This is a genomic window from Labilithrix sp. (assembly GCA_019637155.1).
Classification (GTDB): Bacteria; Myxococcota_A; Polyangia; order Polyangiales; family Polyangiaceae; genus Labilithrix.
This window is the reverse complement of the sequence record JAHBWE010000013.1, coordinates 230,686-288,356: the sequence shown is the minus strand read 5'-3', so window position 1 is coordinate 288,356 and position 57,671 is coordinate 230,686. Positions and strand designations below refer to the sequence as shown.

Below are 57,671 nucleotides of genomic sequence, written 5' to 3'. Positions count from 1 at the left end.
GTCGCTCTTGGGCTTCGAGTCGGAGAGGCTCAGCGTGCTCGCCGGCTTCGGCGTGGGGCGCGGCGCGGCGTGCTTCACCGGCGCGGCGGCGGGCTTCGCGGCGGCGGCGGGCTTGATCGCGACGCCCTGATCGTCGCCGAACGTGACGACCTTCGCGTCGGCCGCGGGAGCGGCGGGCGCGGGCGCGGCGGGCGCGGCCACCACGACGACGGGCGGCGGCGGGAACGGCTCCGCGGCGGCGACGGGCGCGGGCGCGACGACGGACTGAACGCGCATCGAGCCGGCGACGAGGAGGAGCACCGCGGCGACCGCGGCGGCGATCCAGCCGGCGCGCGAGGGGCGGTCCTGGATGAAGGCGATGCTGTCGCGGGCGGCGCGACCCGCGAGCGCGATCGGGGGGAACGAGGAGCTCGCCTTGCGCTCGCGGACGTTCGCGAAGTGCGCGGGGCCGACGAACGAAGCGACCGGCTCGAACGTGGAGCCCGCGTCGCGCGGCTCCACGCGCGGGTTGCGCGGCGGCGCCGCCGCGAACGCGAAGTGCGCAGGCGCGGCCGACGACGGCGTGTAGCTCGGCATCGACGGCATGCGCGAGGTCCTGACCGCGGCCGGGATCGGCCTCGGCACGTGCTTCTCGAGGCCGAAGGGCTGGGTGACGCGGTTGTCTTCGGGCTCGCTCGGCGGCGGCGGCGGGACGTACGCGGCGGCGGAGCGCGTCTTCCGCTTCGGCGGCATCAGCTTGCGCGCGAGGCCACGCGGCGCGGCGATCGTCTGATCGTCGGACCCGTCGATGTCGAGGAGGTCCTCGGCGAAGAGCTCGATGCTCTCGTCGATCTCCAGCACGGGATCGCCCGGATCGGCGAGGGGCAGTCTCTTGAGCGGCGACGTCGGAATCACGATGACCCTTATGGTGTGAAGGCGATGAGGTGGTTTGTCCAGGGATGCACACCTACATTTCGTGAATAGTTAGGCACCTTTCGCAAAAATCCGCTCCGACTGATCGCGTCCTGAAATCCGGGAGCTGTAAAGGATCCGAGACAGTGGAACACCCCGGCGATCCGGGGCGGCGCGCCGCTTCTCCTTAAAGCAGGGGTTTTCAGAAACGAGCGGCGCCTCGGAGGCTGGCCCCGGCCGTGCAGTAGGGGTGGGCATGAAGCTCTCGACGCTCGGTCTGGCTCTCTCGATGACGGTGGCGGCGGCGATCGCGTCGATCGCGTGCACGGCGCCCGTCGAGCTGGACGGCGGCTCCGAGAAGCGGTCGACCAAGGCCGGCGGCGACGACGACGACGACTCGAGCGGCACGAAGACGGGCGACGACGGCACGAAGGTGGTCACGACCAAGACCGGTATTCCTTGCGACGTCGACGCGATCCTCAAGAAGAACTGCCAGACCTGCCACGGCGAGGAGCCGGTCTCGGGCGCGAACACGTCGCTCGTGACCTGGGACGACATGATGAAGGCGGGCCCGGGCGCGCAGTCGGACAAGAAGGTGTGGGAGCTCGTGAAGGCGCGCATCCACGACGACGCGCGCCCGATGCCGGCCGCGCCCGCGGAGCGCATCCAGGGCAAGGACCTCGAGGTGATGGAGAAGTGGTTCGCGGACGGCGCGACGTCGTCGGAGGCGACCTGCACGGCGGAGGCGCCGGCCGACGCGGTGAAGCCGCTCGGCTGCAAGGTCGACACGGTCCTCAAGGCGTCGGAGAAGTTCACGATGCCGCCGAACGCGGCCCTCGACTCGTACATGTGCTTCGGCGTCGACGTGAACGTCCCGAAGAAGCGGCACGTCATCGGCCTCGCGCCGAACGTCGACAACAAGCGGATCGTGCATCACATCCTCCTCTTCCAGACGGAGAAGGCGGAGGCGTCGAAGCCGTTCGAGTGCGACGCGTTCGGCTCGGCGGCGTGGAAGCTCGTCGCGGGCTGGGCGCCGGGCGGCAACAACCTCGAGCTCCCCCCGGAGGCGGGCTTCCCGCAGAACGCGGGCACGACGCACTGGGTCCTCCAGATCCACTACAACAACGCGACGAACGCGAGCGGCCAGCAGGACAACAGCGGCTACTCGCTCTGCACGACGGACGAGCTCCGCCCGAACGACGCCGGCGTCCTCGCCTTCGGCTCGACGAAGATCGATCTCCCGCCGCGCTCGGAGACGACGATCAAGTGCGACTACACGCTCAACGACAAGTTCAACGGCGTGAAGATGTTCAACGCCTCCCCCCACATGCACACGCGCGGCCTCGCGATGTCGACCGAGCGCCTCGCCGGCGGCAACGGCGCGCCGCAGCCGGTCTTCGAGCAGAAGAACTTCTCGTTCGAGGCGCAGTCGAACTACCCGATCGACGTCTCGGTCCAGAAGGGCGACGTGATGCGGACGCGCTGCAAGTACAAGAACCCGGGCGACACGAAGATCGGCTTCGGCGAAGGCACCAACGACGAGATGTGCTTCAACTTCATCGGCTACTACCCCGCCATCCCCGACCGCACACCCCTCGGCCTCCCGCTCTTCACGTGGGTCACCCCCTCCGCGATGGCGAAGTGCTCCACGGAATGACTCCCCTCCCGCAGTAACCCCGACCCCCAACAACACCCACGAAGCGGCGGCAGGCAGAGAGTGCCTCACCGCCGCTTCGGCTCTTCGCGCGTTGGCGTGCGGCCGAAGGCGCGCTAGGTTGTCGTCATGGCGCGCCCGATCGAGCCCACGCCCGTGCTCGAAGGGGAGGATGCGGAGCGGCTCCTCCGCGACCTCGAGCGCACATGCACGCCCGAGGAAGCGAAGCGGCGTGTCCAGAAGGCCCGCGAGCTCCTCGCCAAGGTGATGATCCCGGCCGCGGATGACAACGTCGCCGCGGAGTAACGTCACTTCCGAGGACCTGAAGGTTCGCGGCCTCACCACCGCGGACGCACCGCTGGTCGCGACCTTCACGTGCGCGGAGGCCGACCTCGACGACTTCCTCCGCTCCGACGCGCTCCGCCTACAGGCTCACCGGGTGGCGCGAACGTACCTCGCCTTCCACGATGAGACGCTCGTTGGCTACATGACATTGCTTAGCCGATGCCATCGTCCTCGAGACGAAGGAGCGGAAGCGCCTCGCGCTGAGCGCCCATGACCACCCTGCCGTCGCGGCTCTGAAGAGGCTCGGCTTCGTCCGAAACCGCGCCAAGCCGTACCAAGGACGCGAGCACCCGAGCATGCGCCTCGACATCTTCCCGCCCGAAGCCCCTTCGTGGACGCGGTAGCTATCACGCGCGTGCGGCGACGCCGCGGATGAGGTGCTTTTGTGCCAGCGCGAAGAGGGCCAGCACTGGGAGGGACAGGAGCACGTTGCCCGCCATCACGACGTGCCAGCGCACGCCGCTGCCGGGCTCCTTCAAGAGCGCGACGCCGAGCGGGAGGGTCCGGACCGTGTCGTCCGTCGTCATCACGAGCGGCCAGAAGTAGTCCGAGTAGTGGTAGACGAAGCTCACGAGGAAGATCGAGACGAGCGTGGGGCGGAGGAGCGGGGCCAGGATCCGGTAGATGATCGTGAGCTCCGACGCGCCGTCGAGCCGCGCCGCCTCGATGATCTCGTCCGGCACCGAGAGCAGCGCCTGCCGCACGAGGAAGGTGCCGAGCGCGCTCGCCGCGAACGGCACCACGAGCGCGGTGAACGTGTTCGTGAGCGACACCTGCGCGAACATCAAGAACACCGACACGAACGTGACCTGCGGCGGCACGAGCAGGCACGCCACCACGACGCCGAAGGCCGCCTTCTTCCCGACGAACCGCAGCTTCGCGAGCGCGTAGCCGGCCGGGAGCGCGAGCGCGATCTGGAGGAGCCCGATCGCGATCGCGACCGCGAGCGAGACCGCGAGGTGGCGGCCGACCGACACCTGCGCGAACACCTCGCGGTAGGCGTCGAGCTGCGGACGCTTCGGGAAAGGCGCGGTCGGGTCCTCCGCGATCTCCTCGAGCGGCTTCAGCGACGTCACGACCATCCACGCGTACGGCAGCACCCACGCCGCCGCCGCGACGAGCGCGAGCACGCCGGCCCAGCTCACGGAGCGCTTCATGCCGACCGCGACCTCCACGCGCGGAGCTGCAGCGTCGCGAGCAAACAGAGCACGCCGAAGTACACGATCGCGAGCGCGCTCGCCTTCCCCACGCTCAGGTTCATGAAGATCTGCTCGTAGACCGCGTACACGAAGAGCGTCGTCGCGCGCGCGGGGCCGCCGCCGGTCATGATCCGGACGACGTCGAACGCCTGGAAGCTCACGATCAGGCTCGTCGTCGCGACGAACGCGGCGGTGGGACGGAGGAGCGGCCACGTCACCCAGCGGAAGCGCTGGAGCGCGTTCGCGCCGTCGAGCGCCGCCGCTTCGTGGAGCGACCGCGGCACCGCGCGCAGCCCCGCGAGGAACACGATCATCGCGTAGCCGGTGATCTTCCAGATCGTCACCCCCGCGAGGGTCGGCAGCGCGGCGTCGGGATCGGCGAGGAACTTGATGCGGAGGTGGAAGAGCCGCACGAGCGCCCCAAGGACGCCGCGATCGGGATCGAGCAAGAGCACCCAGAGCAGCGCGACCGCGACCCACGACACGACGTAGGCGCTGAAGATCGACCCGCGCACGAAGGCATAGAAGCCGCCGGGGCGATCGAGGAGGAGCGCGAGCGCGAGGCCGAGCGACATCGAGCCCGTGACGACGAGCACGCTGAAGAACAGCGACCGCCCGAGGATGCGCCACAGCTCGCCGCCCTCGAGCAGCGCCGCGTAGTTGTCGCCGCCGACCCAGACCGGCGGCGTGAGCATGTCCCACGCGAACAGGCTCTGGTAGCCCGCGAGCCCGAGCGGCACGAACACGAACACGAGCCACACCGCGAGCGACGGCCCGAGCATCAGCCACGGATGCGATCGCGCGCGCGGCGTCATCGACGCGCGACTCTAGGTGCTGGCCGGCGTGGAACAAAGCGGGTAAACACGGCAGCGATTCACAGTGCGCTCGTCCCCGGGCGCGCGCCCCTCGAGCGGAACGATGCGTCCCTCCGAACAGCGCCTCCAGCCCACGTGGCTCCGGCTCGTGGCCGTCACGCTCCTCGGCCTCTTCATCACGCTCGTGGTGTGGTGGCCGATGTTCAAGAACTACCCGAAGACGCCGATCGAGGACGGGCACGCGTTCCTCTTCATGATCGAGGCCGCCAAGTCGTCGGTGCGCCTCTACCGCGAGGCGCCGCTGTGGAACCCCTTCGACTGCCACGGGCAGCCGCTCTGGGACCACCCCGAGAACATCACGGGGTCGCCGATCTTCCTGCTCACGCTGCCGTTCAGCGCGGGCGTCACCGTCATCGTGTGGTCCGTCGCCCACGTCGTCACCGGCTTCGTCGGCATGTGGCTGCTCTGCCGCGACGACTTCAAGCTCTCGCGCGCGGCCACGTTCGTCGCCGCGACGGCGTGGTCGTTCGGCGCCGTGCACAACCAGTACGCCGGCGAGCACATGGCGTTCTTCTCCTTCTACCACGCGCCGCTCATCCTCTTCGCGTGGCGCAAGGCGGAGACGTCGTGGGACTGGGCGGTGGGCACCGGGCTCCTGCTCGCGCTCATGGTCTACGACGGCGCGACCTACCCGTTGCCGCTCACGGTCGTGTTCCTCGGCGTCGAGACGCTGACGCGCCTCACGAGCGTGCCGCGCGCGCTCCGCATCGCCGGCGCGGCGGGCGCGGTGGGGCTCGTCGCGTTCACCGTGGCCGCGAGCCGGCTCCTCCCGCTCCAGCAGCAGTTCGCGGCGCACGACCGCGTGATGGAGGACGACTGGGATCACCTCGCGCGCGCGAAGACGTGGGGCGACATGTACCTGCTCCGCACCCCGAGCTGGCGCGCGCGCGTCGAGGGGCAGCAGTACGTGTTCGGCGAGTACCAGGCGTACATCGGCTGGATCGGCCTCGCCGTCTTCGCGATCGGCTTCGCGTGCGCGGCGGGCGAGGCGTGGTCGCTCACCGTGGTCATGGTCGCGCTCGTGGTCCTGATGCTCGGGCACTTCGCGACGTGGGCGCCGTGGACGGTCCTCCACGCGCACGTGCCGCCGTTCAAGTCGATGCGCGTACCGGCGCGCTTCCGCCTCCTCCTCGCGCTGCCGATCGCCGCGTTCATGGCCTACGCGGTCGACCGCTTTCCGCGCGCGATCTCTCGCCTCGGCAAGCCGTCGTACGCCCGCGCGGCGCGCGTCGCGCTCTTCGGCATGGGCGTCTTCGCGGCGGGCGACAGCGCGGGGCTCTTCACGCAGATCCTCGAGTTTCGTTTCCTCGACGCCGCGCCGGTCGCGGTCGTGCCGTCGCCCCGCTTCCACTACGGCGGCCCCGACTTGAGCCCGGACTACGCGAACCAGCCGCGCCAGAACCACGCGTGGCTCGGCTGCCGCCTGACGTGGGCCTACAACGCGTCGGCCCCGGTGTGGTCCGGCGACGTCCCGCAGGCGCGCGCGAAGGACGGCGGCGCCGTCGTCGAGGCCGTGCACCGAACGCACAACACGTTCACGCTCGACGTCGAGGTGAGCCGGCCGAGCCGCGTGCTCCTCAACAGCGGCTTCGACCTCGGCTGGCGCACCGACGTCGGACAGGTCGTCTCGACGAACGACAACCTCCTCGCGCTCGACCTGCCGCCCGGACATCACCACGTGAAGATGAAGTACTGGCCCCGGAGGTTCACCGCCGGCATCTGGCTCTCCGTCGTCGGGATCGCGCTCTCGCTCGCCTTCCTCTTGCGGCGCGACCTCGCCGACCTCGTCCGAAAACCGCCCGCCAAGGTCTGAGTTGCTCGCTCGTCGCGAGCTGTACTAGAACGCGTGTGTGATCGCCAAGACGCGGCGATGGATCGACGGGCTCGTCGAGCTCCTGGTGCTGCGCCTCGTCGCGTGGTTCTACCTCGTCGTCACGACCTATCCGGGCGTCCTCCAGAACCCGCACAAGCTCGCCAACTGGTTCGACGATCACACGCTCTACGCGTTCGACGAGGCGGACCGGATCACGCTCCTGAAGTACGGGCAGCTCCCGGCGTGGAACCCGTACTGGTGCGGTGGATGCACCGGCATCGCCGAGCCGGAGGACTCGTTCTACAGCCCCGACTTCCTGCTCCGTTTGATCTTCGGATCGGAGCACGGGCGGCGGCTCGCGATCATCCTCTTCATGGTCGCCGGCTTCGAGGGGATGTACCGCCTCTGCCGCCGCTTCGACTCGACCCCGATCGCCTCCGCGCTCGGCGCAGTCGCGTTCATGACGTGCGACCGCTTCGTGTCCTTCATCCACGACGGCTGGGTCCACTTCATGAGCTTCGGGCTCGCGTCGTGGGTGCTCCTCGCGCTCCTCAACGGCGTCACCTCGGTCGGGTGGCGACTCTGGGGCGGCTTCTTCCTCGCGTGGCTCGTCCTCGCGCCCGGCACCTACCCCGCGCCGTACACCGCCGTCGCCTTCGGGTACCTGTTCGTCTGCCTATGCGCGCATCGGTTCTTCACTGGAGCACCGGCGCCGTTCAAAGGGCCGCTCCTCTCCGCGCTCACGATCGGAGGCGTCGCCTTCTTGCTCGCGGCGTGCAAGCTGATCCCGACGACGCTGTACATGCGTCAGTTCCCGCGCGTGTTCACGCCGACGGAGACGCACACCATCGTCGAGATGATCACGCCGTTCTTGATCCGGTACGGCATGCTGTTCTTCCTCGGGATCGTCGCCGTCGTCGCGGCCGACCTCGGGGGCGGCATCGCGCTCGGCGGCGCGCTCCTCTTCCTCCTTTTGTCGCTCGGCAACACCGGACCGTGGGCGCCGTTCAACCTGATGAAGAAGCTGCCGATGCTCTCGGCGCTGCGCTACCCGGACCGCTTCCACGTGATGGTCCTCTTCTTCATCTCGCTCGGAGCGAGCCGAGGCCTCTCGACGCTGGAGGACGCGTTCGCGCGCGCGATCGCGGCCGGCCATCGCTGGCTCCGGCGGCTCCCGCTGCGCGCCCTCGTCGCGCGCGTGACGAAGCGCGACATCGAGAAGCTCGACACGTGGATCCCGCCGAAGGTGCCGGTGGAGATGCTCTGGGCCGCCGTCCTCGTCGGCGCGATCTTCTCGTGGCGCATCACCTCCCCGCTGATCGAGGAGCTCGCCGCGCCGCAGCGCGCGCCGTCGATGCAGCTGTACGTCGAAGAGGCGCCGCGCAACTTCGAGCAGGAGTTCAAGCAGTCGCGCGGCAACCGCCGCGACTCGCACATCTTCCCGCACGTCAACATGGGGAGCATCAACTGCGTCGCCGGCATCCCGGTGCCCGAGTCGACGCGCCTCCGCGGCGATCTCCCGCAAGAGGAGTACCCCGCCGATCCGAACGTCGCGACCGTGAAGCGGATCTCGTGGTCGCCGAACGCGATCGTCCTCGACGTCGACGCGAAGGCCGCGACCACGATCCTCGTCAACCAGAACTGGGCGCCGGAGTGGCGCTCGAACGTCGGCACGGTGCGGAGCGAAGAGCTCCTCCTCGCCGTCGACGTCCCCGCCGGCAAGCACACGCTGCGCCTGAACTACACGAGCTGGGTCGTCTACCTCTCGGCGCTCCTCTCCCTCGTCACGCTCCTCGCCCTCCTCTGGTACGGCGGCCGGCACGTGGTCCGAGCGGCGAAGCGCGAGCGGGTCCGGTTCGAGACGCTTCCGCTCTGGCCGGTCGAGCGCGACGAGGAGGGGCCTCCCGAAGAGCCGCCTCCCGACATGAGCCCGACCACGAAGAAGGCGGTCGGGTGGCTCGCGCTCCTCGACTTCCGGCGGCTGCCGAGCACGAAGGCGGGCTGGGTCATCCGCGGGCTCGTCACCGTGCTCGTGGTGCTCTTCTTGTGGCGCCGCGTCGTGCGCGAGGTAAAGCCGATGGTGAGCGCGCGTCCGCCGACGCCGATCCCGAGCGAGGAGGTCGACGACTATCGCTTCCGGATGCCGGAGCGCACGCGGCGCGAGATCTTCACGGAGCTCGCGACGGCGGAGATCGCCGAGCGCCAGCGCGCGATCGCGGCGAACACGTGGAACGGGCACCAGTGGTCGCGCGAAGACGATCGCGGCCACTACGAGCGCGTCGCGGTCCGCGCCGCCGCGGCGAAGCACAAGGTGTCGATCACGCAGGTGTACCTCGTGCTCGACGAGGGGATCCGGAACCACTGGCCCGCGCCCGACGGCAAGCCGCTGCCGGCGACGAGCCCGCCGCTCGACCTCCGCAAGAACTCCTGGTGACCTCCGTCAGCCGCGGCGCTCCGCCCGGACGCGGCCGCGGAGGTCGACGAGCTCGCGCGCCATCTTGAGGCCGTCGCGAACGACGGAGACGGAGCTCGCGTGCGGGTGGTACTCGAACGCGATCGGCACCTCGACGATGCTCCCGCCGCGCTCGAGGTGCAGCGTCACGATCTCGAGCGACGAGAGGTAGTGGTCGTAGCGGAGATCGGGGAGCAGGCTCCGCGCCACCTCGGTGCGGACGATGAGCGAGCCTTGCGAGTCGCCCGGCGTGCTCCAGCCGAGGAGCAGGCGGCGGAGGAAGAGGAAGCCGAACGACGAGACGCGGCGCGAGATCGTGCGCGACTCGCCGGGGCGCTCCGAGTCGGGGTGCGCCTTCGAGCCGATCGCGAAGTCGGGGGAGCCGGCGCGCTCGAACGCCGCGAGGTCGGACCACCCGAACGGCAGATCGTCGGCGGAGAGGACCACGAACTCCGCCCGCGCGTGGCGGATGCCGACCTTGTAGCCGGCGCCGATCCCGGTCGCGGTCGTGTCGAGGAGGCGGACCTCGGGCCTGCCGTCGGCGGCGGGCGCGACGAGCGTCTCGATCTCCGCCCGCGCCGCCGCGTCGAGCGGGCGCCCGTTGTGCGCGAGGAGCACCTCCTCGACGCCGTGCGCGCCGCCCTCCGCGCGCGCGCGCGTGACCGTCTTTCCGATCGACGTCAGATCGGAGTGGAACGGGAGGACGAGGGAGTAGGCCATGACGAGCGGCCGCCAGCATACGTGAAGAGTGAAGACGTCGCCTGCGCGGGTGACATGCGCGCCGGAGACCGCTTGCTAGGCTGAAAGGATGCAAGCAGACGTCGAACGGCTCGCGCGCAGTCTCGTGCTCGGCGCGCTCCTCGACGACCTGCGCCAGCGCCATGGCACCTTCGACGTCGTCGCCCACTGGACGCAAGGCGAGTTCCACCACGACGTCGTCCTCGCGGCGGCGGGGACCGTCTTCGTCGTCGCGACCAACTGCAACGGCGGCGTGAAGGAGGTCCTCGCCTTCCCCGAGGTCCCCGATCGCTGGGCCCTCTGGCACTGGCGCTGCCCCGACGTCGCCGACTTCGCCGGCGACCTGCCGCCGCTCCTCGCCCGCGCGACGACGACGCACTACTTCGACCCGTGCGCTCTCCTCGCCTCGGACGCACGAAGCGAGCTCCGCCCCGAACACCGCCGCCGCCAGCGCGGCGGCGGGTGGGAGCAGCGGAAGCCGAGCTGCGGCTGAACTTTCAGATCACCGAGAGCAGCGCGGCGGCCGACTCCTCGCGCTCGTCGTCGCGGATGAAGGCGAAGAGCGGGAGGTTGATGACCGACTCGCAGAAGCGGGTCGAGACCGCGAGGTCGCCGTGGAGGATCGCGCCGCTCGCCTTGATCGGCGGCTGCACGTGCATCGGCTCCGGGTACGTGCGCGCGGTGCCGATGCCCTTCTGCTTCAGCGCGTCCGAAAGCTCGGCGCCGCTCTTCCCTTCGACCGTGACGACGTTGAGGTAACCGTTCTCGGTCACGCCCGCCGGCGGGCCGTAGACCTTGATCCGACGATCGCCGCCGAGCTGCTCGCGGTAGTAGGCCGCCGCGGCGCGGCGCGTCTCGAGGATCCCCGGTACCTCGTCGAGCATGCGGAGGATGAACGCCGCCTGCATCCCGCCCATGCGCGAGTTCCAGCCGACGTGCGCGTACGCGTAGTGGTCCGAGCGGCCGTGGTTGCAGAGCGACTTCACGTGCTGCTCGAGCTTCTCGGTCTGCATCGTCATCGCGCCGCCGTCCATCGCGCCGCCGACGACCTTCGCGGGATAGAACGACAGCGTCGCGAGGTTCGCCTTCGCGAGCACCGGCTCGCCGCCGACCTCGACGCCGAAGCACTGCGCGCCGTCCTCGAGGAGGATGAGCTCGCGCTCCTTGCAGAATGCACGAATCTCGGCGAGCCGCGCCGACGTCCAGCCGAACAGGTGGACGAGGATGACGCCGTCGATCCGGTGCTTCTCGTGCGCCGACTTCAGCTGCTCGAGGTCGAGCTGGAGGTCCTCCGCGTCGACGTCGACGAGGACGGGCACCGCGCCGAGCTGGACGATCGCCTCGAAGGTCGCCCAGAACGTGAGGTTCGGGAGCGCGATCTTCATCCCGCGCTTCACGCCGAGCGCCTGGAGGCCGATGACGAGCGCGTCGGTCCCGTTCGCGCACGTCGCCGCGCGCGGCACGCCGAGCGCCGACGCGAGCTTCTTCTCGAGGAGCGGGATGCGCGGTCCGCCGACGAGCTCGCACTTGTCGATGCACTCGGCGAAGGCCGGGAGGACGTCCTCGCGGACACGAGAGACGAGGCGCTTCAGATCGATGAACGGAACGGGCATGTAGAGGACCGGTATAGTGCCGGCTGCCCCGATGCTCAAGAAGCGGGATGGGCGTCGGCGGGCGGGCTCGGGCGCGGCTCCGCCAGCTTGACGGGCTCGCCGCGCATGTCGCCGAGGGCTGCGCGGATCGCCTCGCGCGCTTGCTCGCGGAGCTTCGGGACGTCGGCGAGCGTGAGGCCCGTCGTCGGGATCGGATCGAGGATCCGCGCGCGCGCGCGCGCCTTGCCGAACCAGTACGTCTTCGCCGGGCGCATCTCGCGCGTGCCCGTCAGCGCGACGGGGAGGATCGGCGCGCCGGTGCGGATCGCGAGCGAGAAGGCGCCGTCCTTGAACGGGAGCAGGCTGCCGTCGCGCGTGCGGGTGCCCTCGGGGAACAGCATCACCGAGATGCCCGCCTCGATCGCGCGCGCGCACTCGTCGAGCATCTTGCGGACGCTGTCGCCTTCGCCGCGGCGGAGCGGGATGTCGCCGCCCCACGTCATCGCCCAGCCCACGACCGGCGGCTTGAAGAGCTCCTCCTTCGCGACCCACCGCATGTCGAACGGGAGCCACGAGAGGAGGAACGGATCGGCCTGCGACTCGTGGTTCGCGATGACGACGTAGCCGCGCGTGTCGATGTCGGCCGGACGCTCGCCCTCGATCGTGAACTTCCAGAGCGGCGTGAAGCGGCTCGCGGTGCGCCCGAGGCGGCGCATCCACTGGCCGGGCGCGCGCATCGTCGGATCGCCCTTGTGCCGGAGGTACGAGACCGCCATCGGCGGCATGAACGCGAGCAGACACGCCGTGAACTCGGCGTACGTCCAGATGCCGGTGAAGACGTGCTTCGCCTGTTTTCCGTTCGACGACACGCCGCCATCGTAGCGGGGCCCGTGCGTCGTTCTGTCACGAGCTCGTCAGGAAGCGCGTCTAACGCGCTGCAGGAGGAGCGGGCGTCATCCACTCCGTCACCCAGCGACGCTGGGCCGCCTCGCGGAGCACCTCCTCCGACGGGAGCGGCGGGATCATCGACGATCGGCCGAGGCTCCCGCTCGTCGTGCCGATGATGTCGTCGAGCTCCCTCGAGCGCGCGCTCTTGCGCCGGTCTTCTCGGTCCATCACGAAGCCGGCGCATACGCCGATCGCCGTGCCGCAGATCGCGCCCACGATCATCCCCGGCGCAGGGCTCACCATCGCGCCGAGCGCGATGCCCGAGATCATCCCGCCGAAGGCGCCCGCCTTGATCAGCATGCTCATGCTTCGACCGGTATCGGATCGGCCGCGCCCGGGCCAACTTGCCAGCGTCAGCCTGGCCGGAGCGCGAGCGCGCGGGCCTGCGCGAGCACCGCCGCGGGGTCGCGATCGAGGAGGACCGACTCCTCGAGGCGCGGGTCGACGATGTCGCGCTCGATGCGGAACAGCATCGGCTCCCACGGCCACGGGTCGACGCTCGGGAGCTGCCGCTGCGCGACCTCGTCGTTCGGGTGCTGCGTGAAGAACCCGTCCGCCCGCATCTTCGCCGTCGCGCCCTCCGTGATCGGGAGATACCCCGTGCGCGCGGAGAGGAACGCGGCCTGCTCGGGCTCGCACACGAATTTCAGGAAGCGCGCGGCCGCGGCCTTCTCTTCTTCGGGCGCGTCCTTCACGACGACGAAGAAGGTGCCGCCGGTCGGGACCGACGCGCGCACGTCGCGCGGCAGCGGCGCCGCGACGACGGGGAAGCGCGCGTTGGTCTCGAGGTAACGGATGTACGCCGTCGACGTCCAGATGCAGGCCGCGCGCTCGCCGAGAAAGTCCTGGTTCACGACGTTCCACGCGTCGTAGTCGCGCCCGGGCGGCGGCCGCATCACGCGATCGCGGTGGATGAGGTCCTGCCAGAAGCGGAGCGCCTTCACGCCCTCGTCGCCGCCGAGCGTGGGCCGTCCCTCCGCGTCGAACACCGCGCCGCCCGCCTGCCCCACGAGCGCGACCCAGAACCACCACGAGATCGGGACCTCGTGACCCCAGCGCTCCCCGTTCGGCTTCGTGAGCGCCCGCGCGCACTCGCGGAGCTCCGCCCACGTCGCGGGCGGCGAGAAGCCGGCCGCCTCGAAGAGCCGGCCGTTGCAGTACATGAGCGGCGTCGAGCGGTTGAGCGGCACGCCGTAGAGCGGCTGCTCGCCTCCGCCGCGGAACGCCCCCGCCTGCCCGAGCGCGGGGACGAAGTCGATCTCCTTCATCCCGGGATACCCGTCGAGCGCCTCGAGCGCGTTCGCGCGGACGAGGTACGGCACGACCTCCGCGACGACGTGCGCGAGCGCGGGCGCCGCCCTCGCCGCGACCGCCGTGCGGAGCTTCGCGAGCGACTCGAAGTAGTCGCCCTGATGCACGGCCTCGACCCGCACGTCGTCCTGCACCGCGTGGAAGCGCCGCACGATCTCGAGCAGCGTCTCGCGGCTCTTCCCGCCGAGCGCGTACCAGAACCGGAGCCGCGTCCGCCCCTGCGCGTCCTTCGTCGATCGCCGGCACCCCACCAGCGACGCGGCCGCTCCGCCGACGAACGCGCGGCGCGAGAGCGCTCGGTGCTCCGTGCGCGTCCTGGCGAGCGCGCTCACGCGAGGCGCTCCCCACGATCGCCGGCGTCGAACACGTGGAAGCGCGCGGCGTCGAGCGAGACGTGGATCGCCGAGCCCGGCGGGCGCGGGTCGAAGCCGTGCGTGCGCGCGCGGAGCGTGAGGTCGCCCGCCTTCAAGACGAGGTTCGTCTCCGCGCCGAGCGGCTCCGCGATCACGACCTCGAGCGCGGCGCCGGCGTCGACGACCTTCACGTCCTCGGGGCGCACGCCGACGACGACCTTCGCCGGGAGCTCCACGCCCGCGGGCGCGGACAGCGTGAAGGGACCGCACGTGATCGCGCCGTCCGCCGCGACGCCCGGGAGCAGGTTCATCTTCGGCGCGCCGATGAACGTGCCGACGAAGCTGTTGGCGGGCTCCTCGTAGATCGCGCGCGGCGCCGCGACCTGCTGGATCTCGCCCTTCTTCATGAGGCAGATCCGATCGGCGAGCGTCATCGCTTCGACCTGGTCGTGGGTGACGTAGATCGCGGTGACGCCGAGCTCGCGCACGAGGACGCCGATCTGCACGCGCAGCTCCTGGCGCAGCGCGGCGTCGAGGTTCGAGAGCGGCTCGTCGAAGAGGAAGACGCGCGGCCGCCGCACGATCGCGCGGCCCATCGCGACGCGCTGACGCTCGCCGCCGGAGAGCTCCGCGGGCAGGCGGTCCATCAAGCGACCGAGCTCGAGGAGCGCGGCGGCCTCGTCGCTCCGCTTCTTCCGCTCCGCGGGATCGACCCTCCGCATCTTGAGCGGGAACTCGATGTTCTCGCGCACCGTCATCTGCGGGTAGAGCGCGTAGCCCTGGAACACCATCGCGACGTCGCGGTCCTGCGGCGCGACCCGCGTCATCGACTTGCCGCCGATGCGAACGTCGCCGCCGCTCGCCTCCTCGAGGCCGGCGATGATCCGGAGCATCGTCGACTTGCCGCAGCCCGACGGCCCGACGACGACGAGGAGCTCGCCCTTCTTCACCGCGAGGTCGATGCCGCGCAGCGTGAGGCCCCCGCCCTCCTCGAACCTCTTCGTGACCCCGGCGAGCTCGACCTCGATCTCGCTCGTCGCCGCGTTCATTGGCCGCCGTTCCACCAGGTCTCGGCCATCGAGAGGTCCTCGAGCGTGTCGAGCTCCATGTAGCCGCCCGGGGTGTCGACTTTGTGGAACACCGAGCCGCGCTCGATCATCCACTGCCACATGTGGATGAGGTACGCCTTCTTGAAGGGGCGATCGCCGAGCGTCGTCTCGGTCTTCTTCGCCTCTTCGTAGGCCTCGAGGAACTCCTTCGCGCCGTGTGGGCCGAGCTTCGCGACGCCGATGAACTCGCCGGACGCGCGCTCGCTCGCGATCGTGCGCGACAGCTCGACGACGCGATCGCCCTCCGCGCGCAGCTTCTCCGCGTCGCTCTCGGGGTGGTTCTTGCGGTTCACGTAGCGGCGGCGCCAGTCGGTGTCGGAGACGAGCACCTTCTCGTGCGGCGCGGCGACGACGTCCTTCACGCACGAGCCGCGGTAGACGATGTCCGTGTACGACGAGACGAAGCCGCTCCCGAGGTGGTCACGCGCGCAGACGAGCGACTCGAGGATGTTGTTGTGGGCCCAGTCCTCGTTCACGACGTAGGTGAACTCGGGGTAGCGCGCCTGGAGGACCTCCTTCTTGTAGCCGCAGACGTAGACGACGTCCTTCTTCGTGAAGCCCGCCTCCGCGAGCGCCTCGAGGATCCACTCCAGCATCGGGCGGCCCATGACGGGCACGAGGGTCTTCGGGATCTCCTCGGTGCGGTGCTCGAGCCGGCTGCCCCTACCGGCTCCGATGAGGACGGGACGCATGGGGGCACGCTACCATGCGGCCGTGAAGATTGGCTTCGTGACCGACATCCACATCGGGCCGGCGGCGTATCACGAAGGCAAGCTCCGGAAGCTCACCGAGCACGCGACGACGCTCCTCCGCGACGTCGTCCGGCGGATGAACGACGAGATCCGCCCCGATCTGCTCGTGAACCTCGGCGACGACGTCGAGGACGAGTCGCCCGCCGCCGACCTCGTGCGCTACCTCGAGTGCCAGTCGATCCTCCGCGAAGCGAAGGCCGAGGTCGTGAACGTCGCCGGCAACCACGACACGGTCCACCTCACGCGCGAGGACGTCACCGCGGCGTGGGACCATGACGGGAACCTCCACTACGCGATCGATCGCGGCGGCTTTCACCTCGCCGTCCTCCACACGATCGAACGGAAGGAGGTCGACGTGCGCATCCCGCGCGCGCAGCTCGAGTGGCTCGCGCGCGACCTCGCCGCGACGGACCTGCCCGTCATCGTGCTGATGCACCACTCCGCGAGCGAGCAGGACCTCGACGACTCGTTCTGGTTCCACGACCTGCCCCACCTCGCGCTGGTGAAGGAGCGCGCCGAGCTCCGCGCGATCCTGGAGGAGAGCGGCAAGGTCCGCGTCGTCGTGAACGGGCACGTGCACCGCAACCACCTCGACGTGATCCACGGCATCCCGTACGTGACGATCCAGAGCCTGATCGAGAACCTCGACGCCGACGCGCCCGGCCGCCCCGCCGCCGCCTACGGCGTGATGGACATCGACGACCGGCGCGCCGTCATCCGCGTCGGCGGCAACGATCCCGCGCGCTATCGGATCGACTTCTGAGGATCGTGCGGCAGCCACGCGCTCGACTCGAAGCGGTGCGGCAGCGCGAGGAGCTTTCCGCCGCCCACGTCCTGGAGGTCGCCGCGATCGGCGGGGACGCTCGGGCTCGCGACGCGGACCCACGCCTCCGGCGTCCAGCCGTAGACGTAGAGCCCGGCCGACGCGAGCGCGTGCGCCGAGCGCGAGCGCGGATCGTTCGGATCGTCGACCACGCGACAGCCCGCGCACGTCCCGTCGCGGTGGAGCTCCTCGGCGTCCTCGCGCCGCATCGAATCGACCCGCACCGCGAAGTGGTCCCCGCGCGTGAGCACCTCCGAGGCTCCGTCGAAGAACGCGCGGAGCGTGGTCTCGGCGCCGGGCCACGCGAAGACGAGGTGCGGATAGCCGCGCGCCGGCGGCTCGTGGAGCGGGCCGCGGCCGTTCGCGTAGGACGGGTCCCCGAACGACGCGGTGGGCACGTCGAAGACCGGCTCGCCCGCGCGCGACGCGGCGGCGCGGTACGCGAGCTCGGAGCGCGCCTCGGTCGCGAGCCGGCGCCGCATCGACTCCGCGATGCGCTCGAGCGCGGCCGACGTCGCGTCGGGATCGGCGCCGCTCGGCACCGGCGTTTCGTCACCTCCGAGAAAAACTGCGATCGCGCCGTTTTCGTCGATACCGAGCCAGTCGACGTCGAGCTCGGGCGCGGCGTGGCCCGCGAGCATCTTCGCCGCGGCCTTCAGTCCGACGCCGGCGAACGGCTTCTCCGGACGATTCACCATCCTTCAATGCTCCATCTTGAGGAGGCCATGCAACGCCTTCCGCTTCGCGTCCTCGACGCGGGTCTGGAGGTTCTTCGCCGCCGCGCCGGCGAACCACCGGAGCGGCGAGCCCTCCTTGCGCTTGAACACGACGAAGCCGCTGTCGGCCTCGAGCGCGGCCTCCTCGAGGTCGGGCCACGGCACGGTCGTCTCCTTCCCGTTGTCGTGGAAGAGGAGCCCCTCCTCCTTGATGAGGAGGTAGACGTTCTCGAAGAGGAGCATCGCCATCGCGCCGAAGCCGAGGACGAGCCCCGCGATCGTGACGCCCCCACCGAGGAGCGACAGAGCGCGCGCGACGCCCTCGCCGAAGTTGCTGACGAGGTGCGCGCCGATCGTGGTCGCGCCGGCGGTGACGAGCCCGCCCGCGACGATGAGGAGGCGACGTGTCGTGCCGGAGCGATCCACGCGGAAGAAGTCGACGCCGACCGTGGCCATCGTCACGACTCAGCGCATGGGCGCGGGGCCATGGCTCGGCGGCGGCGCCCAGTTGCCGCCCACGCCCGGGGTCTGCCCGGGGGCCGCCGTTCGCTGCGCGCCCTCCCAGCCGCTCGGCGCCCACGGCGTGCGCGGCGCGACGCCGACCCCCGTGCGTCCGTCGCCGCTCCGCGCGGCGCCGTAACCGCCGTAGCCGTAACCAAAGCCGCCGCCGTAGAACACGGGCGGGGACTGGACGACGATGTTGTTGTTCACCGTCACGTTGTTGCTCGTTCCTTGTCCCTGCGCCGCGGGCGCGGGCGGCGGACGCGGCGAGTAGTCGTCCTGCCCGAGCGTGATCGTCTGCGAGAGGCGCGGGCGCGGCGGTGGCGGCGGCGGCTCGGGCAACGCAGGCGCGGCTTCGGTGTTGCTCCACACCGCGGGCGAGGACGGCGCGGCCGCGGGACGCATGACCTCGTCCTCCGCGCACCCGGCGACGAAAACGGGGATCAGGAGGAGGAGATGGCGGCGCACCTCTTTATTCTGGACCCGATCCGCGCGCTTTTCCACGCCAGCGGAAGATCGCATAAACGGGCGCGCCCGCGAGCAGGACGCCCAGGCTCGCCAGGCATTCGCGCGGCTTGTCCTTCACGGTGGAGATCGCGATCGCGAGGTTCGCGACGATGTAGAGGAGGGGCACGATGGGGTACCCCGCCGCACGGTACGGCCGCGGTCGGTCGGGATCGCGCACGCGCAGCACGTAGAGCGCGATCGTGTCGGAGATCGTCGCGAGCGTGATCGCGAACGTCGTGTAGCGGAGGACCTCGTCGAGGCTGTCGCTGTTCGCCTTGAACGCGATGACGAGGGCCGACGCGACGCTCGCCTGCACGAGGACCGCGACGTGCGGCGTCTTCGCGGCGTTGAGCCGCGCGGCCGCGCGGAAGAACAAGCCGTCGGAGGCCATCGCGTACGCGATGCGCGGACCGACGAGGACGTTCGCGTTCACGGTCCCGAAGATGGACACCATCATGATGACGGCGAGGATCGCGCCGCCCTTCGCGCCGAAGAGGACGCCGCCGGCCTGGATGCCGACGACGGGCATCCCCGGAAGCGCCTGCATCCCCAGGGCGTAGACGTACGTGCCGGTGACGAGGACGTAGATCGACGTGCAGATGCCGAGCCCCCAGAAGAGCGAGCGCGGGAGGTTCCGCTCCGGCTTGTCGATCTCGCCCGCGACGAACACGCTCGCGTTCCAGCCGAGGTACGAGAAGAGGACGGGCTGGAGGCCGACGCCGAAGCCGGAGAGCGTCGTCTCCGCCTCCGTCACGAACGGCTCCGCGGGCGTGCGCGCGTGCCCGAGGATCGGCCCGAGCGCGACGAGCGCGAACATGGCGCCGAGCTTCAGGTACGCGGTCGACGTGTTGAGGGCGGCGCCCGCGCGCGTCGCGTACGCGTTCACGCCGGAGGCGACCCAGATGACCGTGATCGCGACCGCGACCTTGGCCGCGGGCGTGAGGACGAAGAACGTCGAGAGCGAGATCGTGAAGCCGACCGCGAGGGTCGCCACCGTGCCGGCGAAGATCGCGAAGAAGGAGAGCCAGCCCACGAGGAAGCCGGCCATCGGATGGTAAGCCGCGCGCAGGTAGACGTAGTTGCCGCCGGCGCGCGGGAACATCGCGCCGAGCTCGGCGTTCGCGAGCGCGCCGGCGAGGGCGAGCGCGCCGCCGAGCAGCCACGCGAAGAAGAACCACCCCGCGCTCGGAAACGCCTTCGCGACGCCGCCCGGTGTGAGGAAGATCCCCACTCCGATGACGGACGAGACGACGAGCATCGTCGCGTCCCGAAGCGACAAGACGCGCGGAAGCTCGCGTTTTTCCGTCGTCATGCCCCGGCCACCATACCCGCTCGGGAACTTCGCCTGTCAGAGATCGTCAAGCTCGAACGTTCGTAAGGAACCAAACCATGATGCAGAAGCTCCTCAGCGCGCTCGTGATCGGCGCCGTCCTCGTCGCTCCCGTCTTCCTGTCGTAGTACGGTCGCTCCTCGCGTGAGGGTGAAGATCAAAGACCTCGGCGAGTTTACGAGGCTCCTCGCGGCGGCGCGGGCCATCGTCGACGGAGACGTCCTCGCGCTCGAACGACTGCGCTCGCGCGGCCTCGATGTGAACGCGCCCATCAAGCTCGATCGATACGTATCGATCGAGCCGCTCGAGCTCGCCATCCGGCTGAAGCGGCGGCGTGTCATCGACTGCCTCATCGCGCACGGCGCCAACCTCAGCTCGAAAGAGAGTCCTTCCATCGTCGCGGCCGCGCGCTATGGCGATGAAAAGCTCCTTCGAAAGCTGGTGGCAGCCGGCGCGAACGTGCATGCGGTGAGCTGCGTGCGCACCGATGCGTTCGAGGCGGCGCTCCAAGGCAAGCGCCACCGGAACCTCCCCGTGCTCGAAGCGCTCGGTCACACGGCGAAGAAGTACGGTGGGCCAGCCTTCCGCTCCGCCGTGCTGTCCGGTGACGACGTGGCCGTGACGTTCTTCCTGAAACACGGTGTGGACCTCGACCACCGGAAGCCAGACCAGGTCTTTCCCAACCGCGAGACCCCGCTGTGCGTCGCGGCGCGGAACGGAGACCTGCCGATGGTGAGACGCCTCGTCGAGGCGGGCGCGGATCTCGCGCTCACCGATCGGGGCGGCCAGCGTCCTTACGACATCGCCGTCGAACGCAATGACGACGAGCTTCGCGCCTACATCCGTTCCGTCGAGCCTGCGAGGTTGCACGACGAGCCGGCGCGTCTGCGCGCGCTCTCCGCCTATGCGCTTCCATCGAGCGCCGTGGCGCTCATGAAGCCGGGTGCGCGTCGCATCGAGCTCCCGGACAGCCCGTTCCTTTCATCGAGCTCTACTCCCTCGCGGACGCAGTGCCGATGGTGTTCGAGCGCAAGAAACTATTGCGCCTCTCGCGCGTGACAGGCGACTACACCGACATCGTCTTCGTGTGGGATCCGAGAACCAGGAAGGTCGCCGCTTTCGATCAAGAACATCGCGAGCTGACGCCGCTCGCGTCCTTCGAGGACTTCATCGCACGCCCCGGGCGCTACATCGACGCCCTCGTCTGAGCCGCGCTACCAGAGGACGTCTTGGTCCTCGACGACGCCGGGGAGGTCGGCGACGGTGCGGCCGGCGATGGTGCCGTGGAAGTGGCCGACGGGCTGGAGGAAGTGGGAGCGGACGAGGAGGAGGTTTGTGTATTGTGCATGCACTTCGCCGACCTCGAAGCGAAGGTCGATGCCGTCGGCCTCGATGCGCCATGGGTCCGATGGGCGGGTGCGGTCGAAGGTGAAGCGGGGCTCCGCGAGCGGGTGGACCGCGCCGTCGGCGAAGAGGGCGCACTCGGCTTCGCCGACGAAGCCCTCGACGAGGTTGAACGCGAGGTCGCGGCCGAGGCCGAAGGCCCAGCGCCACTTCGTGTGACGCGGGAGGAGACCGTTCGTGTAGTCCCAGCCCGCGGTCGCGCCTTCGAGCGCGTAAGAGCGCCCCGACGCGGCGAAGCGTCCGCGGACGCTCATGAGCGCGCGCTTCTCGGTCGCGTTGCGGAGGCCGCCGCCGAGGTCGGCGATCGCGGCGACGCCGAGCGGCGCGACCGACTCGTCGCAGAGGACCTCGAGGTCGATGCCACCGAGCCGCGCGCGCACCTCGAGGTCGGGGCCGCTCCGCTCGAACGCGACGTGCGAGCCGGCGAAGTCGAAGCGCGCGAGGAGGCCGGGGGCGTGCGCGTCGTCGGTGACGTGCGCGGTGAAGGCGGGCGCCACGATCGTCTTGTCGACCACCATCGCGCGCGCACCGTGGTCGTAGACGAACGCGAGGACGTTCGCGGCGTAGCCCGTGCGCACGATCGCGAGCGAGAGCCACGCCTCCTTGCACGCGAGGCCGAGCCAGATCCAGCGCTTGCCGCGGAGCGCGCGCGTGGTCGCCGCGGCCCCCCAGTCGATGCGCGGCAGCGGCCCGACGAACGAGCCGAATGCGATATCTTTCTGCGCCGGTCCGAGCGTCCTCACCGGGTCATCGTCGCACGTGTTAGACAGGAGTCGATGCGGTTCTCGGTACCCGTCCTCGCCGCGCTCGCGGCCCTCGCCTGCGGACCTCCCAGCGACGCGAACGCGCCGGACGAGTCGGGCGTGCGGACCACGGGGAGGAACCGGACCGCCGTCGCCGCGCCGGAGTCGACGAAGGTGAGCGCGTTCTCGGTCGATCCCGAGAACCTCCTCGTCGACCGCATCGCGATGCGCGACGGCGGCATCCGGCCCGACGGCAACCGCGACCTCGTCTTCCGCGCCACGGTGGAAGGTCCCGCCGACGCGCTCTACCTCGTCACGACCTCGCAGAAGGGCGATCCGCAGTACGGCTTCCGCGCCGACACGATCAGCGGACACGAGGAGCTGCCGAGCGAGCTCGGGAGCGTCGTCGACGTCGGCCGCCTCACGGTGTGGATCGCGGTCGTCGAAAACGGGAAATTCATCAACGTCGAGGGAGGCGCGTTGGGCTACCTCGCCCCCGGCGCGCACGCGCTGAAGCTCTACGTGCCCAACCCCGGGAACCTCGCGCCCGGCGCGTTCCTGCGGCTCTACGCGCGCGCGCCCAACGGCGGCCTCGTTGCAGGGCCCGTGATCACGTACTAGGCTCCCAGCGCATGACGATTCGTGGCTGGAACGACGCATGGCAACCGCTGTTCGACAGCCTTGCCCGTATGAAGGCGTCGTGGCCCACGCGCGGATGGAGCTGGGACCCGCGCCTCATGTGCGTGACCTCTTCGTTCACCACCGAGCAGGAGCCGACCGCGCGCAAGGCGAGCCAGATCGCGCTTCAGAACGAGTGGACCGCCGCCACCATCGTCCGCGCGCCGCAGTCGCTCCGTGACGTCGTCGAGCGCGCGGGCGGCATCCGCCAGGGTCAGCTCGCGCTCTCGACCGGACCGATCAACGGCCTCCTCGTCTACGGCCTCTGGTGGCCGTGGGGCGACGGCGAGACCGTGTCGCTGCGCGTCGGGCTCGCAGACGTCGATCCGAACCGCGAGCCCTCCAACCGCTTCCGCGACGTCTTCGGCGTCACCTTCTAACGCGCGCGCCGCCGGCGCAGCGCGGCGAGCCCGACGAGGAACGCGAGGCCGAAGCCGAGCCCGCCCGAACGCGCGCCGCGCGCCGTCGCGCAGCTCGAAGACTCCGGCGACGGCGACGTCGGCCTCGATCCCTGCTCCGTCGATGACGTCTCCGCGCCCGGACGCTCCGTCGCCGGCTCGGACGTCCCGTCGCCGCTCGGCGTCCCGCTGCCGCTCGGCTTCTCGCTGCCCGTGTCGGTCGGATCCGGCGTGGCGGTGGAGCCGGCGGCGGGCAGCGACAGGATGCGCGCGGCGCAGGCCTCGCCCGGCAGGCCGCACGAGGCGACGACGACGCGCTGCTCGTCGAGCGGATGGAGCTGCGGAGCGATCGCTCGTATACGCTTGGTCAGGTCGCCCCGCGCGAGGCCGGCCGCGGAGACGACGCCGTCGAGCCGGCCGTCCGCGCCGAAGCGCAACAGCTCGGGCGCCAGCTGCTCACGCTTGCAGAACGGGGACATCGAGCCGTAGTACGCAAAGACGAACAGCGCGCCGTCGCGGCCGAAGAGGTGCGCGTTCGCGGCGTCGTGGCGGCACTCCGCGTGGGCCCAGTCTCCGGAGAGCGGACCGAACGGCCGGAGCGCCGACGACGTCGTGAGGGCGAGCGGCGTCGCGTTCGCGGTCGCGACGTCGACGAGGGTGTACTCCGGCTCGTACTCCTCACCGAGGACGCCGCGCTCGAAGCTGCGAACGAGGAAGCGCGCGCTGTCCTCGGACATGGCGGCGACGGTCGAGTGCTCGCGCTCGGTGGCGAAGACGAGCTTCGTCGCGCCCTTTCCGTCGGCGAAGCGGATGCCGCCCGTCGACGGATAGAGGAACGCCCCGTCGGTCCCGACCGGCGTGATCGCGCCCGCGCCGGGGTCGTACGCTCGCACGTCGGTCGCGACCACGACACTCCTCATTTCGGGGGCGCCTTCCTCGGCGTCGAGCGCGCGAACGAGGAGGTCGATCGGGCCCCCGTCCGTCGCCTCGCCCGGGAACATCACCGCCGGTTTGCCGTCGACCTGCGTCCACGTCGCGCCGCGGACCGCGGTCTCGCGGAGCAGGATCGTGTTCGTGAGGCGCGGCATCCGCGCGACGGTGGCGGAGTCGCGCGAGAGCTCCACCGTCGTCCCGTCCGCGTTGGCGATGACGTACCAGCCGCGGTCGCGCGAGGCGTCCGACTCGTCGCGCTCCCAGCGGAGGACGCGGGTGCCGTCGTAGCTGCCGGGGATGATCGTGTAGCGATCGGGCCCTTCCTTCGCCATCCAGGACGTGTCGACCAGCGCCGGCGTCGGCCCCAGCGAGACCACCTGCATCCTGACCTGGTTCTCGGAGACGATACGCGTCAAAACGACCTGCTCGCCCGACTCCATCCACGTCGCGCTCGCGCGCATCGACGGCGCCGCCAGGAGCGAGGTCTGCCCCTCGCGATCGAGCGGCGCGACGACGACGCGGCCGATGTTGGCTTCGTTCCACCGGTCGCGCTCGACGCCCGACGCGACCGCGGTCTTGCCGTCGGGAGAGACGCTCACGGCGGCCTTCCCGATCCGTCGAGCGAAGTAGAGCTCCTCCGGAGCGCTCTCCTCGAAGAACACGATCCGCTTCTTCACCGCGCCGTCGGTCGACTCGACGTGCGGCTGGAACGTGGCCGGCCCCGCGGCGCGATCGTAGGCGGAGTAGTGGACGAAGCGGCCGTCATCGGAGAAGCCGACCTCGTGGATCGCGGCGCCGTCGTCGATCGGCCGCGCGATGCCGGTCGCGACGTCGAGGAGCATGCCGCGCTGCTGGAGCCCGCCGGGCGCGCACGTCGTGAAGGCGACGTGCTTGCCGTCGGCGGCGACCGCGAGGTCGGGCGCCGTGAACGTGGCGGAGGCCATCGAGCACACGTTCGCGATGGTGGGCTCGGCGGCCTCCGTCACCGCGGCGTGATCGCTCGCGACGTCCTGGCGATCCGCGCTGCATCCAGCGACCGAACAAAGAAAGACGCTCGCGCCGAGGAGGCGCCGACGAAAGATAAGCATGTTGGTCCTTAGCAAGCCCCTGCGCACGGGCGAGCCCGAGGCTCGGATTTCAGACCAGCTTCGGCCATCGCGGCGTCATCTCGAGCTTCTTGCAGAGGGCCTCGAAGGAGGCCTTCGGCGCGCCCTCGTACTCGAGATCGGCGAGCGACTCCGCGAGCGGCACGTCCTTCACGAGCGTGGCGAGCTTCTTGTAGAGGAGCGCGTCGGCGCGGCGCTCCGCGAGCACGGCGGCGAGGCGGGGCGCGCCGGCGACCTTCACGTCCCAGTCTTCGGCGCGGTCGGGGATCGCCTCGATCGATCCCCAGCGCGCGAGGAGGACGGCCGAGGACTTCTCCCCGAATCCAGGCAAACCAGGGATCCCGTCCGCGGTGTCGCCGACGAGGCCGAGCCAGTCCGGGATGCACGCGGGCGGGATCCCGCGGCGCGCCGTCATCGCCTCCTCGTCGATGACCTTGCGCCGAATCCGATCGACCTGCACGACGCGGTCGCGGTCGAGGCACTGCCCGAGGTCCTTGTCCGGCGTGAGGATGCGCACCTGCACCGTGTCGCTCGCGAAGCGCGCCGCGCCGGTGGCGAGGGCGTCGTCGGCCTCCCACTCCTTCATCGACCACACCACGACGCCGATCGCGCGGCACGCCTCCTCGACGAGGTCGAACTGCGCCCGGAGCGGGGGCGCGATGCCGTCGCCGGTCTTGTAGTAGGGGAAGAGCTCGTTGCGGAAGCTCTCGATCGGGTTGTCGAAGGCGATCGCGAGGTGGGTCACCTCTTCGCTCCGGTCCTCCAGCAGCGCGCGGATCGAGGCGACGACGCCGGCGGTGGCCTTCACGTCGACGCCGCCCACGGTCTTGGGCGGTCGCGGGGCGTAGTGCGCGCGGAAAAGCTCGAAGGTCCCGTCGATGAGGTGAACTCGCATCGTTCGAGGAGCGGATGGTACGCTCGGAGCGCTTGGCTGCGGAGGAACAGCGCGCGCAGAGACGCGTCGGCTCGATGGTCCGGGGCAAGTACCGGATCGACAGCTTCATCGCGTCCGGCTCGATGGCCAACGTGTACGCGGCGACGCACCGCAACGGGAGCCGCGTCGCGCTGAAGGTCCTCCACAAGGACCTCGCCCGCGACACGACCCTCGCCGAGCGCTTCCGGCGCGAGGGGTACTTCGGCAACGCGGTGCTCCATCCCGGCATCGTCCGCGCGATCGACGACGACATGACCGACGACGGGTGCGCCTTCCTCGTCTTCGAGCTGCTCGAGGGCGAGACGCTCGAGCAGAAGCGCGAGCGCTGCGGCGGGACGCTCCCGCTGCGGGACGTGCTCGAGACCGCCGACCAGGTCCTCGACATCCTCTCCGCCGCGCACGACCACCAGATCCTCCACCGCGACCTGAAGCCCGATAACGTGTATCTTACACGCAAAGGCGAGACGAAGCTCCTCGACTTCGGGACCGCGCGCTTCAACGACGGCAAGCGGACGAGCGAGATGACCGGCGTCGGCATCGTGCTCGGGACGCCCGCGTTCATGGCGCCGGAGCAGGCGCACGGCAAGCGCGAGGAGGTCGACGCGCGGAGCGATCTCTGGGCGGTCGGCGCGATGGTCTTCACCTGCCTCACCGGGGAGGCGGTCCACGTCGGCGGCGACGTCAAGACGAAGTCGATCGCGGTCGCGCGGACGAAGGCGCGCACGCTGCGCGAGGTCATGCCGGAGGTCCCGCGCGTCGTCGCCTCCGTCATCGATCGCGCGCTCTCGTTCGATCGCGCCGAGCGCTACGCCGACGCGAAGTCGATGCGCGAGGCGCTCTCGTGGGCGCGCCGCTCGCTCACGAACGAAGGCAGCGGCGAGCTCGGCGAGCCGGACCCCGAGACCGCGCGGCCGGCGCGCGAGCCCGAGCGCGTGCGCGCGCCCGACGACGAGATGCCCACCGTGGCGGGGCGGCCGATGAGCCGCCCCGACTTCGAGGACGAGACCGAGAAGCGCACGCAGCACCTCCCGCCGAAGGCGATGGGGCTCCTTGGTAAGGCGCCCGAGATCAAGCGCGCAGCGCACGCGCCGTCGGAGGGCGTCATCACGAGCGCGCCACCGGTGACGCTGCGCGAGCGGCCGCCCTCGATGCCGCCATCGGAGGGACCGACCTTCTCCCTCCGGAACGATCCCGTGTTCTCGCTGCGCGAGCTGAAGCCCAAGCTCGGATCGCAGCCGAACGTCATCATCGAAGACGACGAAGAAGAGGGGAAACGCACCGTCGCGTCGCCCGTCACCGAGCGGCTCCCGCATCGCTTTGGCTCGGAGCCGATCACGCCGAAGATGGCGCCGGAGCCGGAGCCCACCCTCGACCGTATTCCGGAGCGCGTCCTGGAGCGTGTCCCGGAGCGTGGGCCCGAGCGCGTCGGCGACAACGTCGATCGCCTCCCCGATCCGGCGGCGCTGTTCCGCGCGGCGCTCGCGCAGGCGCAGGCCTCGACCGGCGGCGGTCCGTTCACCGAAGAGCAGACGCCGGCGACGGGGATCTCGCCGCGCATCGTCGAGCCGCCGTTCCCGAAGACGCGCTCCGACGAGCTGCCGATCACGCCGCCGCCGCGCACGATCGACGAGCTCCCGCGTGGCTCGCCGATCCTCGCGATGCCGACCCCGCAGCAGCCGGTGCCCGCCGCGCTCATGCCGGTCCCCTCCCCGCTCGCGCCGTCGGGCCCGCCCGCGCCGATGTTCCCGCCCGGCCCGCCCGGTCCGGTCATCGATCCGATCGCGGGGCACGCCGCGTTCCGGACGATGGAGGGCTCGTACCCCGGGCCGAGCAAGCCGACCGGCCCGCAGGGTCCGCTCATCGCGCAGGTGACGAAGCCGCGGAGGAGCCCGTTCCGCGTCTTGATCCCGTTCATCGTCGGCATCGGCTTCGCCGCCGCGACGTACTTCGTCGTCCAGAAGCGCGGCGGCTGGCGTCCGCCCTTTCCTGCGCCTACGCCAGCGCCTGCGCCGGAGGTCACGGCGTCGGCTTCGGCGGACGCGGACGCGGCGGTGCCGGAGGACGCGGGCTCGGAGACGGTTCCCACGGTGCTGCCGCCTCCTTCGGCGTCGGTGTCGGCCGCGCCGTCGGCGTCGGCTTCCGCGGCTCCGAAGCCCAAGCCCAAACCCAAGCCGAAGCCCAAGCCGCCGCCGGAGCCGGGCCTCGATCCGGGCCTGCCGGCGACGCAAGACTGACTCAGCGCCACTTGAAGAAGCGGACCGCGAGCACGAAGCAGACGACGCCCCACGCGCCGACGGAGGCGAGCTTGCCGCCGACGTCGGCGAGGCCGGCGCCGTCGATCATCGTGGCGCGGAGCGCGTCGTTCAGCGCGGTGAGCGGCATCCAGCGGATCACCGGCTGGACCGCGTCGGGGAAACGCGACGACGAGAAGAAGACGCCCGAGCAGAGGTACATCGGGAACGACACGACGTTGATGAGGCCGCTCACGATCTGCGGGTTCTCCGCGCGGCACGCGAGGAAGAGCCCCATCACCGCGAACGTGAGGCCGCCGACGAGCGCGGTCACGAGCAGCGTCGCGAGGCTGCCTTCCACGCCCACGCCGAACACGAAGCGCGCGAAGAGGAGGAGCGGCACGAGCTCGACCGGGAGGAGCACCGCGCGGACGAGGAGGAACGAGAGGAGGAAGTCGCTCCGCCGCATCGGCGTCGCGGTGAGCCGCTTGATGAGCTTCTTCGTCCGCATCTCGGCGAGGGAGAAGCCGATCCCCCAGAGGCCGGTCGACATGAGCCCGAGCCCGATGAGGCCCGGGATCAAGAAGTCGATGTAACGCGAGCCCGGCTCGGTGACGACCTTCGTCTCGGGCGTGAAGGTGTCCTTGCGGCCCTCGCCGCGCTGGAGCACGTCGTCGGTGACGGAGCGCGCGAGCCGGCTCTCCGGGCGCGTCGGATCGTAGCGGTAGGCGTAGCCGTCCTCGTCCGCGGCGACGACGAGGCTGACCTTCCCCGTCCGCAGCGCGGCGTTCGCATCGTCGCGCGGCAGGACCTTCACCTTCACGTCGTCGGCGGCGGCGAGGAGCGCGCGTGCATGCTCCGCGCGCGCGGAGGCCTCGACCGCGACGACGACCGGCTCCGGATCGCGGTTCCGGAACGCGATGCCGAGGACGATCGAGAGGACGAGCGGGAACCCGAACGTCCAGAACATCGAGCCGGGCTCGCGGTAAAAGAGGCGGAACCGCGCGAGCGCGAGCTGCACGATCGCGTTGACGCGCGCGTTCTTCGTCAGGCCGCTCACTCGCGCAGCGCCCTTCCCGTCAGCGTGACGAAGACGTCCTCGAGCGTCGCGTGGTGGGTCGAGAGGTGCGCGAGGACGATCGCGCGCTCGCGCAGCGCCTCGAGGACCGAGGGCAACGCGAGGTGGAGGTGCTCGACCGTGAGGACGACGCGGCCGGTGAAGAAGCGCGCCGCGACGACGCCGGGCAACGTCGCCATGCTCGTCGCGATCGCGTCGTTGTCCTCGTCGGTGCGAGCGCCCTCGAGCGTGAGCTCGACGATCTGGCTGCCGCCGAGCGAGTCGATGAGCTCCTTCGGCGTGCCGAGCGCGATCATCTTGCCGTGGTCGATGACGCAGACGCGATCGCAGAGGCGCTCCGCCTCGTCCATGTAGTGCGTGGTCAAGAGCACGCTGTTGCCCTGCTCCTTGAACTTGAGGACGACGTCCCAGAGCATGCGGCGCGACTGCGGATCGAGCCCCGTCGTCGGCTCGTCGAGGAAGAGGAGCTTCGGGTCCCCCACCAGCGCGCACGCGACCGCGAGGCGTTGCCGCTGCCCGCCCGAGAGCGTGTCGTACTTCGCGTGCTCCTTCTCGCGGAGGGCGACGAGGTCGATCGTGGCGTCGACGTCGCGCCCGGTGACGAAGAAGGAGCGAAAGAGCTCGATCGTCTCGCGCACGGTGAGCTTGTCGGGGAGGTGGGTCTGCTGGAGCGACACGCCGAGGCGCTCGCGGAGCCAGCGCTCGTCGGCCTCCCAGGTCTTGCCGAGGATCTCGACCTTGCCGCTCGTCGGCGCGAGGAGCCCCTCGAGGATCTCGCAGGTCGTCGTCTTCCCCGCGCCGTTGGGGCCGAGGAGCCCGAAGCACTCGCCGACGCGCACCTCGAGGTCGAGGCCCGCCACTGCGATCACTTCGTCGTCGTCGTAGGTTTTCCGCAGCGATTCGCAACGGATCGACAGCTCGGGCACGGCTTGCGCACCTTATCACGGAGAAAATATGCTGGCGCGCATGGCGTCCTCCCTCGTCTCGACTCCCGCCTGGCAAGCCCTCACGAAGCACAAGGAAGAGATGGCGCGCGTGCACATGCGCGACCTCTTCGCGAAGGACCCAGAGCGCTTCGATCGCATGAGCGTCGAGGCGTGCGGGATCTTCCTCGACTACTCGAAGCACCGCACGACCGACGAGACGCTCCGCCTCCTCGTCGCGCTCGCGAAGCAGGCCGACGTCGAGGGCTGGCGCGACAAGATGTTCGCGGGCGAGAAGATCAACGGGACCGAGGGCCGCGCGGTGCTGCACGTCGCGCTGCGGAACCGATCGAACCGGCCGATCCTCGTCGACGGCAAGGACGTGATGCCGGACGTGAACGCGGTCCTCGCGAAGATGCGCTCCTTCACGGAGCGGCTGCGGAGCGGCGAGTGGAAGGGCCACACCGGCAAGACGATCGAGCACATCGTCAACATCGGCATCGGCGGCTCGGACCTCGGGCCGGTGATGGTGACGGAGGCGCTGAAGCACTATTCGAAGCGCGACCTCCACGCGCACTTCGTCTCCAACGTCGACGGCACGCACATCGCGGAGACGCTGCGCCTCGTCGATCCCGAGCGCACGCTCTTCATCGTCGCGTCGAAGACGTTCACGACGCAGGAGACGCTCGCGAACGCGCACAGCGCGCGCGACTGGCTCTTGAAGCAGCCGGGGATGGACGCGAGCGCGGTCGCGAAGCACTTCGTCGCGCTCTCGACCAACGAGAAGGCGGTCGCCGCGTTCGGGATCGACACGGAGAACATGTTCCCGTTCTGGGACTGGGTCGGCGGGCGCTACTCGCTGTGGAGCGCGATCGGCCTCTCGATCGCCTGCTGCGTGGGGATGGACGCGTTCGAGGAGCTCCTCGCCGGCGCGCACGAGATGGACGAGCACTTCCGGACCGCGCCGCTCGACGAGAACATCCCGGTGCTGCTCGCGCTCCACGGCGTCTGGTACGCGAACTTCTTCGGCGCCGAGACGCAGGCGATCCTCCCCTACGACCAGTACTTGCACCGCTTCGCCGCCTACTTCCAGCAGGGCGACATGGAGTCGAACGGCAAGCGGGTCACGCGCGACGGCACGCCGATCCGCGAGGCGGGGAACTACACGACGGGCCCGATCATCTGGGGCGAGCCGGGCACGAACGGGCAGCACGCGTTCTACCAGCTCATCCATCAGGGGACGCGCCTCATCCCGTGCGACTTCATCGCGCCGATCGAGACGTTGAACCCGCTCGGCAAGCACCACGACCTCCTCCTCGCGAACTTCTTCGCGCAGACGGAGGCGCTGATGCGCGGCAAGACGGCGGACGAGGCGCGGAAGGAGCTCGCGTCCCTCGAGCCGGCGAAGCTCGAGGCCTTGCTCCCGCACAAGGTCTTCAGCGGCAACCGGCCCACGAACAGCATCCTGGTGCAGAAGCTCGGACCGAAGACGCTCGGCGCGCTCATCGCGGCCTACGAGCACAAGATCTTCGTCCAGGGCATCGTCTGGAACGTCTACAGCTTCGACCAGTGGGGCGTGGAGCTCGGCAAGCAGCTCGCGAACGCGATCCTCCCAGAGCTCGAATCGAAGGCCCCAGTCACGACCCACGACGCCTCGACCAACGGCCTCATCAACCTGTACAAACAACGACGGCCCGCGCGATGACAACACCGCTCGCGAAGCCGAAGGCGTGGGACGACGTCGCGGAGGCGTACGCCGCGGAGCTGTCGGAGTCGTTCGAGCACTTCGCGCGGACGGCGCTCGCGCTCGCGGCGCTCGACGCTCCGGCGCACGTCGTCGACGTCGCGTGCGGCGCCGGCGCGCTCACGCGCATCGCGGTCGAGGCAGGCCATCGCGTGTCGGCGCTCGACCAATCGGAGGGAATGCTCACGCAGCTTCGCCGCCGCGTCCCCGCCCCCGCCGCGACGCGGGGCGCGGACTCTCCCCATGCGGCGGGCGTCGATGTGACGCTCGGCGACGGGATGGCGCTGCCCTACGCGGACGCGACGTTCGACGCTGGCTTCTCGATGTTCGGGCTGATGTTCTTTCCCGATCGCGCCAAGGGGTTCCGCGAGCTTCGTCGCGTGCTGAAGCCGGGTGCGCCCGCGATCGTGGCGAGCTGGGCGCCGCTCTCCGAGGTGCCGGTGCTCGCGACGGTGCTCGGCGCGCTGGCGGAGCGCTTCCCGCCGCCGCCGGGCGCGCCGGCGTTCCAGCCGCCGCTCGCGGATCCGGCGGAGTGCGTCGCCGAGATGAGCGCGGCGGGCTTCCGCGACGTCGTGTGCCACGCGGACGTGCAGCGCGTCGAGACCACGCCGAACGTCGAGGCGATGTGGACCTCGATGCAACGCACGAACGCGATCGTCGTCCTGCGCAAGAACGCGGTCGACCCGGAGACCTGGACCGACGCCGCGCGCTTCGTCCTCGCCCGCCTGCGCGAGCGCCACGGCACGGGCGAGCAGACCATCACGATGACCGCGCGCCTCACCGTTGGTCGCGCGTAGGCCTTCACGGACTCAGGAGTCGAGCGCCTTCGTCTTGTCGAGGAGGCTCGGGAGCTCGCCCTTGAGGCGCCGCTGCCAGTCGCGGCTCTCCGCGACGTGGGCGCCTTCGGGGAGGACCTCGCGGTAGCGATCGAGCCGCGCGAGCGCCTTCTTCAGGTCGGTCTTCGCCTCCGCGCGGGCGCACGCGAGGGCGGCGCTGAAGTAGGCGTCGTCGAGCAAGAACGGGTCGAGCTCCTTCTCCGCGACGTTCTTCGCGATCGCCTGCTCGAAGTCGGCGACCGCTTCGGCGTGTCGCTCGAGGAGGTCGTACGCGGTCGCGCGATCGACGAGCGGCTCGGGGCCGGCGTCGCCGCCCGCGATCGCCTCGGACGCGGCCGTGACCGCCTCCTCGTACTCCCCGTCTTCGATGTGCTTCTTCGCGAACGACATTCCGTAGCGGCCGGCCATGGCGGGGGACGCTAGCACGGCTCTCGTCTACGCTCGCGCGCATGAAGTCGATCTTCGTCACAGGCGCGGCCTCGGGCATCGGCCGCGCGAGCGCGCTCCTCTTCGGCCGCCGCGGCTTCGCGGTCGGGTGCTGGGACATCGACGTCGAGGGCGCGCGCAAGACGGCGGAGTCGCTCCCGAACGCATCGCACGGCCGCATCGACGTCGCGAACGAGGAGTCGTGGACCGCGGCCGTCGCCGACTTCGAGTCCGCGTACGGCCGGATGGACGTCCTCTTCAACTGCGCGGGCATCCTGCGGATGGGCCGCTTCGAGGACGTCGCGCCGGCGGAGTGCCGGAAGCAGCTCGAGGTGAACGTGATGGGCGTCATCCTCGGGATCCAGCGGAGCCTGCCGCTCCTCGAGCGCACGGCGCGGGCCCACGGCTCGAGCGCGATCGTGAACATGTCGAGCGCGTCGGCCGTCTACGGGCAACCCGAGCTCGCCGCGTACTCCGCGACGAAGTTCGCCGTCCGCGCGCTCACGGAGGCGCTCGACATCGAGCTCCGCCCCCGCGGCGTGCGCGTCTGCGACGTGATGCCGAGCTACGTCGACACGCCGATGGTCTCGTCGCAGACGCACCGCTCGAAGACGCTCGACCGCTTCGGCGTCAAGCTCACCGCCGACGACGTCGCCGAGGTCGTATGGAAGGCGGCCCACGGTCGCGGCCTCCACCACGTCCCCCAACCCGACGTCGCCCTCCTCGGCCGCCTCGGCGGCCTCCTCCCGAGCGTGAGCCGCGCCATCATGCACCGCCTCGCCCGCCGGTAGCGCGCGCTCGCGGCCGACTGCGGCGCAGCGCGGTGAGGAGGGCCGCCGCGAGCCACGCGAGCTCGGCGCGCGAGGCGCTGCCCGCCGGCGCGGCGCGGCAGGTGCAGCCGCCTGTGTCGGCCTGCGGCGGGGGCTCGACGCACTTGCCGTCGACGTCGCAGACGAAGCCGGTCACGCAGTCGGCGACGGACTTGCATGGGTTCACGCAGCTCGAGCCCGCGCACGCGTAGGGCGTGCAGTCGGTCACGAGGCCGCTCGGCGCCTTGATCGTCTTCGTGTCGATGCACGTCGGCGCCGTGAGCGGCTCGCACCTCCCGCCCGGCAGGCAGACGTTCGGGCGCGCGCACGCGATGTCGCTCTCGCACGACGTCGGGCATTGGTCGCTCTTGCCGTCGCACGCGAAGGGGACGCAGTTCACCGGCGCGGTGCCGGCGAGGAGCGCCGTGCACGTGCCGGGCGCCTCCTTCGACTTGCACGTGTTGCACTCGCCGTCGCACGCGCGGTCGCAGCACACGCCGTCGTCGCGATCGCACACGCCGCTCGCGCACTCGCTCGCGGCTTGGCACGGCTGGCCGTTCGCGCGATGGCACTCGCCCGTCGCGCTGCACGAGCTGATGCCGCTGCAGCGATCGTCCTGCCCGCTCGTCACCAGCGCGCACGTGCCCGTCCCGCAGGCGCGGCACGGCGCGTCGCAGCGATCGTCGCAGCACGCGCCGTCGGTGCAGAAGCGCGTCGCGCAGTCGGCGTCGCTCGTGCACGCGCCCGCGCGCAGGCCGGTGGAGAGGACACGTGACCGCGCGCGCGCGACGCCGAACGGCGAGAGCGGATCGAGGCGCGAATACGCGACGAGCATCTCGCCGTTGGCGCCGGCGGCGATCGAGGGCGCCGACTTGTCGCCCCGCTCGAGCGCGATCCCGAGCGCGCTCGGCTCGCGCACGAGGCCGTCGCCGCGGACGAGCGCGCCGAAGACGTCCCATTGTCCGCTCCGCTCCTCGCGCCAGACGACCTCGAGGTTTCCGCCCGGCGCTCCGTCGCGCGCGTCCACCACCGCCGGCGTCTCGCGGCGGGACGCGCCGGCGGCGATCGGGACGTCGGCGCCGGCCGGCGGGCCGCTCGAAGGCACGCGCCGCCCGTAGATCTCGCCGGCCGCGCCGTGCGACCGGTGATCTTCCCAAGCGACGAAGAACTCCGAGCCGCTCCACGCCGCGCTCGGGCCGAGCTGGTTCGCGTTCCCTTGCGACACCGCGAAGCCGCCCGCGTCGCCGTCGCGGACCTTGCCGGTGGTGTCCACGCGCGCCGCGTACGTCCGGAACTGGACGCCGTCGCGGAAGTCTTCCCACGCGATCAAGAACGTCTGCGCGCCGTCGCCGGCGACGCTCGGCGCGGTGCTCGCGTTCGGGCCGAGCCCGATCCGCGCCTCGGCGCCGAGCTGGAGCGCGCTCGCGCCCACGCGAACGGTCCGCGCGTACACGTTGTCGGGGCCGTTCCGGCCGTCACGCCAGGCCGCGAGGAAGGTGCCGCCCGTGAACGCGAGCGCAGGCGCGGTCTGCTGGACGCCGCTCCCCACGACGCCGCTCACGCGCACGCCGGTCCCGTCCGCCGCCACCGGCCGCCCCGTCGACGGATCGACGCGGAGCGCGTACACCGCGGTGACGAGGCCACCGTCCGGCGGCGAAGGCGGACGGCGATCGGTCCACGCGACGAGGTACGTGCCTCCGCCGAACGCGATCGCCGGCTGGACGCGCCGGAGCGGCGACGCGCTCCCGGGCGGCGAGGCCGCGGCGACGAGGACGCCGGCTTGATCCTCGACCGGCACCGTCCCGTTCGCGCGCACGCGCACGCCGTACACGTCGCCAGGCGACGCGTTCCGCCAGTCCTCCCAGACGACGAAGTAGTCGGTGCCGTCGCTCGCGACCGCGGGCGCGAGCTCCGCGTTCGCGTGGCCGGTGATGACGTTGCGCGGCTCGTCGCGCGGCGCCGCCGTCGTCGGATCGACGCGCGTGCCGTGGATGTCCGACGGCGCGGTCGAGCTCTGCTCGCTCCACGCGACGTAGAAGCCCGCGCTCCCGCCCGCGACCGCGCTGCCCGTTTCGAGCACCGTCGCGGCGCCGATCGGGACGCCTTGCGCCGCCGGCGTGATGCGCGCGCCGTCGCCGCCTATGAGCGCGCCGAAGATCGTCGCCGGCGGCACCGCGTTCGTCCACGTCACGAGGAAGCGCGTGCCGTCGAACGCCACCGCCGAGCCGCGCTGCGCCTGCGCGCCGGTGGCGATCGCGATCGGCGTCGGGTCGAGGGACGCGCCGGTCGCGCGATCGATCCGCCGGCCGCGGATGTCGGGCTCCGGTCCCGCGGTGAAGTCGTCCCACGCGACGAGGTAGGCGCCGCGCACGGAGTCGTAAGCGATCGACGGCGTCGTCTGCGAGCCCGCTCCCGTCGCGACGGGGAGCGGCGACGCCTCGGCGTCCACGACCTCGCCCGTCGCCGCGACGACGCGCGCGCCGAGGACGTCGAGGTTGCCCGCGCCCGCGCGGTTGTCGGTCCACACGACGAGGCACCTCGTCCCGTCGCACGCGACGCGAGGGCGCGTCTGGGCCGACGGCGCCGCGGTCGCGATCGCGATCCCGTTCGCGTCGGCGGCGAGCGGAGCTCCGTCCGTGCCCACGCGGACGCCGAACACGTCGGCGCTCGGGTTGCGCCCGTCCTCCCAGACGACGAAGTAGCGCGCGCCGTCCCACGCCACGTGCGGCGAGCGCTGCGTGAACCCACCTCCGCCGAGCGCGAAGCCGCCCGCGTCCGCGGCGACGACCTGCCCCGTCGCCCCCGTCACGCGCGCGCCGTAGGTCTTCGCGCTCCCGTCGCGCGAGTCCTGCCAGACGACGAAGAAGTCCGTGCCGTTCGACGCGACGGCGGGGAGCTGCTGGCTCCCGCCCGTCACCGCGACCGGGACGCCGCTCGCGTCGGCGGCCAGCACCTGACCCGACGCCGGATCGATGCGCGCGCCGTAGACGTCCCAGTCGCCGTTGCGGAGATCGTCCCATACGACGAAATAGTTTCTACCGTCGAAGGCGATGGAAGCGTGTTCTTGCGTGGAAGGCACGCGGACGACGAAGGGCTCGTCGAGATCGAGCTCGGGACCGACGAGCGGGTCGAGCGTCGCCGGGAAGGTGGAGCGACGGACGACGTCCGCGGGCACGCGCAGCGTGATCGTGCCGTCGGCCCACTCCGGTCGCACGGGCGTGCGGACGCCGCGCGCGTCGATCCACGTCGCGGCGCCGTACCGGATCCCCGCGCCGCCGTCGCGGAAGAGGAGGCCGCGCTCGTCGCTCGAGGCGAACACGGCTCCGCTCGCCGCGACGCGCACGACGACGTCGCCCTCCGCGGCGGGAGCGCAGTCGAAGACCCAGCTCTGCTCGACGCCGCCGTCGGTCCCGACCGCGTGTTCGGTCACACACACGCCGCGCGCGATCGCGACGCCGCCATCGACGGCGACGCGGGCCGCACCCTCGCCCTCGCCCTCGCCCTCGCGCGAAACCGGCGCCGACGCCGATGCCGGCGCCGACGCTGATGCCGGCGCCGATGCTGATGCCGACGCCGACGCCGATGCCGGCGCTGACGCGATCGTCGTCGACAGCACGAGCGGCGTTCCGCGCGCCGCGACGGAGAGCGCGCCCGCCGCGTCGACGCGCGCCTCGTACGCGGACTGGCGCGCGACGAAGCCGGCGCCGTCGGGCCGGAACCGGAAATGCGCGCGCCGCATCACCGACGGGAGATCGAGCGCCGTCGCGACACCTTTCGAGACCGCACCTTCCGGCGCCACACCTTCCGGCGCCACACCTTTCGGCGCCACACCTTCCGGAGCCACACCTTCCGGAGCCACACCTTCCGGAGCCACACCTTCCGGAGCCACACCTTCCGAAGCGGGCGGGGGCGCGGGGGCGCGCTCGGTGTCGCCCGGCCGCGTCGTGCACGCGGCCGCGACGGCGCACACGATCGCCGCCCAGACCTTCGCCGTGTTGGTTCGTGCTGTCTTCATCGTCCCGCCGAATCGTCCCGCCGCATCGTCCCGCCGAATCGTCCCGCCGGCCTCAAAAGTCCCATCGCAGCCCGAGGCTCGGCGCGGCGAGCGCGATCACCGAGCCAGTCAGCTTCTGCGCGCCGTACGTCGCGAGCCCCAGCGGCGGCGCGTGCGTCCGTCGCTCGTCCTTCCACTCCGGGACGGAGAGCGCGAGGAGCACCATCGCCTGCACGCCGAAGCTCGCCTCGAAGCGCGGCAAGAACCGCCAGCCGACCCGCGCCTCGGGTGCAATGTACACGTAACTCGCGGTCGCCGACTCCTCCGCCGGCGAGGCCGAGGCCGCGCCGCCGCTCGCGGCGAAGGTGCCGGACCGCGCGGCCCGCACCGAGCCGAGGAGGATGCCCGAGTCGAGGCGCACGAGGAGCGGAAAGCGCGCGCCGCGATGGAGCCACGCCGCGCCGCCGAGCGTGGCGCCCGAGAGGACGACGCGGTTCTCCGCCGCGCCCTCCGCGCTCGGCAGCCCCACCGGCTGGAGGCGCGCCGGCTGCTGCTCGACGCTCTGGCGCACGTTCACGTAGCCCGCGCCGAGGCCGATCCCGATCCCGGAGCTGAATTCGTAGCCGCCGTGCGCGCGCACCGCCGCGCCGGTCGCGAGCGCGCGGCTGCACGCGCCGTCGCACGAGCCGACGAGGTCTCCGCCGAGCGACGGACCGAGCGCGAGCCCCGCGTCCGCGTCGAACACCACGCGCGGCGGCACCACCGCGCGCCACATCGGCGAGGTCGTGTCGCGCTCGAGCGGCACGGCGACGACCGCGCGCTGCCCGCTCGTCGTCGCCACGTCGCGGGCCTGGACCATGAAGCCCTCCGACGCGACCTCGAGGCGGTGAGGGCTCGCCCGCAGTCGCCCTTCCCAGACGCCGCGTCCGACGACGACGCCGTCGATCGCGACGCTCGCGCCGCGCGGCTCGGGCTCGACGCGCAGCACCGAGTCGAGCGGCTCGGCGTTGAGCGTCACCGGCACGGTCTTGTCGCGCTCCACCGGCACGCTGACGGGCTGCGTCCCGAGGTCCCCTTCCCCGCGCAAGAACACCGTGTGCGGCCCGAGCGAGAGCGGCCCTTCCCACGGCGTCTTGCCGACGACGACGCCGTCGACGATGACGTCGAGCGTGCGCCCGCTCTGCTCGGCGACGCGCAGCTTCCCGAACGCGTCGAGCCGGCGAAGCGACGCGACGACCTCCACCGTCTGCCCGCTCGCGACCTCGACGCGCTTCTCGAACGGGAGGAACCCCTCCCTGAAGACGCGCACGACGTGCGAGCCGACGAGGACGCGGAGCGGCGCGGCGGGAGGCCAGACGCCGCGATCGCGCCCGTCGACGAGGATCGCCGCGCCGGGCTCGGCCTGCTGCACGTCGACCGCGCCGACGTGCGCGCGAAGCTCGACGAGGTCACGCTGCGCCTCGCGTTTGTCCTCTTCCGGGAGATTCGGGAAAGACCTCAAAAGCGTCTCGAACATCTCGAGCGCCTCGTCGTAGCGGCCGAGCTGCTTCAAGCAGAGCGCCGCGTCGTACGTCGCCGAGCGCGTCGGATAGAGCTCGCGCGATCGCAGGAACTCCGCGAGCGCGGCGTCCCACTGCTGCGCGCCGAAGCTCTTCACGCCGCGCTGGAAATGCTCCTGCGCCTCCTGCTTGCGCGCGTCGTCGCTCGCGCGGGCGCTCGCCGGCGACACGACCGCGATGGCGAGCACCGCGATGGCGAGCCGGCGCAGAGGAGACCCCACGCGATGATGCTACACGCCTGCGGCGCTACTCGAAGTTCGTCTTGAGCCGGGACGACGGTGGGGGCGCCGGCGCGGGGGTGGGGGCGGGGCTCGACGGCGCGGACGAACGAGCGGCGGTGCGGCCGGCGCTCGTGACGGAGTGCGGGTGCGGGTGCTGCGGGGTCGGCGTCATCGGCGGCGCGGACGCGGACACGGACGCGACGGCGACCGCCGGCGGCGCCGGCACCTCGGAGGGCGGAGGCGCCACGCCGAGCGCGTCGTTCGGGACGTGCGCCGCGGACGCGACCGACGCGACCGACGCGCTCGGTGTCGCGCTCGGCGGGGTGCGGCCCCACGAGGCTCGGAGGAAGAACGCGCCGGCGCCGAGGCCGGCGATCGTCGTGACCGCGAAGGTGCTCGCGAGGAGCCAGCCGCGGCCGCGGCGCGGCACGACGACGGTGGGCTCCACGCGCGCGGCGCTGGTCGCCACGCTCGGGGCGCTCTCGGCCGCGAGGATGGCCTGCTCGATCGACGGCGGCGGATCCGACCGTCCGGTCTTCGCGAGGACGCGTGAGATCCGAGCCGCGGATCCGCGCGCGTCGTCGAGCGCGAACGGCTCGAGCGCGCTCGCGAGCTCGAACACCGACGAGAAGCGGCGCGCGGGGTCCTTCTCGAGGCACTTCATGATCGTCGCGACGAGACCGGGCGACAGATCGGGCCGCCATCGCTGGATCGGGATCGGCGGATCCCTGAGGACGAGCACGTAGAGCTCCGGCACGGCCGACGCCTGGAACGGCGTCTGCCCGCTGACGAGCTCGTAGAGGCAGACGCCGAGCGACCAGATGTCCGTCCGTTGATCGACGTCGCGCGAGGAGCGCAGCTGCTCCGGCGACATGTACCTCGGCGAGCCCATGACGGCGCCGGTCCCGGTCAGCTTGTCGCTCCCCTCGTGCCGGATCATCTTCGCGATGCCGAAGTCGAGCACCTTGATGAGGGGCTGTCCGTCGGCGCGCTCGGTGAGGAACAGGTTGGACGGCTTCAGGTCGCGATGCACGATGCCGAGGGCGTGCGCTTCGGCGACGGCCTCGCAAGCCTGAAGGACGTACGCGACGGCGAGCGGCGCAGGCAGCGGCCGCGCCGCGCAGAGCTCGCCGAGGTCCGTGCCGGCGAGCAGCTCCATCACCATGTACGGCGCGCCGGACTCGAGGCGCCCGACGTCGACGACCTTCGCGGCGTGGTCGCTCTTCAGGCGAACGGACGCGCGCGCCTCGCGGAGGAAGCGGTGGACGTGCTCTTCGTCGTCGACGTTCTGAAGGAGCTTCAGCGCCACGCGCTGCCCGAGCTCGATGTGTCGAGCCTCGTACACGACGCCCATGCCGCCGGTCCCGAGCGTCCGCACGATCCGGTACTTGTCCCCGAGCACGCTGCCCGGCTCTGCGACGTGGCCCTTCTTCATGACGCCCCGCTGCCACGATAGCGGGTCAGACCGCCGTCATGGATCATCGCACCCTCACCTACAGGTAGGTTTTACCCCCGTGAGCGTGTAGTTTTGCGCAATTAGCGCCGTGTTCTGCGCGGCACACGATGTGCGCCAAGGTAGGCATGATCGCCCCATCGCTTCGCCGCCTCACGCTCCTTCTCGGTCTCGCCCTCGCGGCCGCGCCTGCCCTCGCCGGCTGCGCGACGGACACCGGCGACGACGAGGATGTCGAGAGCGTCGAGGAGCCGGTCACCACGGTGACGAACGCGGAGCTCTCCGCCGTCGCGCGGACCCGCATCGACCCGAACCTCCGCTTCGACCTCCTCACTCGCACCGGCCAGAACATCATGCGCGCCTCGACCTACTGGGGCGGCGTGCAGGACGACTACCCGCGCTTCCCGAAGGCCCGCATGTGCGCGACCAACGTGTCGAAGGTGCTCTTCCTCGCGGGCATCACGAGCTACGACCAGGAGGGCGTCCGCAACCTCATCGCCGACGTCCGCAGCGGAGGCGGCGCGACCTACAAGATGCCGCAGAAGAAGGCCGAGTTCATCGCGAAGCTGAACACGATCTACGGCGGTCACATCCCCGCCGGCACGCTGCTCGCGGGCATGAGCATCCACTCGAGCAACCCCGGCGATCAGCACGTCGGCTTCATCGGCCACACCGATCGCGACGGCGTCGTCTGGATCTACCACAACAACTGGTACCGCCCGGACAACGAGGGCGGCGCGCGCAAGCCGCACATGGTCTCGGAGGCGAACCTCCGCCGCGGCTTCCCGCGCGAGTGGATGGCGACCCCATGGATCAAGATCAAGCGCAACGCGAGCGGCACCGTCACCGACGTCACCTCGATGCTCCCCGCCCTCGACGACATGGACCCCCTCAACAAGGACTTCCAGTCGACCCTCGCCATCCCGAAGGAGATCGTCGCCGAGCTTTGAGAGCCGCGAACGGGTCCCCTCCGGCGGCTCGTGCTCCGAACGGGCCCCCGGAATGCGACCGCCACAGCAGCGCGTACCGCCCGCCCCTTCGGCGGCTCATGTTCCGCGAACGGCCCCCGGAAAGCGACCGCCACAGCAGCGCGTAGCGCCCACCCCTCCGGCGACTCGTGCTCCGCGAACGGCCCCCGGAAAGCGACCGCCACAACAGCGCGTACCGCCCACCGCTTCGACGGCTCGTGCTCCGCGAACGGGGCCCCGGAATGCGACCGCCACAGCGGCGCGTAGCGCCCGCCGCTTCGGCGGGTCGTGTTCCGGGGTGGGGTCTTAGGGGCGAAGCCCCTAAACCTGCAGCGCCTCGAGCTGCATGCGCGTGCGGCCGACGATGATTTCGTCGCCGGCGACGAGCTCCTGTTCGCCCTTGATGCGGACGAAGACGCCGGTGCGCGAGCCGAGGTCCGAGAGGACGATCGAGCCGGCCTGCTCTTCGACGAGGCAGTGCTGATCCTCGACGAGCGGATCCGCGGTGAACACGAAGTCGCCGATCGCGGAGCCGATCTGCATCGTCGTCCCGCGCGCGACGACGCACGCGCCCTTCGCGCCGCCCTCGAAGAGCTGCACGACGCGGAACGACGAAGGCCACTTCGGCGACGAGTAGAAGTACGTCGGGCCCGGACCCGGGCCGTCGTTCGGCTCGGGGTTGCGCTCGATGAGGAGCACCTGATCGCCGACCATGAACTCGTCGCCGATCTCGAGCTCGACCGGCTGGCGAATGCGCAAGAAGACGCCGTTGCCCTCCTCGAGATCGTTCAGCCAGATGCGCCCCTGCTTCCAGTTGATCTCCGCCTCGCGCGGATGGCAGAAGCGCTCCGCCTCGAGCGAGATCGGCCCCAGCCGCCCGATGACCGCGTTCTCGCCCTTCGGCTCGTAGAACGCCGGACCGCCGGTGAGGCTGCGCACGACGTTGAGGCGGAAATACGACTTCTGCACCGGCGCCTGCGCGACGAGGCGCGAGAGCTCCGACGTGTCCGCGACCGGCGGCGGAGGCGCGGGCGGCGGGATCGAGCGCGCGGCCGGCGCGGCCTCGACGCGCTCCTCCTTCTTCGTCGCGAGCTTCTCCGCCGTGCGCGGCGGCTCCTCCAGCGTGTGCATGCCGCCGATCGCGCGGCCGGCGATGACCTCGTCGAACTTGCCCTCGCGCAGCATGAGGGCCATCTCCATGTGCTGGCCCTTCATCAGCGCGCGCACGAACTTCGCGACGTCGTCGCGCTTCACCTCGCTCGCGTAGATGCGCTTGTGGCTCTTGATGATGCGGCCGCCGTCCGCGAAGAGGTGCGTGATGATGTGCGGCTTGTCGAGGCCGGAGTCCTCCGTCTGGATGTGGAAGACGAGGCCGTTGTACTTGACGTTGTTGTTGAAGCCGACCTGCGCGCGAATGAAGTTCGGGCGGACGATCTGCTTCTCGAGCTTCGCGATCTCGTCGGCGGTCCACGTCGCGATCGCTTGCTCGAGCGGCGCGTGGTCCTTCGCCGCGATGCCTTCCATGCGCTCGAACGCGAGCTGCGCGAGCTGCGACCCCGGATCGAGACGGAACGCCTCCGCAAGGAGCTCCTGCCCCTCCTTGTCGTTCGGCCCGTTCGCCGCCCACGCACAGAGGAGGGCGACCGCTTCGTCGCGTCTCTCTTTTCCTGCTAGCCAGCGCCCGACTTTGGCCGCCGAAGTCCGAGACATGTCCGCGTCATCATCGACGGCGCATCATCCCGGCGCAAGGCCCATTTTACCGTGGCTGGATCGGCGCATAGAGCGACACGCCGCGCACGTTCTGATCGACCCGGAGCGGCACGCGGAGCGACGGCAACGCGCGCTGCTCGCAGTCGGTGCGCTCGCACAGCCGGCACGTGACGCCGACCGGCACGCACGTGTCGACGCTCGTGACGTCGATGCCGTCCGAATACACGAGCTCACGCGCGTACTCGACCCGGCAGCCGAGCCCGATCGCCTGGACGGGATGCTGCGCGTGATAGCCGCCGGAGTCCTTCTGGATCGTGCGCGCGAGGCAGAAGAACACGTTGCCGTCCGGCATCCGCGACACCTGGATGCGGATCATGCCCGGCGTGAGGAACGCGCTGAACACGTTCCAGCGCGGGCACGCGCCGGAGAACCGCGCGAACCGGATCCCCGAGGCGCTGAAGCGCTTCGAGATGTTCCCCGCCACGTCGATCCGCATCATGTGGAACGGCACGCCCTCCGCCCCGGGTCGCCGCAGCGTCGTCAAGCGATGACAGACCTGTTCGAAGCCGACGCGGAAGCGACGCCCGAGCACGTCGATGTCGTAGCGCTCCTGCTTCGCCGCCTCGAGGAACGGCGCGTACGGCATGAGCATCGCGCCGGCGAAGTAGTTCGCGAGCGTCACGCGCGCGAGCCCGCGCGACTCCTCGGTCGTGAGGCGCGCGTCGGCCGTGATCCGGTCCATCACCGCGCCCTGCGTCATCACCGCGATCTGGTGCGCGAGCTGGAACGTGCGGCTGCGCGTGGGCAGGAGCTCCGAGAGCACGAGCACGTTGCGGTTCGGATCGAAGCGGCGAAGGACGCCGCGCTCCGAGCCCCACCGCGCGATCTGCACCTGCGTACCGAGCTGCTTGTCGAGGTAGCGGACGAGCCCGGCGTAGAGATCGTCGAGCCCGAGCTTCGCCCGCGCCGCGATCTGCTCCGCCGCCGCCTCGAGCTCGGGGAAGTGGTTCGACGCGCGCTGGATGAGATCGGTCACCTCCTCGCTCGGGAGGTGCGCCGCCGCGGGCGCGGCCTCCTCGCCGTCGGAGAGGCGCGAGGAGAGATCGTCCGCCTGCGCGCGGCTCGCCTGGTACGCGCGGTAGAGCGTGAGCACCGCGCGCGCCGCGCTCGGGCTCGCCGCCGCCATCTCGCGGAGGTCGACCGAGGTGAGGTCGTGGTCCTCGAAGATGGGATCCGCGAACGCCTCCGTGAGATCGCTCATCAGGCGCGCGTCCTCGTCGGTCGCGAACGAGTGGACGTCGACCGAGAAGAGCTGCGCGAGCTTGATGAGGAGGTTCGCCGGGAGGGGCCGGCGGTTGTTCTCGATCAGGTTGAGGTAGCTCGGCGAGATCCCGATCTTGTCCGCGAGCTGCACCTGCGACAGCCCTTCACGCCGCCGCAACGCCCGCACTTTCGCGCCGAATTTCGGAGCCTCGCTGGTTTGACGCAGTGGCGTCTTGGTCTCGGTCGCGAGCGCCTGTGGCGGCCGTGTCATTGACATACTGTTACAACCTTACAGGTTGTCATTGACAACCTAAAACGCCTGTTTCTTGGCCCGTGCACTCCACATCTTGACTGCAAAGCCTATTACCAGCAAGGTCTAACACGTCGCATCATGACGGCGCCCATCACCCTCTCAGGAGCTCACGTCGACGGCCAGGAAGGGATCCTGACCGACGCCGCCCTCGCCTTCGTCGCGGACCTCGTCCGGACGTTCCGCCCCCGCGTGAAGGAGCTGCTCGCTCGCCGCGCCGAGCGGCAGAAGGCCTTCGACGGCGGGGCCCTCCCCGACTTCCTCCCCGAGACCGCGAGCGTGCGCGCCGGCGACTGGACGTGCGCGCCCGAGCCGGCCGTCCTCCTCGATCGCCGCGTCGAGATCACGGGGCCGGTCGATCGGAAGATGATCATCAACGCGCTGAACTCCGGCGCGAGCGTCTTCATGGCGGACTTCGAGGACGCGACCACGCCGACGTGGTCGAACCTGATCGAAGGACAGAAGAACCTCTTCGACGCGGTCCGCCGCACGATCACCTTCCAGCAAGGCGAGAAGCGCTACGCGCTGAACGACGCGACGGCGATCCTCTTCGTCCGCCCCCGCGGCTGGCACCTCCCCGAGAAGCACGTCCAGGTCGACGGCGAGATCGCGCCCGGCGCGCTCGTCGACTTCGGTCTCTTCTTCTTCCACAACGCGAAGGAGCAGATCGCGCGCGGCCTCGGCCCGTTCTTCTACCTCCCGAAGATGGAGAGCCACCTCGAGGCGCGGCTCTGGAACGACGTCTTCAATCACGCGCAAGACAAGCTCGGGATCCCGCGCGGCACGATCAAGGGCACCTGCCTCATCGAGACGCTGCCGGCCGCGTTCGAGATGGACGAGATCCTCTACGAGCTCCGCGAGCACTCCGCCGGCCTCAACTGCGGGCGCTGGGACTACATCTTCAGCTTCATCAAGAAGCGCGCGAACGACGAGTCGGCGCTCCTCCCCGACCGCGGTCAGGTCACGATGGACAAGGCGTTCCTCGACGCCTACGTCACGCTCCTGATCGAGACGTGCCACCGCCGCGGCGTGCACGCGATGGGCGGCATGGCCGCGCAGATCCCGATCAAGAACGATCCGGCGAAGAACGAGGCCGCGCTCGCGAAGGTGAAGGCCGACAAGCTCCGCGAGGTGACGAAGGGCCACGACGGCACCTGGGTCGCGCACCCGGGCCTCGTCCCGATCGCGAAGGCGATCTTCGACGAGCACATGCCGGCGAAGAACCAGCTCGACAAACGCATCGCCGCGAAGGTGACGCGCGAAGACCTGCTCCGGCCGCACGAGGGCACGCGCACGGAGGAGGGCCTCCGCCACAACGTGCGCGTCGGCATCCTCTACCTCGAGGCCTGGCTCCGCGGTCAGGGCTGCGTCCCGATCTACGACCTCATGGAGGACGCCGCGACGGCGGAGATCGCGCGCGCGCAGGTCTGGCAATGGATCCACCACGCCGCCCCCCTCGCCGACGGCTCCGTCGTCGACGCAGCGCGCTTCGAGACGGTCGTGTCCGAAGAGACGCCGAAGCTCGACGGCTCCGGCCGCCCCAAGCTCGCCGAAGCGCGCGACCTCTTCGTGCGCCTCACCCTCGCTCCTCGCTTCGAGGAGTTCTTGACCCTCCCCGCCTACGAGCTCGTGACCACCCAGGAGAATGCCCGATGAGCGCAGCCCGCACCGTTGAACTGCACGAACCCATCTCGGCCGAGCGCGAGGCGCGCTGGGCGGGCATCAAGCGCAACTACACCGACGCGGACGTCGCGAAGCTCCGCGGCTCGTTCAAGATCGACTACACGCTCGCGCGCCTCGGCGCCGAGCGGCTGTGGAAGCTCCTCCACGAACGCGACTACGTCGCCGCCCTCGGCGCCCTCACCGGCAACATGGCGGTGCAGCAGGTGCGCGCCGGCCTCGAGGCGATCTACCTCTCGGGCTGGCAGGTCGCCGCCGACGCGAACAGCGCCGGCCAGATGTACCCCGACCAGAGCCTCTACCCCGCGGACTCGGTCCCGAAGGTCGTGAAGAAGATCAACGACGCGCTCCTCCGCGCCGATCAGATCGAGCACGCCGAGGGCAAGGCGCAGCGCTACTGGCTCGCGCCGATCATGGCCGACGCCGAGGCCGGCTTCGGCGGCCCCCTCAACGCGTACGAGCTCATGAAGGGCATGATCGAGGCCGGCGCGGCGGGCGTTCACTTCGAGGACCAGCTCGCGAGCGAGAAGAAGTGCGGGCACATGGGCGGCAAGGTCCTCATCCCGACCTCCGCGTTCCTCCGCACCCTCACCGCCGCGCGGCTCGCCGCCGACGTCGCCGGCGTCCCCACCCTCCTCGTCGCCCGCACCGACGCCGACAGCGCGAAGCTCCTCACGAGCGACGTCGACGAGCGCGACCACCCCTTCATCCAGAAGGGCGAGCGCACGGCGGAGGGCTTCTTCCGCATCAAGAGCGGCGTCGACACCGCGATCGCGCGCGGCCTCGCCTACGCGCCGTACGCGGACCTCGTCTGGTGCGAGACGTCGACGCCCGACCTCGCGCAGGCGAAGAAGTTCGCGGAGGGGATCCGGAAGGAGTTCCCGAACAAGATGCTCGCGTACAACTGCTCGCCGAGCTTCAACTGGAAGAAGCACCTCGACGACGCGACGATCGCCAAGTTCCAGCGCGAGCTCGGCGCGATGGGCTACAAGTTCCAGTTCGTCACCCTCGCCGGCTTCCACGCGCTGAACTTCGGGATGTTCGAGCTCGCGCGGAAATACAAGGACGCCGGGATGGCGGCGTACTCCGAGCTCCAGCAGGCGGAGTTCGCCGCGGAGAAGGTCGGGTACACCGCCACGCGCCACCAGCGCGAGGTCGGCACCGGCTACTTCGATCAGGTCGCGGAGGTGATCTCCGGCGGCAAGGCGTCGACCCTCGCGCTCGAGGACTCGACCGAGAAGCACCAGTTCTGATCCGCTCCGCTCAGTCGCGGCAGCCGAGCGAGGCGTCGTTCGCGATCGTCCGGTAGACGACGCACGACGCTCGCTCGACCATGCTCGCCTCGGCGCCGTAGTTGCGGCCGTAGCGCGCGAGGAGCGCGATCGCGTAGCGATCGCCGCCCGGCACCTGGACGATGCCGACGTCGTTGAGCGTGCTGTACTGCGCGTAGTCGGGCGGCGGGAGCCAGCCGGCCTTGTGCATCATCGACGCGCGCGCGTTCGCGGGGAGGAGCGTACCCATCCAGCCGCCCCACCCGCTCCGCGGCGACCACGTCATGTACGTCTCGAGCTCGTCGGTGCGATCGCCGAGGAGCTCGCCCGCGTCGAGCTTCGAGAGGAACGTGATCACGTTGCGCGGCGTGAAGTAGTTGTCGCCGCCGAGGAGCCCCTGCTCGCGCGCGACGCGGCGCGCGCCGAAGCTCCAGTTCGCGGTGATGCTCTTGTCCATCCCGAAGACGTTCCAGTACGTCTCGTTGACCGCGTCGATGCCGCCCGCGCGATCGATCGCGGTGCCGGAGAGGTGGTTGTCCGAGCTCTGGAAGATCGGCCCCGCGATGTCGCCGACGCCGGCGCCCGCGCGCATCGCGGCCGCGACCCACATCACCTTGGCCGAGCTCGCCGAGACGTGGCGCACGTCGTCACCGGCGCCCGCGTACTCGCCGGTCGACAGGTTCATCACCGCGATGCCGAGCTCGGTGCCGGGCGATCGCCGCGGCGCCTCGCTCGCGAGCTCTGCGACGGCGTCGGCGAGCGATCCGATCGGCGCAGGCGCGCCCGTCGCGCGGAGGTACTCCTCGTAGGCCCAGCCCTCGATGCCGTCGTACGTGACGGGGACGAAGCCGTTCTCGTTGCCGCCGCGCACGCGCACGCGTTCGCCGCCGACCATGACGGCGAGGACGGCGTGGTCCGTCGACGGACCGCCGCGCAGGTTCAAGTGATCGACGGCCACGACCGCGTCCTGTCCGGCGGTGAGGTCCGACGTCGAGTCGCCGACGTCCTCCTCCGACGTCTGGGCAGAGCAGCCGGACAGGCATGTGACCGCCGAGAGGCAACCGGCGACGAAAGCGAGAGGAAGGAGCTTCATGTCCGCCGGGTCGAGCAGCTGTCGTGCCACATCCACCCACCTTCAGGACGACCCAATTTCGCGGGATTTTGCGCGTGCCGTTCGGATCGATCGCGATCCGTGAGGCGCCGGCTTGCTAGGATCGCGGGGTTCGATGTCCAAGACGGAGCGCCCGAAACCGCCGGACGAAGGGGTGACGCGCAAGCTGCGGGCGGGCGGGGCTTTGGACCTGCCCGACAGCACGGCGGCGAGGCGAGCCACGCTTCAGATACACGCGGCGGTACCTCCCCCCTCGAGCAGCGTCCCCATGCCGTCGACCGGGATCGAGATGGTCATCGTCGAGGAGTCGCAGGTCGCCGGCGGCGAGCGCAAGCCGTGGCGCGCGGCGGAGGTCTGGACCAAGCGGCGCGTCTACGGCCTCGACTCCACCTTCAAGTGCGTGGAGATCGTCGACCGCGAGAGCGGCAAGCCGGAGCCTGGGCACGACATGCTCGGCGCGCGGCTCGGCGGCGGCCGCCTCCGCGACAAGGACAAGGTCCGCTTCAGCTACCCGCTCCCGCTCCCGGGGATGGAAGCGATGTTCATGAAGGCGAAGAAGCACGGGTACACCTCGCCGGTCGAGCGCATGATCGTGCGCGTGCGCGTCCTCGTCACCTCGGCGGACGAGACCGCGCCGAGCTGGGACGAGATCGCGAGCCGCTGGTCGGAGCCGCCGCCGCGATGACGCGACGACTCGTGGTGCTGGCGCTCGCCGCCGTCGTCGCGTGCACGCGGACGGAGAAGGAGCCTGTCCCGGAGCCTCCGGCCAAGACGAGCGGCTCGCCGCTGGTCCTCGCGCCGCCGGGCGTCCGCATCGTGAAGGCGCCGGCGGGCGACAACGCGGCGACCCTCATCAAGGCGGAGCGCGAGCGCACGATGGCGGAGAGCCGCGACCTCCTCGTCTACGTGGGGGCCAAGTGGTGCGAGCCCTGCCAGCGCTTCCATCACGCGGCAGCGGAGGGGAAGCTCGACAACGAGTTCCCGAACCTCACCGTGATGGAGTTCGATCTCGACGTCGATCGCGATCGCATCGTCGCGGCGGGCTACGCGTCCCAGTTCATCCCGCTCTTCGTCGTGCCCGACGCGGACGGCCACCCGACCGACAAGCGCGTCGAGGGCGGCATCAAGGGCGAGGCCGCCGTCCTGGACCTGACCAAGAAGCTACGTCCCCTCTTCGCGCAGAAGTAACGTCACGCGAGGCCGAACGCCGCGACGCCGCGCGTGCGGAGCTCCTGGCGGAGGCGCGGCGCGGCCGCGTGCGCGTCGAGGAGGCGCGCGAGGAGCTCGCTCGCCCACTCGTCGAGCATCTCACCGCAGGCGGAGAAGTCGTCGCTCGTGCCGCGGAGGATGCCGCGCCACGCGTTCACCGTCTCGACGAACGAAGGCGCGACCTGCTCGCCGTTCCAGACTCCCGAGGCCTTCAGCGTCGCGGCGCTCGCGTCGTCGAGGACGTCGGGCACGCGCGCGTCGAAGAGGAGACCGGGGAGCAGCGAAGCGACGAGCGGCGAGCCCGCGCCGATCGCGACGTCCGCGAGCGTGCACACGAGCGTGGTGAACGGATCCTCGCTCGGCGGCGGCAACGCGCTCGACTCGTTCGCGCACGCCGGCGGCGCCACCGACTCGAACACGACGACAGGCGCCGCGCCCTCGACGCCGATCGCCGGATCGATCGGCGTGAGCTCCTCGACGATCACCGGCTCCTCCGAGTCCGCATCGGCATCCATGTCCATCTCCGCCGACCGCACCGTCTCCACCGGCACCACCGATCCGAACGCGCCCTCCAACGCGAGCGCGGCAGGTTCGACGACTTCGGCGACTTCGGCGACTTCGGTGGCGAGGACCGCGGGCTCGAGCGCCTCCGCAGCAGCGTCCGACAGCACCACGCTCTGCGCATCCGACGCCGCCGTCGCGTCAACGACGCACGCGGCGCTCCGTTCGACATGTTCGATCGCGACCTCGTCACGACTCGCGAGCTCGATCGGCGGGACCGCGAGCGGCAGAATGCGCTCCTCGCACGAAGACGCGGCGACGGCGGCTGCGAGCGGCGAGCGAGCCTCGCCCGAGCGCGTGCTCGCGAGAGCGCACGAGGGCGCGAGCAGCTCCTCGCACGAACGCGCGGCGATGGCCTCTGCAGGTAGCGAGAGATCCTCGCCCGAACGTGCAGTCCCCCCCTCCGCGATCGGAGAGAGAGCCTCGCCCGAACGCATGTCCGCGAGAGCGCGCGAGGGCGCGACGGACGGGAGCGGCTCCTCGCACGAACGCGCCGCGACACCATCTGCGAGCCCGCCCGACGGCACGAGCGGCAGCTCCTCACTCGAACACGCCGCGACACCATCTGCGAGCCCGCCCGACGGCACGAGCGCCGGCTCCTCACACGAACGCGCCGCGACCGACGGCACGAGCGGCAGCTCCTCACTCGAACGCGCCGCGACACCGTTCGCAAGCGTGCGTGAGGGCGGAAGCGGCTCCTCGACCGAATGCGCCGCGACAGCGAGCGTGCGTGCGATTGGTGAGGGCGCGGGCGGGGGGACGAGCTCTGGGGTTGGGGGGGACGTCGGCTCGAGGCAGACCCAGATGACGCCGCCGTGCAGCGCCGGGTTGTCGTTCGGGAACTCGGACGCGAGAAAAACTACATCCACCGACATGCGCCCACGTTAGGCGCATGCCTGGAATACGCCCAATTTTCGGCCGGCGGCCTACTCGGGACGCGGGCCGGCGCCCGGGATCTCGGCCTGGGCGGGCGTTTCTTCGCCGAGGAGCTGCATCGCCGGATTCTCGACGTCGATCTGCATCTTCGCGGGATCGGCGGGGAAGAAGACGTTCGTGAGCGTGATCACGGCGGGGTTCTTCTTGAAGTCGAGCCAGGCCACGGAACCGCCCAGGTTCGAGTCCTTGATCGTGACCTCGTTCGCGTCGAACACCGTGATGCCGTAGATGATGTCGTCTCGGCTCGTGATGTGATCGAACTCGGCGGTCGTCACGCCCTGAAGATGCGGGCCGCAGTGCGCGCCGCTGAAGGTCGTGTAGCTCACCTTCAGAGACTTCGGGCGCCCCTCCTCCGGTGTCTGGCCGGTGAAGTACGTCGAGACGAGGTCCTGGCCGTTCGTTCCCTTCAGCGTCGAGTCCGTGATCGTCGCCTCCGCCTCGGCGCCCTTCAGCATGATGCCTTCGTTCCCCTTCGCGTCGTACTCGAGGTACGAAGCTTCGAGCGTGCCGAAGACCTCGGCGACGCTCGAGTCGTACGGTCCGACGGTCTCCGGCGTCGTCGCGACGACGTGATCGAGCACGAGCTTCGAGCCCGGTCCGACCTTGAACGGACGCGACGCGTTCGTTATTTTGGCGTTTTTCACGATACAGGAGCCGTTCGCGCGCGTCGTCTCGTAGCCCGCGCCCTCGAGATCGAGACCGTCGATGTCGAGGACGCCGTTCTGCCCGACGACGACGCCGAGCCACTTCGCGCACGAGATCGACGCGTGCGTCGCCGCCGAGCTCACCTTCAGCGTGCCGCCGATGATGATCTCCGCCGAGTCCTTGCAGGAGAGCTTCGCGCCGGGCGCGATCTCCACCGTCGCGCCCTCGAGGATGCGGATCTTGCCGCCGAGCACGGTGCCGTCCGTCCACGTCACGCTCTGGCTGACGTCCCCGACGAGGCTGCCGTCGTCGACGGGCGGAGGAGTCGGCGAATCCTTCGGGTCCGACGAGGACGAGCAAGCGGTGAGAACGAGGAGCGAAGCGACGGAGAACGGAGCCAGACGCAGAAGCATGAGTGTGATGCTACCAAAACGCGTCGTCGTCACGCGCGGTTCCATGCGACGAATCGTGCTCGAGCTCGTCCGAGCTGCACACCTACATCGTATGCCTCCGCGCGAAGCGCTATCGTGCGCGCGTGCCGAACGCCTTCATCTCGGGAACCGGGTTCTACGTCCCTCCGCGTCGCGTGACGAACGACGACCTCGTCAAGGAGTACGGGATCGAGACCACGAACGAGTGGATCCTCCAGCGCACCGGCATCGAAGAACGTCGCTTCGCCGAGGAGGGCGTTCGCACGAGCGACCTCGGGCTCTACGCCGCCGAGAAGGCGATCGCGCGCGCCGGGATCGCGAAGACCGATCTCGACATGATCCTCTTCGCGACGCTCTCGCCGGACCACTGCTTTCCAGGCTCCGGCGTGTACCTGCAGAGGAAGCTGGGTCTCTGCGACGGACCGAACGCGAAGTTCGTCCCCGCGCTCGACGTGCGAAACCAGTGCTCCGGGTTCGTCTACTCGCTCGGCACGGCCGTCTCGATGGTGAAGTCGGGCGCGTGCAAACACGTCCTCGTCGTCGGCGCCGAGGTCCACTCTGCCGCGATCGACCTCACCACGCGCGGACGCGGCGTGTCCTCGCTCTTCGGCGACGGCGCCGGCGCCGTCATCGTCAGCGCGACCGACGAAGACCGCGGCGTCCGTTCGTGGAAGCTCGGCGCCGACGGGCGCGGCGCCGACGCGCTCTGCCAGAAGGTCTGGGACATCGGCCGCCGCCCCTTCCTCCCGCAGGACGAGAAGGGCCGCGGCATCGTCGAGCCCGACGTGATGTGGGCTCACATGGAAGGGAAACACGTGTTCAAGAACGCCGTGGAGCGCATGCTCGGCGTCTTGATGGAAGTCTGTCTCGCCGCGGGCTGCACCGGCGATCAGATCGATCTCTTCTGCTTCCACCAGGCGAACCTGCGCATCAACCAGTACATCCAGGAAGCGCTGAAGATCCCGAACGAGAAGATCGTCCACAACATCCAGCGCTACGGAAACACGACCGCCGCGACGATCCCGATCCTCCTCGCCGAGGCGGAGGAGAGCGGGAAGCTGCGTCGCGGGATGAAGGTCGCGATGATCGCCTTCGGCTCCGGCTTCACCTGGGGCGGCGCGATCGCCGACTGGTGAGCCTCAGGGCTTGAGGCAGGACAGCTTGATGATGTTGAGGAAGAACGGCTTGCGCCCGTTCCCGGCGAAGCACTCCGGCGCGCCGCCGTCCGCGACCTTGTAGCCCTTCTTGAAGCAGTTGTCGTCGAACTCGTCCGCGCGGCGCTTGCACTCGCCCGAGTCGTCCGCCTTGTCGAGGCAGTCCGTGTAGTCCTGGAACACGGAGCCCTTCACGTCGAAGCACGAATCGCACGACTGGCGAACGCACTCCTCGTACTCGAAGTACTTCTGACCGCAGGTCTCGTCGCGGCCCTTCTCCTTCTGGATCAGCGCGACGCAGTGCGGGTAGTTCTGCTCGTAGTAGTAGCGATCGCGGAACGTCTTCACCGGCCCGGTGTTGTCGTCACGCTCGATGCAGTCCGCGCAGGCCTTGTTCTCGGCGTGGAAGTCCTTGCACGACTGCGAAGCGAGCGTCTTGTCGTTGTCGAGATCGAGGCACCCGTCGAAGTACTTCGTGATCTGATCTTCGCTGCACGCCTCCTGCTTCGACGGCGACTTCCAGACAGGGTCGAATTGTCCAGGGAGCGAAGGCTTGCACTCCACCGGCGCTCCGCCTTCGGGCGGCGTCGCGCCGTCGATGTTGAACAGGTCGCGATCGGGGACGTCGGCGTCCGCGAGCTTCTGGTCGTCGAACTCGCTGGACTTGTCTTCTTCGCAGGCGACGGCGGTGAGGGCGAGCACGATGCTCGAAGCAATGACCGAGAAGATGGCGCGACGGTTCCGCATGAAAAGCTCCTCGCAGGCTAGCAAAGCGAAGTCTAGCGAGTGGCGTACCGCTCCCGCCACAACTCTCCATTCCTACAAGAATCCGCATGTCTGGAAGACGGTGCGCAAGGTGCGCGAGTGGATCGAACGGGGGGAAAAACTTTGTCCATCGTGAGGTCCGGGCCAAGCATGGAGCCAAACCTCCCACCCATGGAAAACGCGGTCATACGAGCTGTTCCGTTCCGAGAAGGCTTTGGCAAGGCATGTGCACGTGAGAGAGTTGCCCGACAGGGTAGTAAGCGACAGCGGATTGGGGCGCTGACGCGGCAACCTTAGTCGACGCGGAGGTTCAGTCATGATCGGATATCGGGTTCTCGGAGCAGCGGCAGCGGCCATCCTCGTCGGAAGCCTCGGCGCACTTGCAGGTTGTTCGGCGGAGGAGAAGGCGGACGCCCCCCTCACCGCGCAGCAGGTGCAGGCGGCCAGCGTGACGCTGACCGTTCACGACGCCACGGGCGCGAACGTCGGCGAAGGCGCCGGCATTCTCATCGCGCCGCGCGTCGTCCTCACGTCGGGTCACCTCGTCGCGGGCAAGGCCCGCTGGTCGGTCACGTCGGCCGACGGCAAGACGAAGGTGAACGGCATCCGCGGTCTCACGTATGACTGGATGAACTACGACATCAAGGCGGACGGCGAGGGCAAGGCCCACCCGCGCAAGCACGACGTCGCGGTCATCTATCTCGACCGCCCGATCAACCTCGACGCGTACCCGAAGGTCTCTTCGGAGAAGCTCGCCAACGGCGCGGCCGGCGCTCGCCTCCGCAGCAACGGCGCTTCGTTCCAGACGATCCCGGCGACCTTCACGAAGGTGAAGACGTTCCCGCACGCGTACCTCACCGACTTCCCGGCGAACGAGCGCGTCGAGCCGGGTAACGCGGTCCTCAACGATCGCAACGAGATCGTCGGTCTCGTGACCGGCCGCGGCACCACGACGGGCAAGCTCTACGTCGCCCGCACGAACGGCGTCGCCGACTGGATCGCGCCGAAGGGCGTCTGCGGCGGTGCCGCGAAGAAGTCGACCTACGCTCCCCCGCCCCCGAAGCCGGGCTGCGATGACAACGGCAACGGCTCGTCGTCGGGCGGCTCGTCCGGCACCTCGTCGGGCGGTTCGAGCGGCACGTCGTCGGGCGGTTCGAGCGGCACGTCGTCGGGTGGCTCGTCGGGCACCTCGTCGGGTGGCTCGAGCGGCACCTCCGGCTCCACGACGGTCAACAGCTCTTCGGGCGACGTCGACAACCCGAGCTGCGATGACGGCGGTGGCCGCTGCAGCGGCTCCTGCTCCGACTACCCGCACAACAACTCGTCCTCGTCGTCGTCGGGCTCCTCGGGCTCGTCGGGCTCGAACACCAACTCGAGCGGCGGCAGCAGCGGCGACAACAACAGCAGCGGCGGCTCCTCGGGCGACAACCCGGGCTCCTCGTCGGGCGGCGACAACGGCGGCAGCAGCAACGGCGGCCCCGGCTCCTCCGGCTCGAACCCGAACAGCAGCAACGGCGGCCCCGGCTCCTCGGGCGACCAGGGCGGCAGCAGCAACGGCGGCCCCGGCTCCTCGTCGGGCGGCGACAACGGCGGCAGCAGCAACGGCGGCCCCGGCTCCTCCGGCTCGAACCCGAACGCCTCCTCGGGCGGCGGCAACGGTAACGGCGGCGGCAATGGCAACGGCGGCGGCGGCGGTGGTGGAAGCAGCGACAGCGCGCAGTCCGGCTCGGGCGGCAGCGGTGGCGATGCGGACGAAGAGGTTTGCGAAGGTCCGACCGACGATCCCGAGTCCTGCCCCGTCGAGCTCGACGGCTGCGAGGGCGCGGCCTGCGGCGGCGCCCACACGCCGGACAAGAACATCAACTACGGCGCCAGCCGCACCAGCGACAGCAGCGAGGACACCCTCGTCGTCCGCTGAGCCAACGACAACAACCGAGCGCAGTACCCGCGATGCCGCCCCTCCCCAAGGGCGGCATCGCCGCATTTAACGCGCCCGCTGGCTCGCAGTCAGACGAAGCAGCGGAGGATGCGCGCGTCTTCGCGCGCGTCCTACGGCTGCGAGGGGGTGCAGGGGCGAAGCCCCTGCGTTGAAGAGGCGCGCGTCTTCGCGCGCGTCCTACGGCTGCGAGGGGGTGCAGGGGCGAAGCCCCTGCGTTGAAGACGATGCGCGCGTCTTCGCGCGCGTCCTACGGCTGCGAGGGGGTGCAGGGGCGAAGCCCCTGCGTCGAAGAGCTGAGCTGTTGCCAGGCGGTGGCGACGGCGCGGAGGATGCCGAGGG

General features: G+C 70.5%; 51 protein-coding genes (2 of these 51 only partly in view). 21 read left to right on the top strand and 30 right to left on the bottom strand.

Going from position 1 to position 57,671, the window contains the following annotated elements; genetic code table 11:
* Positions 1–894 carry the 5' portion of a hypothetical protein gene (locus tag KF837_27545; GenBank protein MBX3231107.1) on the bottom strand. The gene continues 96 nt to the left of window position 1, outside the view, so the window shows 894 of its 990 coding nt (coding positions 1–894); it begins with the start codon at positions 892–894; the stop codon falls past the left edge of the window.
* A 253-nt stretch (positions 895–1,147) separates the two neighbouring features.
* Here KF837_27545 and KF837_27540 point away from each other — a divergent pair, with 253 nt between their 5' ends.
* Entirely contained in the window at positions 1,148–2,548 is a 1,401-nt protein-coding gene (locus KF837_27540; GenBank protein MBX3231106.1) for a peptidylglycine alpha-amidating monooxygenase, read from the top strand.
* Between the two features lie 126 nt (positions 2,549–2,674).
* The gene (locus tag KF837_27535) at positions 2,675–2,851 is read left to right on the top strand and encodes a hypothetical protein (GenBank protein ID MBX3231105.1); all 177 of its coding nucleotides are present in this window, start codon (positions 2,675–2,677) and stop codon (positions 2,849–2,851) included.
* Positions 2,852–3,237: 386 nt separating this feature from the next.
* Here KF837_27535 and KF837_27530 read toward each other — a convergent pair whose 3' ends face one another.
* Positions 3,238–4,047, bottom strand: a complete 810-nt coding sequence (locus KF837_27530; protein ID MBX3231104.1) for a carbohydrate ABC transporter permease — start codon at positions 4,045–4,047, stop codon at positions 3,238–3,240.
* Positions 4,044–4,904: a sugar ABC transporter permease gene (locus KF837_27525; GenBank protein MBX3231103.1), complete on the bottom strand. Its 861-nt coding sequence runs from the start codon at positions 4,902–4,904 to the stop codon at positions 4,044–4,046. Before KF837_27525 ends, KF837_27530 begins: the two co-directional genes overlap by 4 nt.
* Before the next feature lie 103 nt (positions 4,905–5,007).
* Here KF837_27525 and KF837_27520 point away from each other — a divergent pair, with 103 nt between their 5' ends.
* Together KF837_27520 and KF837_27515 are read left to right on the top strand one after the other, a co-directional pair.
* Positions 5,008–6,777 carry a hypothetical protein gene (locus tag KF837_27520; GenBank protein MBX3231102.1) on the top strand — a complete coding sequence of 590 codons (1,770 nt, stop codon included), beginning with the start codon at positions 5,008–5,010 and terminating at the stop codon, positions 6,775–6,777.
* Positions 6,778–6,814: 37 nt separating this feature from the next.
* Positions 6,815–9,211 carry a hypothetical protein gene (locus KF837_27515; GenBank protein MBX3231101.1) on the top strand — a complete coding sequence of 799 codons (2,397 nt, stop codon included), beginning with the start codon at positions 6,815–6,817 and terminating at the stop codon, positions 9,209–9,211.
* 6 nt (positions 9,212–9,217) lie between these two features.
* Here KF837_27515 and KF837_27510 read toward each other — a convergent pair whose 3' ends face one another.
* A complete protein-coding gene (locus KF837_27510; protein ID MBX3231100.1) occupies positions 9,218–9,949 on the bottom strand; it encodes a hypothetical protein in 732 nt (243 codons plus the stop codon).
* Between the two features lie 88 nt (positions 9,950–10,037).
* Here KF837_27510 and KF837_27505 point away from each other — a divergent pair, with 88 nt between their 5' ends.
* On the top strand, positions 10,038–10,460 hold the full coding sequence (locus KF837_27505; GenBank protein ID MBX3231099.1) for a hypothetical protein: 423 nt from the start codon (positions 10,038–10,040) through the stop codon (positions 10,458–10,460).
* A 4-nt stretch (positions 10,461–10,464) separates the two neighbouring features.
* Here the strand turns inward: KF837_27505 and KF837_27500 are convergent, their stop codons facing one another.
* Genes KF837_27500 through KF837_27475 form a run of 6 tightly spaced genes read right to left on the bottom strand, consistent with a single transcriptional unit; the run spans position 10,465 to position 15,972 of the window.
* Positions 10,465–11,580, bottom strand: coding sequence for a DegT/DnrJ/EryC1/StrS family aminotransferase (locus KF837_27500; protein MBX3231098.1), 1,116 nt, complete (start codon positions 11,578–11,580; stop codon positions 10,465–10,467).
* A gap of 35 nt (positions 11,581–11,615) precedes the next feature.
* The gene (locus tag KF837_27495; protein MBX3231097.1) at positions 11,616–12,428 is read right to left on the bottom strand and encodes a 1-acyl-sn-glycerol-3-phosphate acyltransferase; all 813 of its coding nucleotides are present in this window, start codon (positions 12,426–12,428) and stop codon (positions 11,616–11,618) included.
* Positions 12,429–12,486: 58 nt separating this feature from the next.
* On the bottom strand, positions 12,487–12,813 hold the full coding sequence (locus KF837_27490) for a hypothetical protein (protein ID MBX3231096.1): 327 nt from the start codon (positions 12,811–12,813) through the stop codon (positions 12,487–12,489).
* Between the two features lie 47 nt (positions 12,814–12,860).
* Entirely contained in the window at positions 12,861–14,150 is a 1,290-nt protein-coding gene (locus KF837_27485; protein ID MBX3231095.1) for an ABC transporter substrate-binding protein, read from the bottom strand.
* Positions 14,147–15,220 carry an ABC transporter ATP-binding protein gene (locus tag KF837_27480; protein MBX3231094.1) on the bottom strand — a complete coding sequence of 358 codons (1,074 nt, stop codon included), beginning with the start codon at positions 15,218–15,220 and terminating at the stop codon, positions 14,147–14,149. The genes KF837_27485 and KF837_27480 overlap by 4 nt, the downstream gene beginning before the upstream one ends.
* Positions 15,217–15,972 (bottom strand): phosphocholine cytidylyltransferase family protein, encoded by a 756-nt coding sequence (locus KF837_27475; protein MBX3231093.1) that lies wholly within the window; start codon positions 15,970–15,972, stop codon positions 15,217–15,219. Before KF837_27475 ends, KF837_27480 begins: the two co-directional genes overlap by 4 nt.
* Here KF837_27475 and KF837_27470 point away from each other — a divergent pair.
* Entirely contained in the window at positions 15,971–16,795 is an 825-nt protein-coding gene (locus KF837_27470) for a metallophosphoesterase (GenBank protein ID MBX3231092.1), read from the top strand. The two genes, KF837_27475 and KF837_27470, sit on opposite strands and share 2 nt — an antisense overlap.
* Here KF837_27470 and KF837_27465 read toward each other — a convergent pair.
* Genes KF837_27465 through KF837_27450 form a run of 4 tightly spaced genes read right to left on the bottom strand, consistent with a single transcriptional unit; the run spans position 16,777 to position 19,891 of the window.
* On the bottom strand, positions 16,777–17,553 hold the full coding sequence (locus KF837_27465; protein MBX3231091.1) for a hypothetical protein: 777 nt from the start codon (positions 17,551–17,553) through the stop codon (positions 16,777–16,779). The two genes, KF837_27470 and KF837_27465, sit on opposite strands and share 19 nt — an antisense overlap.
* Positions 17,554–17,556: 3 nt before the next feature.
* Positions 17,557–18,033: a hypothetical protein gene (locus tag KF837_27460; protein ID MBX3231090.1), complete on the bottom strand. Its 477-nt coding sequence runs from the start codon at positions 18,031–18,033 to the stop codon at positions 17,557–17,559.
* Between the two features lie 3 nt (positions 18,034–18,036).
* Entirely contained in the window at positions 18,037–18,540 is a 504-nt protein-coding gene (locus KF837_27455; GenBank protein ID MBX3231089.1) for a hypothetical protein, read from the bottom strand.
* Positions 18,541–18,544: 4 nt separating this feature from the next.
* The gene (locus KF837_27450; protein ID MBX3231088.1) at positions 18,545–19,891 is read right to left on the bottom strand and encodes an amino acid permease; all 1,347 of its coding nucleotides are present in this window, start codon (positions 19,889–19,891) and stop codon (positions 18,545–18,547) included.
* 168 nt (positions 19,892–20,059) lie between these two features.
* On the opposite strand from KF837_27450, the gene KF837_27445 reads away from it, so the two are divergent.
* Positions 20,060–20,968, top strand: a complete 909-nt coding sequence (locus KF837_27445; GenBank protein ID MBX3231087.1) for an ankyrin repeat domain-containing protein — start codon at positions 20,060–20,062, stop codon at positions 20,966–20,968.
* Positions 20,926–21,117 (top strand): hypothetical protein, encoded by a 192-nt coding sequence (locus KF837_27440; protein ID MBX3231086.1) that lies wholly within the window; start codon positions 20,926–20,928, stop codon positions 21,115–21,117. The genes KF837_27445 and KF837_27440 overlap by 43 nt, the downstream gene beginning before the upstream one ends.
* Before the next feature lie 6 nt (positions 21,118–21,123).
* Here the strand turns inward: KF837_27440 and KF837_27435 are convergent, their stop codons facing one another.
* Positions 21,124–22,056 (bottom strand): DUF2804 family protein, encoded by a 933-nt coding sequence (locus KF837_27435; protein ID MBX3231085.1) that lies wholly within the window; start codon positions 22,054–22,056, stop codon positions 21,124–21,126.
* Positions 22,057–22,089: 33 nt separating this feature from the next.
* On the opposite strand from KF837_27435, the gene KF837_27430 reads away from it, so the two are divergent.
* Positions 22,090–22,677 (top strand): hypothetical protein, encoded by a 588-nt coding sequence (locus tag KF837_27430; GenBank protein MBX3231084.1) that lies wholly within the window; start codon positions 22,090–22,092, stop codon positions 22,675–22,677.
* Positions 22,678–22,688: 11 nt separating this feature from the next.
* On the top strand, positions 22,689–23,114 hold the full coding sequence (locus KF837_27425; GenBank protein MBX3231083.1) for a hypothetical protein: 426 nt from the start codon (positions 22,689–22,691) through the stop codon (positions 23,112–23,114).
* On the opposite strand, the gene KF837_27420 is transcribed toward KF837_27425, so the two are convergent.
* Positions 23,111–25,153, bottom strand: coding sequence for a hypothetical protein (locus KF837_27420; GenBank protein ID MBX3231082.1), 2,043 nt, complete (start codon positions 25,151–25,153; stop codon positions 23,111–23,113). The genes KF837_27425 and KF837_27420 overlap by 4 nt on opposite strands.
* Before the next feature lie 49 nt (positions 25,154–25,202).
* Positions 25,203–26,066 (bottom strand): flap endonuclease, encoded by an 864-nt coding sequence (locus KF837_27415; protein MBX3231081.1) that lies wholly within the window; start codon positions 26,064–26,066, stop codon positions 25,203–25,205.
* Positions 26,067–26,098: 32 nt separating this feature from the next.
* Between KF837_27415 and KF837_27410 the strand changes: the two genes are divergently transcribed.
* Entirely contained in the window at positions 26,099–28,339 is a 2,241-nt protein-coding gene (locus KF837_27410) for a protein kinase (protein ID MBX3231080.1), read from the top strand.
* A 1-nt stretch (position 28,340) separates the two neighbouring features.
* Here KF837_27410 and KF837_27405 read toward each other — a convergent pair whose 3' ends face one another.
* Together KF837_27405 and KF837_27400 are read right to left on the bottom strand one after the other, a co-directional pair.
* Complete coding sequence (locus KF837_27405) at positions 28,341–29,306, bottom strand: ABC transporter permease (protein MBX3231079.1); 966 nt, start codon at positions 29,304–29,306, stop codon at positions 28,341–28,343.
* An 86-nt stretch (positions 29,307–29,392) separates the two neighbouring features.
* Entirely contained in the window at positions 29,393–30,340 is a 948-nt protein-coding gene (locus tag KF837_27400) for an ABC transporter ATP-binding protein (GenBank protein MBX3231078.1), read from the bottom strand.
* A gap of 40 nt (positions 30,341–30,380) precedes the next feature.
* Here KF837_27400 and pgi point away from each other — a divergent pair, with 40 nt between their 5' ends.
* A complete protein-coding gene (gene pgi / locus KF837_27395) occupies positions 30,381–32,042 on the top strand; it encodes a glucose-6-phosphate isomerase (protein ID MBX3231077.1) in 1,662 nt (553 codons plus the stop codon).
* On the top strand, positions 32,039–32,878 hold the full coding sequence (locus KF837_27390) for a class I SAM-dependent methyltransferase (protein MBX3231076.1): 840 nt from the start codon (positions 32,039–32,041) through the stop codon (positions 32,876–32,878). Before pgi ends, KF837_27390 begins: the two co-directional genes overlap by 4 nt.
* 12 nt (positions 32,879–32,890) lie before the next feature.
* Here the strand turns inward: KF837_27390 and KF837_27385 are convergent, their stop codons facing one another.
* A complete protein-coding gene (locus KF837_27385; GenBank protein MBX3231075.1) occupies positions 32,891–33,325 on the bottom strand; it encodes a hypothetical protein in 435 nt (144 codons plus the stop codon).
* 41 nt (positions 33,326–33,366) lie between these two features.
* Between KF837_27385 and KF837_27380 the strand changes: the two genes are divergently transcribed.
* Positions 33,367–34,134, top strand: coding sequence for an SDR family oxidoreductase (locus KF837_27380; protein MBX3231074.1), 768 nt, complete (start codon positions 33,367–33,369; stop codon positions 34,132–34,134).
* On the opposite strand, the gene KF837_27375 is transcribed toward KF837_27380, so the two are convergent.
* From KF837_27375 to KF837_27365, 3 genes are read right to left on the bottom strand one after another with little or no spacing between them, the layout of a single operon-like run.
* The gene (locus KF837_27375) at positions 34,109–38,167 is read right to left on the bottom strand and encodes a hypothetical protein (GenBank protein ID MBX3231073.1); all 4,059 of its coding nucleotides are present in this window, start codon (positions 38,165–38,167) and stop codon (positions 34,109–34,111) included. The genes KF837_27380 and KF837_27375 overlap by 26 nt on opposite strands.
* A 52-nt stretch (positions 38,168–38,219) precedes the next feature.
* Complete coding sequence (locus KF837_27370; GenBank protein ID MBX3231072.1) at positions 38,220–39,926, bottom strand: PEGA domain-containing protein; 1,707 nt, start codon at positions 39,924–39,926, stop codon at positions 38,220–38,222.
* Between the two features lie 25 nt (positions 39,927–39,951).
* Positions 39,952–41,361, bottom strand: a complete 1,410-nt coding sequence (locus KF837_27365; GenBank protein ID MBX3231071.1) for a serine/threonine protein kinase — start codon at positions 41,359–41,361, stop codon at positions 39,952–39,954.
* A gap of 146 nt (positions 41,362–41,507) precedes the next feature.
* Here KF837_27365 and KF837_27360 point away from each other — a divergent pair, with 146 nt between their 5' ends.
* On the top strand, positions 41,508–42,329 hold the full coding sequence (locus tag KF837_27360) for a hypothetical protein (GenBank protein MBX3231070.1): 822 nt from the start codon (positions 41,508–41,510) through the stop codon (positions 42,327–42,329).
* A 339-nt stretch (positions 42,330–42,668) separates the two neighbouring features.
* On the opposite strand, the gene KF837_27355 is transcribed toward KF837_27360, so the two are convergent.
* Both KF837_27355 and KF837_27350 read right to left on the bottom strand, forming a co-directional pair.
* Complete coding sequence (locus tag KF837_27355) at positions 42,669–44,057, bottom strand: FHA domain-containing protein (protein MBX3231069.1); 1,389 nt, start codon at positions 44,055–44,057, stop codon at positions 42,669–42,671.
* Positions 44,058–44,103: 46 nt separating this feature from the next.
* Entirely contained in the window at positions 44,104–45,591 is a 1,488-nt protein-coding gene (locus tag KF837_27350) for a DUF2083 domain-containing protein (protein MBX3231068.1), read from the bottom strand.
* A gap of 120 nt (positions 45,592–45,711) precedes the next feature.
* Between KF837_27350 and aceB the strand changes: the two genes are divergently transcribed.
* Complete coding sequence (aceB, locus tag KF837_27345; protein ID MBX3231067.1) at positions 45,712–47,286, top strand: malate synthase A; 1,575 nt, start codon at positions 45,712–45,714, stop codon at positions 47,284–47,286.
* Complete coding sequence (gene aceA, locus KF837_27340; GenBank protein MBX3231066.1) at positions 47,283–48,563, top strand: isocitrate lyase; 1,281 nt, start codon at positions 47,283–47,285, stop codon at positions 48,561–48,563. Before aceB ends, aceA begins: the two co-directional genes overlap by 4 nt.
* 10 nt (positions 48,564–48,573) lie before the next feature.
* Here aceA and KF837_27335 read toward each other — a convergent pair whose 3' ends face one another.
* The gene (locus tag KF837_27335) at positions 48,574–49,674 is read right to left on the bottom strand and encodes an SH3 domain-containing protein (GenBank protein MBX3231065.1); all 1,101 of its coding nucleotides are present in this window, start codon (positions 49,672–49,674) and stop codon (positions 48,574–48,576) included.
* Positions 49,675–49,960: 286 nt separating this feature from the next.
* On the opposite strand from KF837_27335, the gene KF837_27330 reads away from it, so the two are divergent.
* Positions 49,961–50,377: a hypothetical protein gene (locus KF837_27330; protein ID MBX3231064.1), complete on the top strand. Its 417-nt coding sequence runs from the start codon at positions 49,961–49,963 to the stop codon at positions 50,375–50,377.
* 14 nt (positions 50,378–50,391) lie between these two features.
* Positions 50,392–50,880 carry a thioredoxin family protein gene (locus KF837_27325; GenBank protein MBX3231063.1) on the top strand — a complete coding sequence of 163 codons (489 nt, stop codon included), beginning with the start codon at positions 50,392–50,394 and terminating at the stop codon, positions 50,878–50,880.
* 2 nt (positions 50,881–50,882) lie between these two features.
* On the opposite strand, the gene KF837_27320 is transcribed toward KF837_27325, so the two are convergent.
* Both KF837_27320 and KF837_27315 read right to left on the bottom strand, forming a co-directional pair.
* Positions 50,883–52,091, bottom strand: coding sequence for a hypothetical protein (locus KF837_27320; GenBank protein MBX3231062.1), 1,209 nt, complete (start codon positions 52,089–52,091; stop codon positions 50,883–50,885).
* A 297-nt stretch (positions 52,092–52,388) separates the two neighbouring features.
* Positions 52,389–53,456 carry a hypothetical protein gene (locus KF837_27315; protein MBX3231061.1) on the bottom strand — a complete coding sequence of 356 codons (1,068 nt, stop codon included), beginning with the start codon at positions 53,454–53,456 and terminating at the stop codon, positions 52,389–52,391.
* Positions 53,457–53,578: 122 nt separating this feature from the next.
* Here KF837_27315 and KF837_27310 point away from each other — a divergent pair, with 122 nt between their 5' ends.
* Complete coding sequence (locus KF837_27310) at positions 53,579–54,610, top strand: ketoacyl-ACP synthase III (GenBank protein MBX3231060.1); 1,032 nt, start codon at positions 53,579–53,581, stop codon at positions 54,608–54,610.
* Positions 54,611–54,613: 3 nt separating this feature from the next.
* Here the strand turns inward: KF837_27310 and KF837_27305 are convergent, their stop codons facing one another.
* The gene (locus KF837_27305) at positions 54,614–55,375 is read right to left on the bottom strand and encodes a hypothetical protein (protein ID MBX3231059.1); all 762 of its coding nucleotides are present in this window, start codon (positions 55,373–55,375) and stop codon (positions 54,614–54,616) included.
* A 334-nt stretch (positions 55,376–55,709) separates the two neighbouring features.
* Here KF837_27305 and KF837_27300 point away from each other — a divergent pair, with 334 nt between their 5' ends.
* Positions 55,710–57,311 (top strand): hypothetical protein, encoded by a 1,602-nt coding sequence (locus KF837_27300; GenBank protein MBX3231058.1) that lies wholly within the window; start codon positions 55,710–55,712, stop codon positions 57,309–57,311.
* 268 nt (positions 57,312–57,579) lie between these two features.
* Here KF837_27300 and KF837_27295 read toward each other — a convergent pair whose 3' ends face one another.
* A protein-coding gene (locus KF837_27295; GenBank protein MBX3231057.1) for a PilZ domain-containing protein crosses the window boundary here: on the bottom strand, positions 57,580–57,671 show its 3' portion. It continues 496 nt past the right edge of the window; the window shows 92 of its 588 coding nt (coding positions 497–588); its start codon lies beyond the right edge, outside the window; the stop codon is at positions 57,580–57,582.

Coding starts and splice junctions, on each gene's coding strand:
- KF837_27540 (MBX3231106.1), top strand. CDS start 1,148: ATGAAGCTCTCGACGCTCGGTCTGGCTCTCTCGATGACGGTGGCGGCG.
- KF837_27535 (MBX3231105.1), top strand. CDS start 2,675: ATGGCGCGCCCGATCGAGCCCACGCCCGTGCTCGAAGGGGAGGATGCG.
- KF837_27530 (MBX3231104.1), bottom strand. CDS start 4,047: ATGAAGCGCTCCGTGAGCTGGGCCGGCGTGCTCGCGCTCGTCGCGGCG.
- KF837_27525 (MBX3231103.1), bottom strand. CDS start 4,904: ATGACGCCGCGCGCGCGATCGCATCCGTGGCTGATGCTCGGGCCGTCG.
- KF837_27520 (MBX3231102.1), top strand. CDS start 5,008: ATGCGTCCCTCCGAACAGCGCCTCCAGCCCACGTGGCTCCGGCTCGTG.
- KF837_27510 (MBX3231100.1), bottom strand. CDS start 9,949: ATGGCCTACTCCCTCGTCCTCCCGTTCCACTCCGATCTGACGTCGATC.
- KF837_27505 (MBX3231099.1), top strand. CDS start 10,038: ATGCAAGCAGACGTCGAACGGCTCGCGCGCAGTCTCGTGCTCGGCGCG.
- KF837_27500 (MBX3231098.1), bottom strand. CDS start 11,580: ATGCCCGTTCCGTTCATCGATCTGAAGCGCCTCGTCTCTCGTGTCCGC.
- KF837_27490 (MBX3231096.1), bottom strand. CDS start 12,813: ATGAGCATGCTGATCAAGGCGGGCGCCTTCGGCGGGATGATCTCGGGC.
- KF837_27480 (MBX3231094.1), bottom strand. CDS start 15,220: ATGAACGCGGCGACGAGCGAGATCGAGGTCGAGCTCGCCGGGGTCACG.
- KF837_27470 (MBX3231092.1), top strand. CDS start 15,971: ATGGGGGCACGCTACCATGCGGCCGTGAAGATTGGCTTCGTGACCGAC.
- KF837_27475 (MBX3231093.1), bottom strand. CDS start 15,972: ATGCGTCCCGTCCTCATCGGAGCCGGTAGGGGCAGCCGGCTCGAGCAC.
- KF837_27465 (MBX3231091.1), bottom strand. CDS start 17,553: ATGGTGAATCGTCCGGAGAAGCCGTTCGCCGGCGTCGGACTGAAGGCC.
- KF837_27450 (MBX3231088.1), bottom strand. CDS start 19,891: ATGACGACGGAAAAACGCGAGCTTCCGCGCGTCTTGTCGCTTCGGGAC.
- KF837_27440 (MBX3231086.1), top strand. CDS start 20,926: ATGGTGTTCGAGCGCAAGAAACTATTGCGCCTCTCGCGCGTGACAGGC.
- KF837_27430 (MBX3231084.1), top strand. CDS start 22,090: ATGCGGTTCTCGGTACCCGTCCTCGCCGCGCTCGCGGCCCTCGCCTGC.
- KF837_27425 (MBX3231083.1), top strand. CDS start 22,689: ATGACGATTCGTGGCTGGAACGACGCATGGCAACCGCTGTTCGACAGC.
- KF837_27420 (MBX3231082.1), bottom strand. CDS start 25,153: ATGCTTATCTTTCGTCGGCGCCTCCTCGGCGCGAGCGTCTTTCTTTGT.
- KF837_27415 (MBX3231081.1), bottom strand. CDS start 26,066: ATGCGAGTTCACCTCATCGACGGGACCTTCGAGCTTTTCCGCGCGCAC.
- KF837_27405 (MBX3231079.1), bottom strand. CDS start 29,306: ATGTTCTGGACGTTCGGGTTCCCGCTCGTCCTCTCGATCGTCCTCGGC.
- pgi (MBX3231077.1), top strand. CDS start 30,381: ATGGCGTCCTCCCTCGTCTCGACTCCCGCCTGGCAAGCCCTCACGAAG.
- KF837_27390 (MBX3231076.1), top strand. CDS start 32,039: ATGACAACACCGCTCGCGAAGCCGAAGGCGTGGGACGACGTCGCGGAG.
- KF837_27385 (MBX3231075.1), bottom strand. CDS start 33,325: ATGGCCGGCCGCTACGGAATGTCGTTCGCGAAGAAGCACATCGAAGAC.
- KF837_27380 (MBX3231074.1), top strand. CDS start 33,367: ATGAAGTCGATCTTCGTCACAGGCGCGGCCTCGGGCATCGGCCGCGCG.
- KF837_27375 (MBX3231073.1), bottom strand. CDS start 38,167: ATGAAGACAGCACGAACCAACACGGCGAAGGTCTGGGCGGCGATCGTG.
- KF837_27365 (MBX3231071.1), bottom strand. CDS start 41,361: ATGAAGAAGGGCCACGTCGCAGAGCCGGGCAGCGTGCTCGGGGACAAG.
- KF837_27360 (MBX3231070.1), top strand. CDS start 41,508: ATGATCGCCCCATCGCTTCGCCGCCTCACGCTCCTTCTCGGTCTCGCC.
- KF837_27355 (MBX3231069.1), bottom strand. CDS start 44,057: ATGTCTCGGACTTCGGCGGCCAAAGTCGGGCGCTGGCTAGCAGGAAAA.
- KF837_27350 (MBX3231068.1), bottom strand. CDS start 45,591: ATGACACGGCCGCCACAGGCGCTCGCGACCGAGACCAAGACGCCACTG.
- aceB (MBX3231067.1), top strand. CDS start 45,712: ATGACGGCGCCCATCACCCTCTCAGGAGCTCACGTCGACGGCCAGGAA.
- aceA (MBX3231066.1), top strand. CDS start 47,283: ATGAGCGCAGCCCGCACCGTTGAACTGCACGAACCCATCTCGGCCGAG.
- KF837_27335 (MBX3231065.1), bottom strand. CDS start 49,674: ATGAAGCTCCTTCCTCTCGCTTTCGTCGCCGGTTGCCTCTCGGCGGTC.
- KF837_27330 (MBX3231064.1), top strand. CDS start 49,961: ATGCCGTCGACCGGGATCGAGATGGTCATCGTCGAGGAGTCGCAGGTC.
- KF837_27315 (MBX3231061.1), bottom strand. CDS start 53,456: ATGCTTCTGCGTCTGGCTCCGTTCTCCGTCGCTTCGCTCCTCGTTCTC.
- KF837_27305 (MBX3231059.1), bottom strand. CDS start 55,375: ATGCGGAACCGTCGCGCCATCTTCTCGGTCATTGCTTCGAGCATCGTG.
- KF837_27300 (MBX3231058.1), top strand. CDS start 55,710: ATGATCGGATATCGGGTTCTCGGAGCAGCGGCAGCGGCCATCCTCGTC.